The 46,954-nt window shown below is 61.4% G+C and carries 31 protein-coding genes; 16 read left to right on the plus strand and 15 right to left on the minus strand.

Annotated elements, in window-relative coordinates:
• Positions 1–253: 253 nt before the first annotated feature.
• On the minus strand, positions 254–907 hold the full coding sequence (locus WBB95_RS00860) for a DsbA family oxidoreductase (RefSeq protein ID WP_424485868.1): 654 nt from the start codon (positions 905–907) through the stop codon (positions 254–256).
• Between the two features lie 54 nt (positions 908–961).
• Positions 962–1,981, minus strand: a complete 1,020-nt coding sequence (locus WBB95_RS00865) for an alpha/beta fold hydrolase (protein WP_424485869.1) — start codon at positions 1,979–1,981, stop codon at positions 962–964.
• Positions 1,982–2,163: 182 nt separating this feature from the next.
• Between WBB95_RS00865 and metR the strand changes: the two genes are divergently transcribed.
• On the plus strand, positions 2,164–3,081 hold the full coding sequence (metR, locus tag WBB95_RS00870; protein ID WP_424485870.1) for a transcriptional regulator MetR: 918 nt from the start codon (positions 2,164–2,166) through the stop codon (positions 3,079–3,081).
• 56 nt (positions 3,082–3,137) lie between these two features.
• On the opposite strand, the gene WBB95_RS00875 is transcribed toward metR, so the two are convergent.
• The 6 genes from WBB95_RS00875 to WBB95_RS00900 form a co-directional block, all read right to left on the minus strand.
• Positions 3,138–3,644 (minus strand): N-acetyltransferase family protein, encoded by a 507-nt coding sequence (locus WBB95_RS00875; protein ID WP_424485871.1) that lies wholly within the window; start codon positions 3,642–3,644, stop codon positions 3,138–3,140.
• Entirely contained in the window at positions 3,641–4,048 is a 408-nt protein-coding gene (locus WBB95_RS00880; RefSeq protein ID WP_424485872.1) for an NUDIX hydrolase, read from the minus strand. The genes WBB95_RS00875 and WBB95_RS00880 overlap by 4 nt, the downstream gene beginning before the upstream one ends.
• A 177-nt stretch (positions 4,049–4,225) precedes the next feature.
• Positions 4,226–5,566 (minus strand): HD domain-containing phosphohydrolase, encoded by a 1,341-nt coding sequence (locus WBB95_RS00885; protein ID WP_424485873.1) that lies wholly within the window; start codon positions 5,564–5,566, stop codon positions 4,226–4,228.
• Between the two features lie 167 nt (positions 5,567–5,733).
• Complete coding sequence (locus WBB95_RS00890) at positions 5,734–6,006, minus strand: type B 50S ribosomal protein L31 (RefSeq protein ID WP_424485874.1); 273 nt, start codon at positions 6,004–6,006, stop codon at positions 5,734–5,736.
• Positions 6,007–6,106: 100 nt separating this feature from the next.
• The gene (locus WBB95_RS00895; protein ID WP_424485875.1) at positions 6,107–7,432 is read right to left on the minus strand and encodes an APC family permease; all 1,326 of its coding nucleotides are present in this window, start codon (positions 7,430–7,432) and stop codon (positions 6,107–6,109) included.
• A 138-nt stretch (positions 7,433–7,570) separates the two neighbouring features.
• Positions 7,571–8,392, minus strand: coding sequence for a carbon-nitrogen hydrolase family protein (locus tag WBB95_RS00900; protein WP_424485876.1), 822 nt, complete (start codon positions 8,390–8,392; stop codon positions 7,571–7,573).
• Positions 8,393–8,485: 93 nt separating this feature from the next.
• On the opposite strand from WBB95_RS00900, the gene WBB95_RS00905 reads away from it, so the two are divergent.
• The 5 genes from WBB95_RS00905 to WBB95_RS00925 all read left to right on the plus strand — a co-directional run bounded on the left by WBB95_RS00905 (position 8,486) and on the right by WBB95_RS00925 (position 19,086).
• Positions 8,486–9,250: a response regulator transcription factor gene (locus WBB95_RS00905; RefSeq protein ID WP_424485877.1), complete on the plus strand. Its 765-nt coding sequence runs from the start codon at positions 8,486–8,488 to the stop codon at positions 9,248–9,250.
• A gap of 29 nt (positions 9,251–9,279) precedes the next feature.
• Entirely contained in the window at positions 9,280–10,899 is a 1,620-nt protein-coding gene (locus WBB95_RS00910; protein ID WP_424485878.1) for an FMN-binding glutamate synthase family protein, read from the plus strand.
• Between the two features lie 66 nt (positions 10,900–10,965).
• On the plus strand, positions 10,966–11,262 hold the full coding sequence (locus tag WBB95_RS00915; RefSeq protein ID WP_424485879.1) for a cupin domain-containing protein: 297 nt from the start codon (positions 10,966–10,968) through the stop codon (positions 11,260–11,262).
• 132 nt (positions 11,263–11,394) lie between these two features.
• Positions 11,395–12,510 carry an OpgC domain-containing protein gene (locus WBB95_RS00920; protein WP_424485880.1) on the plus strand — a complete coding sequence of 372 codons (1,116 nt, stop codon included), beginning with the start codon at positions 11,395–11,397 and terminating at the stop codon, positions 12,508–12,510.
• 69 nt (positions 12,511–12,579) lie between these two features.
• On the plus strand, positions 12,580–19,086 hold the full coding sequence (locus WBB95_RS00925) for an NEL-type E3 ubiquitin ligase domain-containing protein (RefSeq protein ID WP_424485881.1): 6,507 nt from the start codon (positions 12,580–12,582) through the stop codon (positions 19,084–19,086).
• 4 nt (positions 19,087–19,090) lie between these two features.
• On the opposite strand, the gene WBB95_RS00930 is transcribed toward WBB95_RS00925, so the two are convergent.
• Entirely contained in the window at positions 19,091–20,503 is a 1,413-nt protein-coding gene (locus WBB95_RS00930) for an amino acid permease (protein WP_424485882.1), read from the minus strand.
• Between the two features lie 366 nt (positions 20,504–20,869).
• Between WBB95_RS00930 and WBB95_RS00935 the strand changes: the two genes are divergently transcribed.
• Positions 20,870–23,986 carry a transglycosylase domain-containing protein gene (locus WBB95_RS00935; protein WP_424485883.1) on the plus strand — a complete coding sequence of 1,039 codons (3,117 nt, stop codon included), beginning with the start codon at positions 20,870–20,872 and terminating at the stop codon, positions 23,984–23,986.
• A gap of 69 nt (positions 23,987–24,055) precedes the next feature.
• Positions 24,056–28,972, plus strand: a complete 4,917-nt coding sequence (locus WBB95_RS00940) for a dermonecrotic toxin domain-containing protein (protein WP_424485884.1) — start codon at positions 24,056–24,058, stop codon at positions 28,970–28,972.
• 3 nt (positions 28,973–28,975) lie between these two features.
• Here the strand turns inward: WBB95_RS00940 and WBB95_RS00945 are convergent, their stop codons facing one another.
• The 6 genes from WBB95_RS00945 to WBB95_RS00970 all read right to left on the minus strand — a co-directional run bounded on the left by WBB95_RS00945 (position 28,976) and on the right by WBB95_RS00970 (position 35,876).
• On the minus strand, positions 28,976–30,211 hold the full coding sequence (locus tag WBB95_RS00945) for a hypothetical protein (RefSeq protein WP_424485885.1): 1,236 nt from the start codon (positions 30,209–30,211) through the stop codon (positions 28,976–28,978).
• A 14-nt stretch (positions 30,212–30,225) separates the two neighbouring features.
• Positions 30,226–30,714 (minus strand): CS1 type fimbrial major subunit, encoded by a 489-nt coding sequence (locus WBB95_RS00950; RefSeq protein ID WP_424485886.1) that lies wholly within the window; start codon positions 30,712–30,714, stop codon positions 30,226–30,228.
• A 29-nt stretch (positions 30,715–30,743) separates the two neighbouring features.
• Positions 30,744–31,484 (minus strand): molecular chaperone, encoded by a 741-nt coding sequence (locus WBB95_RS00955; protein ID WP_424485887.1) that lies wholly within the window; start codon positions 31,482–31,484, stop codon positions 30,744–30,746.
• Between the two features lie 17 nt (positions 31,485–31,501).
• The gene (locus tag WBB95_RS00960) at positions 31,502–32,728 is read right to left on the minus strand and encodes a hypothetical protein (RefSeq protein WP_424485888.1); all 1,227 of its coding nucleotides are present in this window, start codon (positions 32,726–32,728) and stop codon (positions 31,502–31,504) included.
• A gap of 22 nt (positions 32,729–32,750) precedes the next feature.
• Entirely contained in the window at positions 32,751–35,273 is a 2,523-nt protein-coding gene (locus WBB95_RS00965; RefSeq protein ID WP_424485889.1) for a CS1-pili formation C-terminal domain-containing protein, read from the minus strand.
• A gap of 114 nt (positions 35,274–35,387) precedes the next feature.
• A complete protein-coding gene (locus WBB95_RS00970; protein ID WP_424485890.1) occupies positions 35,388–35,876 on the minus strand; it encodes a CS1 type fimbrial major subunit in 489 nt (162 codons plus the stop codon).
• A gap of 485 nt (positions 35,877–36,361) precedes the next feature.
• Between WBB95_RS00970 and WBB95_RS00975 the strand changes: the two genes are divergently transcribed.
• From WBB95_RS00975 to moaE, 8 genes are all read left to right on the plus strand, one after another.
• On the plus strand, positions 36,362–36,883 hold the full coding sequence (locus WBB95_RS00975; RefSeq protein ID WP_424485891.1) for a PadR family transcriptional regulator: 522 nt from the start codon (positions 36,362–36,364) through the stop codon (positions 36,881–36,883).
• Positions 36,880–37,647, plus strand: a complete 768-nt coding sequence (locus WBB95_RS00980; RefSeq protein WP_424485892.1) for a siderophore-interacting protein — start codon at positions 36,880–36,882, stop codon at positions 37,645–37,647. The genes WBB95_RS00975 and WBB95_RS00980 overlap by 4 nt, the downstream gene beginning before the upstream one ends.
• 919 nt (positions 37,648–38,566) lie before the next feature.
• The gene (locus WBB95_RS00985) at positions 38,567–39,691 is read left to right on the plus strand and encodes a polysaccharide deacetylase family protein (RefSeq protein ID WP_424485893.1); all 1,125 of its coding nucleotides are present in this window, start codon (positions 38,567–38,569) and stop codon (positions 39,689–39,691) included.
• A gap of 346 nt (positions 39,692–40,037) precedes the next feature.
• Positions 40,038–41,432, plus strand: coding sequence for a PhoH family protein (locus WBB95_RS00990; protein WP_048723779.1), 1,395 nt, complete (start codon positions 40,038–40,040; stop codon positions 41,430–41,432).
• 309 nt (positions 41,433–41,741) lie between these two features.
• Entirely contained in the window at positions 41,742–45,476 is a 3,735-nt protein-coding gene (locus WBB95_RS00995; RefSeq protein WP_424485894.1) for an autotransporter domain-containing protein, read from the plus strand.
• 115 nt (positions 45,477–45,591) lie between these two features.
• Entirely contained in the window at positions 45,592–46,065 is a 474-nt protein-coding gene (gene moaC / locus WBB95_RS01000) for a cyclic pyranopterin monophosphate synthase MoaC (RefSeq protein WP_122543652.1), read from the plus strand.
• Positions 46,062–46,304 carry a molybdopterin converting factor subunit 1 gene (moaD, locus tag WBB95_RS01005; RefSeq protein WP_424485895.1) on the plus strand — a complete coding sequence of 81 codons (243 nt, stop codon included), beginning with the start codon at positions 46,062–46,064 and terminating at the stop codon, positions 46,302–46,304. Before moaC ends, moaD begins: the two co-directional genes overlap by 4 nt.
• A gap of 2 nt (positions 46,305–46,306) precedes the next feature.
• Positions 46,307–46,756, plus strand: coding sequence for a molybdopterin synthase catalytic subunit MoaE (gene moaE, locus WBB95_RS01010; protein WP_424485896.1), 450 nt, complete (start codon positions 46,307–46,309; stop codon positions 46,754–46,756).
• Positions 46,757–46,954 lie beyond the last annotated feature (198 nt).

Below are 46,954 nucleotides of genomic sequence, written 5' to 3' on the forward strand. Positions count from 1 at the left end.
GCAGGCTTGAATCCGTGGGTAACCCGGCAAGGATGCCGGGTTAGCCGCCCCGCGCCATGGATGGCGCGTGGCGGCGGCCCACGGATTCAAGCCGGAGTGCGGGCATGCCGAGCCTAGGCGAGGCACCAAGTGGAGGGGCGAGGACCTTTTGGTTACTTTTGGGTCCTTCCAAAAGTGACCCGCCGTAAGGGCGGAACCCTAAGCCGCCATCACCGCAGCAACGGATATACCCCCAAAACCCCGCCCCAAAAACTCATCCCTTCGCCTCACGAATAATCTGACGAATCGCCCCCACAAACGCCTCCACCGGCTGCCCCCCACTGACCGCATACTGACCGTTAAACACAATGGTCGGCACCGAAGTCACCCCACGAGAAACCCACAACTGCTCCTCTTCGCGAACCTGCGCTGCGTATTCATCCGAAGCAAGAATCTGCGCCGCCCGCGTAACATCCAACCCCACGCTCTCAGCAATTATCGCCAGCGTCGCAGGATCAGACGGATCCTGCCCATCACTGAAATACGCCGTGAACAGCGCCTCTTTGAGGTTGTACTGCAACCCCTCAAGCCCCGCCCAATACAGCAGGCGATGAGCGTCAAACGTGTTGTAGATACGACTCTGCCCGTCAGTGCGAAAGGCAAAACCCAACTCCGCGCCCATGTCACGAATACGCGCACGGTTCGCCTGTGACTCTTCGGCCGTGGAGCCGTACTTTTCGGTGATGTGCTCGACAATGTTCTGCCCTTCAGCGGGCATGTTCGGGTTCAGCTCAAAGGGCTGGAAATGAATCTCGGCCTGCACTTCGGCACCGAGCTGGTCCAGCGCTTCAGTCAGGCCGCGCAGGCCAATGACGCACCAGGGGCAGGACACGTCGCTGATGAAATCGATTTTCAGGGAAGTACTCATGGTGGCAACCTCGTTGGCAGTAGCGCGCCGCAAAAGCGTCACGATACACCAACTTCACAGCACCTTCGAAGGCTCGCCCAAGTCAATCTGTGCCCAGTGCGCAGCATCTTCGCGATGGGCTTTCAGATACGGCAACACCGCCGTCAGCAGCGGCGCCTTGAACGCTTCCTGGAAGCGGTGGGCCATGCCGGGAATCAGCTTGAGCTGGCTGCCCTGAATATGCGCGGCCAGGTGCACGCCGTGCATCACTGGCAACAGCGGGTCCGCCGTGCCGTGCACCACCAGGGTCGGCACGCGCAGTTGGTTGAGCAACGGCACGCGGCTCGGCTCGGCGAGGATCGCCATGATCTGGCGCTTCACGCCGTCCGGGTTGAAGGCGCGGTCGTAGGACAGCGCCGCCTGGTGCAACAATACTTGGCGATCATCTTTCACATAAGGGCTGCCCAGCGCAGCCAGCAGGTCGGCCTGCTGCTCAAGCGCCACTTCGCGATTCGGCGCGCTGCGCCGCGACAACAATTGCACCAGCGCCGCACTTGGCGCCGGCAGGCCTTCGGCGCCGGAACTGGTCATCACCAAGGTCAGGCTTTCTACCCGTTGCGGCGCCATGGCCGCCAGGTGCTGGGCGATCATGCCGCCCATGCTCACGCCCAGCACGTGAAATTGCTGGACCTGCAAGGCGTCCATCAAGCCCAGGGCGTCATCGGCCATGTCGGTCAGGGTATAAGGCGCCGCCACGGGCAGACCGAGCTTGTAGCGCAGTACCTCAAAGGTCAGGTTGGCGCTGGCCGGGGCCTGGCGCCAGCTGGACAGGCCGACGTCGCGGTTGTCGTAACGGATCACGCGAAAGCCTTGCTCACACAGGGCGACCACCACCTCATCCGGCCAGTGAATCAACTGCCCGCCCAGGCCCATCACCAGCAGCAAGGCGGGGTCGGACGCACGGCCGATGCTCTGGTAGGCGATGCTCACCTGTGCCAGATCGACCGTTTGAGTAGGGACATTCACATCACATCGAGACGCCGCAAAAGACGGCAGGCCGAACAGTAGAGCGGCTAGTAGAAAAAACACGCGCATGAAAAACACCGAAACGCAGAACCCCAGTAGAGCGCGAGTCTGATGAAGTTTGTTCAAGCGCGCTGCCACAGTTCTGTGACAGTTTGATGAAGAGTGCCCGGCGGTCATGGTCGACACGCCTTGCAACATGAGACAAACTCACGCGATCCAACTTCGCCACAAATTGTCTTCATGGAGAGCCCGTGCTCGAAATCCGTCACCTCAAGACCCTGCACGCCCTGCGCGAAGCCGACAGCCTGGTGGAAGCCGCCGAGCGCCTGCACCTGACGCAATCGGCGCTGTCCCACCAGTTCAAGGAGCTGGAGGAGCGCCTGGGCATGCAACTGTTCGTGCGCAAGACCAAGCCGTTGCGCTTTACCAGCGCCGGCCTGCGCCTGCTGCAACTGGCCGACGCGACCCTGCCGCTGCTGCGCGGCGCCGAGCGTGATATCGCGCGTCTGGCCGGCGGCACCGCCGGGCGTCTGCACATGGCGATCGAGTGCCACAGCTGCTTCCAGTGGCTGATGCCGACCATCGACCAGTTCCGCGATGCCTGGCCCGAAGTCGAGCTGGACCTGGCGTCCGGCTTTGCCTTCGCGCCACTGCCGGCCCTGGCCCGTGGCGATCTGGACCTGGTGGTGACGTCCGACCCGCTGGAACTGCCGGGCATCACGTATGTGCCGTTGTTTACCTACGAAGCCATGCTGGCCGTGGCCAACCAGCACCCGCTGGCAAACAAGTCGTACATCGTGCCCGAAGACTTGCTGACTGAAACCCTGATCACCTACCCGGTGGAACGCGACCGCCTCGACATCTTCACCCGCTTCCTGGAGCCTGCCGACGTGGAACCGGCCCAGGTGCGCACCTCGGAGCTGACGGTGATGATGATGCAACTGGTCGCCAGTGGCCGTGGCGTCTGCGGTATGCCTCATTGGGCCTTGCACGAATACAGCTCGCGCGGCTACGTCAAGGCCAAGCGGCTCGGCGAGAAAGGGCTGTTTGCGACGCTGTACGCAGGGATTCGCGCGGACATGCTGGATGCGCCGTACATGCGCGACTTTTTGCTGACGGCCAAGGACACGTCGTTCTCGACATTGGACGGGGTCAGCGCGGTTCGCTAACCCACATTGGGCATGGGTTCCCACATTTGACTGTGAGTCTGTGCTGCATTTGAATTTCAGCCGGTTGTGAGTTCACGCCACATGTGGATTTTGTCGAAGTAATCCTCGCCCACCCGCACCGCCAGCGGCTCCAACCCGTACTGGATAAACCCGCAACGCTGGTACAGCGCAAAGGCCGCGTCATTGCCGGCGGTGACGGTCAACTGGATCAGTTTGAGGCGCGCGTGCCCGCGCGCCTCAGCGAGCGCTACCTCGACCAATTGCTGACCCAGCCCGTTGCGTTGATGGGCGGCGGTCACGTACATGCCGAACAAGGTCACCTTGTGCCGCGCCTTTTCACGCGGCTCGAAGGCCAGGCCGACAATCCCTGCCAGCGCTTCCCCTTCAAAGCCGCCAAGCAGCCGATCCAGCGGGCTGTCGAGGCGCTTTTCCCACCAGCTCAACGGCATCAACGCGCGTTCAGCCACGCTGGAAGTAAACGCCTGGGGATAAGCCCCATACGCTTCGAGCATCAACGCGCGATACGCCTCGGCATCGCCGACCCCCAACGTGCGAATGATCATGCTGTCAGCGATGCGCGATAAAACGGCAGGATCAGGTCGCGCGTCAACGGTGCCAATGGCAGGCCGCCGTCACCGGCCGGGTCGATCCAGCGCACTTCTTCGATTTCGGCGGCCGGAGTGACCGGCACATCGATGTGCACCTGGAACAGCTCGGCGTGCACGGTGAACCCCGGCTCGTTGGCGGCAGGCGCAGAGAAGTGGCCGAGGTAGAGGGCGTCGCTGGGCTCGATCTGCAGGTTCAGCTCTTCGTACAGCTCACGGGCGAGCGCTTCTACAGGTTGCTCGCCGGCGTCGATCTTGCCGCCGGGCTGCATGAACGCCTGGGTGCCGCGCTTGCGCACCAGCAATGTCTGGCCGTCGCTGCCAATCAACAGGGCGGCGGCGATGCGGAGGATGGAAGTCATGAAAACTCGCCTTGGACACAAAGATGCAAGGATCACATGCCTTCTGGCACGCCGCAATAAAGTGCGGGAGCAAAAATGTGGGAGTTGGCTTGCCGGCGATAGCCATGTTTCAGCACACATCTTCATCACTGACCCAGCGCTATCGCAGGCAAGCCAGCTCCCACATTTCTTCAGGTTTCAGCTTGCAATAGCGGCGTCTTCCTTGATGAAAACGCTATAGCGCGCACCTTCCATGGTTTCAAACGCGATCAGCTTGTCCACCAACGGCAGGTTCAAGACTTTGCCGGCATTGAGCAGCAACATGCCGTTATCGGCGTTCAAGTTGCGCGCCAGTACCATGCCCTCCTCCAGTTCACGCGTGCCGAGGACTTTGACGTTCGGGTCGCCCAGGGTCACGTCATTGAGGTAGGTGGCGCAGACCGAGACAAAGTCTTCGACCATGTCCGGGTCATACAGCCGCCCGGCATATTTACGGATGTACAGCAGCGCTTCGTCGCTGTTCATCTGCCGTTCGAGGATCAAGCCCTTTTGCAGCTCGATAAAGTCCACCGCCAGTTTCAGCAAGCGTGAGCCGGCGGGGATCGCCTCGCCTTTAAGGTGGTCGGGAAAACCGCTGCCATCCCAGCGTTCCTGGTGATGGCGGATCAGCCGCGCGGCATCTTTCATCGGCTCAAGGGTCATCAGCAACGATTCACTCTGGGTGGCATAGGCACGGTAGCGTTCACGGTCGGCGCTGTGGAGCAAGTCCGAGGGCGAGGCCATCATGCTGTCGCTCCAGCTCAGCTTGCCGATGTTGTAAAGCGCGGCGGCCATGGTCAGGTCGCGGTTGCTCGCCTCGTCCACGCCATGGGACACGCACCAGGTGCGCACCAGTTCAATGATCTGCCGGTTGGTCTGCTTGGCACGCGGCAGGCGCAGATTCGCCAGCAGCGAAAACACTTCAGTCCCGGTCGCATAGCTGTGCTTGAGCTCTTCGTACGCCAGGTCGAGCATGTCCGCCGTTTGCTGCAGTTCACTGGTACGCGAGGCCACGCGTTTTTCCAGGGTGGCGTTGAGCTGCTTGAGGGCTTCATTCTGCTGTTGGATCAACTGCTCCAGCCGCCCGCGCTCGCGCTCCGAATGTTGATGGGCCAGGGACTGGCGCAACGCCAACAGCAACTCCTCATCGTTCCAGGGTTTGCTCAGGTAGCGATAGATTTCGCCCTCGTTGATGGCTTTGACGATCAGCGTCAGGTCGGTCTCGCTGGTCAGCAGGATGCGCACAGTCTGGGCATAGTGTTGATGGATATGCGCCAGCAGCGAAGCGCCGTCCATGTCCGGCAGGCGCGCGGCACTCATCACCAAATCGACGGGTTGTGTGGCGAGAATCGCCAGGGCGTCAGCGGCACAGGTGGCGCTGTAGAGTTCGAAAGGCTCCAGGCGCAGCAATTGCGTCAGGCTGTGCAATACATCCGGGTGGGCGTCGATCAAGAGCACCACAGGACGGTCGGTATCGGTGAAAGCAACTGACTCTCCCATGGAACACCTCGGATCGTCGGTGTGCGGTCCTTACGGTCGGGTCTGCCTTCCTGGCGGTTACTAGGTAGTTTAGTCGGCTTTTTGGAAAGTGATGGCCTAACGATATCAATGCATAAAAAAGGCCGCTCCAGAAACCGGAACGGCCTTCGAGGTGAAACCTGTACGCCTCACGCGTCAGCGGGTTTCGGGCTTGAACCAAACGACGCAAAACGCTTGTTGAACCCGGCAATCCGGCCTTCGGCCTGGGTCTTGCGCTGTTGGCCGGTGTAGATCGGGTGCGAAGCGCTGGACACGTCGAGCGGGATGTACGGGTAAGTGTGGCCGTCGCTGTAGGTATGGGTGCGATCACTGTCGGCAGTGGAGCCGATCAGAAAGAACACGTCGGCGGCGGTGTCGTGGAACAACACGGTACGGTAGTCGGGATGGATACCAGCTTTCATAGGGCCTCCGGGGCGTTTGGGTGCAATTGATGTGTTATACAGTAACACAAATCATGCACCCAAACGAGAACCGATTGCAATAAGAATAGACCCGTCGCTTCTATGCGGCTTCCTGGAAGTCCATTTCCGGCGGCTGTTGCGAGAAGCCGCGGGTGAGGAAACCCAGGTAAACCAGACCGATCGCCAACCACACCACACCCAAGTAGATCGCCAGGTGATCAAGGCTGACCATCAGCCACAAATCCGCCAGCAACCCGATGGTCGGGAACACCAGGAACAGGATCAGCTCACGCGCACCGCGCTGTTTGGCGCCGATCCAGTAGTGGAAGATCACCGACAGGTTCACCAGGCTGAAGGCCAGGAACGCGCCGAAATTGATGAACGAGGTGGAGGTGGTCACGTCCAGCTTCAACGCCAGCAGTGCCACCACCGCACACAGCAGGATGCTGTTGACCGGCGTGCCGAAGCGCGCATGCAAGGTGCCGAAGAACGACTTGGGCAACACACCGTCGCGGCCCATTGCAAACAGCAACCGCGAACCACTGGCCTGAGCCGACAGCCCCGAGGCGAATTGGCCAACGATCAGGCCGACAAGGAAGATCGACACAAACAGGTCGCCACCGATATTGCGCGCGATTTCATACGCCGCCGAATCCACATTGGCAAACTCGAATGACGGGTGGGCGATCTGCACAAAGTAGGACACGCCGACGAAGATCAGCCCGCCGATCAAGGTGATCAACATGATCGCCCGTGGGATGGTGCGGCGTGGGTCACGGGTTTCTTCGGTGAGGGTGCTCACCGCGTCAAAGCCCAGGAACGAATAACAGGCGATCGCCGCGCCGCTCATGATCAGCGGCATTTGCATCTGGCCGTTGAAGAACGGGGTGATCGTCCACAGTGGCTTGCTCGCGTCACCGCCGATGTAGTGGATGCACAGCGCGACAAAGGCGATCAGCACCAGAAACTGCACCAGCATCAGCAGAGCGTTGATGCCATTGGCGAGTTTGAGGCCGACGATATTGATGGCGCTGGTGATGCCGATGAACGCCAGCACCCAGATCCACTGCGGCACCGAAGGAAACGCCGAATTGAGGTACGCCGCGCCGATCAGCCAGATGGCCATGGGCAAGAACAGGTAGTCGAGCAACACCGCCCAGCCGGCAATGAAGCCCAGCTTGGGGCTGATGGCTTTGCGCACATAGCTGTAGGCGGAACCCGCGACCGGGAACGCCGAGGCCATGCGCCCGTAACTCATGGCGGTAAAAAACATCGCCACCAAGGCGGCCAGATACGCGGCGGGGACCATGCCGGCGGTGGATTGCGCCAGGATGCCGAAGGTGCCGAGCACAATGATCGGCGTCATATAGGCGATGCCAAACAGCACCACCGACCCTAACGACAGGGTGCGTTGCAAACGAGCCATGAGCGATTCTCCGCTGATTTATTGGTTTTATGGCAGAACTGAAGTCGGTAAAGCTGAGGTCTTTATTATGGGTGTGAGGCACAGCCTTTGTGGTGAGCGGACATGGCCGCTCACCACAGGAATTCCATCTCAAGGGAATCAGTGTTGAGGGATCAGCAACTCGCGGGTCCCGTCAGTGCGCTCGATCACCTCACCCGGCAATTTCAAGCGCTGGTCGTCCAGGTAGCGGTAATCCTTGCGAGCCGCCACCAGTTGATCGAGGTCCAGCTCGACCGTGAATTGCCCTTCCTCGCGCCCGGCTTCGAACAGCAGGGTGCCAAACGGGTCCACCAGGGCGCTGCCACCGGCAAACAATAGCCCGCCATCGCCCTCTTCCACCCGGTTGACCATCAGCGCGAACGCCTGGTTTTCCTGGGCACGGGCCATGATTGCGGTGCGGTGAGTCGGCCCGTACGGGTCCATGTTGCCGTTGGTGACGATCAGCAGTTCAGTGCCCAGCTGCGCCAGGGCGCGGGCGGTTTCCGGGAACTCGATGTCGTAGCAGATCAACAGGCCGACGCGCACGCCGTTCCACACACACGTGGTGTAGCGATCACCCGGGGTGAACACGCCGCGATCCGAGGCCCACAGGTGGGTCTTGCGATAGCGCAGGGCAATGCCCTCGGGGGTGATCAGCACGGTGGTGTTATAAAATTGGCCGCCGTCGTTCTCGGCCATGCCGATGACCACGGCGATGTTGCGCGCACGGGCAGCCTGGATAACGGCTTGAACGGTGGGGCCGTCCAGCGGCTCGGCGATGTCGGCGACGGTCTCGGCCGAGGGGAAGCCCATCAAGTGGGTTTCCGGGAAGACGATCAGTTGCGTATCCGCGGCGCACGCAGCAATTGCCGCCAAGGCGCGCTCAAGGTTGTAAGCTGTGCCGTTATCACGGCCTGCCAACTGGGCAAATTCGACCTTCATGGGTATTCCTTGTTCTTTATCTGTGCCGCAGTATGCGCAGCCATCACAGGCCAGGGAATTACGCGACGGGGGTAACCCGATAGGGGTAGATCAATGACCATGTCGCTGGAAGACATCGCCTGGCACCGTTCGGTGGGGCAGATGATAGACGCTCTGGACCAGGCCAACTTCTGGACCCAACTCGTGCGCTTGCTCGACCAATACGTGCCGTCCGACAGCTGGGTGGTGTTGCTGTTCAGCAGCGAACACCGCCCGCTGGTGTTCGCCGAATGCCCGGGTGCCGACGGTACGCCGGACCACCTGTTCCAGGACTACCTCAACGGCCTGTACCTGCTCGACCCCTTCTACATCGCCAGCCGCGAACACGCGCGCGCCGGGCTGTTTCGCCTGGCGGAAGTGGCGCCGGAACACTTCGAACTCACCGAGTATTACCAGCGCTACTTTCGCCTGAACGTGGTGGCCGATGAAATCCAGTTTAATTGCCAGTTGCCGGATGGGCGTACCCTCTGCCTGTCGCTGGGTTCGAAACAGCGCTTTGACCCTGCGCAAATTGCCTTGCTGTCGCTGATCCAGCCTTGGGTGCTGAGCCTGCTGCGCCAGCGCCTGCCTTTTGAGCTCAACCAGGTCAGCGCGCCGGCGCCGCCGATGCAACGCGATGAATGGGGCGCGCAACTTACCGCCCGCGAGCTGGATGTAGGCCGCTTGATGCTCAGTGGTTGCTCCAGCAAGGAAATCGCTCGTAAGCTGGAAATCTCCGTTGAAACCGTGAAAGTCCATAAGAAACACATGTACAGCAAGCTAGGGATCAAATCCCAGTCGGAGCTGTTCTCGATCTTTCTTCAGGCGCAAAACGCCTAGCCGATGAGTCCGAACCCAAGGAAAACCGTATGAGCCTGTCGTTACTAAGCCGTTACGCCTTCTTTGCCGTGTGCGTCATTTTCACCCTCGCCAGCCTCCCCTTTATCGAACATGAATGGCTGTGGCCTATCACCATCGTCACTGGCGTCCTTAGCCTGATCGGCATTTTCGACCTGCTGCAAAGCCCCCACGCGGTGCGCCGCAACTACCCTATCCTGGGCAATATCCGCTACCTGGTGGAAGCCATCCGCCCGGAAATCCGCCAATACCTCTTGGAGTCCGACAGCGACGCCCTGCCCTTCTCCCGGGCGCAGCGCTCGCTGGTTTACTCGCGCGCCAAGAACGAATCCGCCGACAAACCCTTCGGCACGCTGATCGATGTGTACCAGTCAGGCTTCGAGTTCATCGGCCACTCCATGCGCCCTGCGCCGTTGAGCGACCCCAGCGCGTTTCGCGTGATGGTTGGCGGCCCGCAGTGCACGCAGCCGTATTCGGCGTCGGTGTTCAACATTTCCGCGATGAGCTTCGGCTCGTTGAGCGCCAACGCCATCCGCGCGTTGAACCAGGGCGCCAAGCTCGGCAACTTCGCGCATGACACCGGCGAAGGCAGCATCAGCCCCTACCACCGTGAAAACGGCGGCGACCTGACGTGGGAACTCGGCAGTGGCTATTTCGGCTGCCGCACCAGCGACGGCCGTTTCGACCCGGAACGCTTCGCCGTGCAGGCGCAAAACCCGCAAGTGCGAATGATCGAAATCAAGATGAGCCAGGGCGCCAAGCCCGGCCATGGCGGGATTCTGCCCAAGCACAAAGTCACCAAAGAGATCGCCGAAACCCGCGGCATCATGATGGGCGAAGACTGCGTCTCGCCGTCGCGCCACAGTGCGTTTTCCACACCGATCGAAATGATGCAATTCATCGCGCAACTGCGTGAGCTGTCCGGCGGTAAACCGGTGGGATTCAAGTTCTGCCTGGGCCATCCGTGGGAGTTCATGGGCATTGCCAAAGCCATGCTGGAAACTGGCATCCTCCCGGACTTTATCGTGGTGGATGGCAAGGAAGGCGGCACCGGCGCGGCGCCGGTGGAGTTCACCGACCATATCGGTGTGCCGCTGCGTGAAGGCCTTTTGTTTGTGCACAACACGCTGGTGGGCCTGAACCTGCGCGACAAGATCAAGCTCGGTGCCAGCGGCAAAATCGTCAGCGCGTTTGATATCGCCAGCGTCCTGGCCATCGGCGCCGACTGGGCCAACTCGGCGCGCGGCTTCATGTTCGCCATCGGCTGCATCCAGTCGCAAAGCTGCCACACCAACAAATGCCCGACCGGCGTGGCGACTCAAGACCCGCTGCGCCAGCGCGCCCTGGTGGTGCCGGACAAAGCCCAGCGGGTGTTCAACTTCCACCGCAACACCCTCAAGGCACTCGCGGAAATGCTCGCCGCTGCCGGCCTGGATCATCCGTCGCAGCTGTCGGCCAAACACTTGGTGCGGCGCATGTCGGCGACCGAGATCAAGCTGTTCTCGCAACTGCATGTGTTCCTGAAACCTGGGGAACTGCTGACTGGCGAAGTGAACGGCGAATTCTACTCGCGCATGTGGCAAATGGCGCGGGCGGACAGTTTTGAGCCGCATGAAGTGGCGGCTGCGTAAGCCCATCAAACTCATTTAACGCTGAACCGGACCACCGACGGCATTTGTTGAAACAAGGAGATTCACATGCCGTTACTCGACTTCGCCGCCATTGCCGAACACCTGCCCGCCAGTTGGCGATCAACGCGCGTGGGCCAGGTGGGCCCGGCACGCATCAAGGTTTTGCGCATGGATGAGCAGGCGTACGAAGAAGAAACCCACGCGTACAACGAAGGGCTGCTGGTGATCAGCGGCCACTTGCGTCTGTCTATCGGGGAGGAGGAAATCCAGGTGCGTGCGGGCCAGATGTACCTCGTGCAAGCAGGCGTTGCCCATGGCGTGCTCGCTGGCAGCCATGGCACGCTGGTCATCATTGATGTCTAGAGACATTCAGTAATACCCAACCTTTGCAATTGCTTACAAATACCGCCAACCTGCGCCCGCCCGACGCAAGGCGTGCGTCAACGCCCACGCCTGCCTGTCTCAAATAAACCAACCGTTCAAGAGCCCGCTGCCATGTTCAACGGACGCGACCCTCGCATCGATTTTTTTCGGGGCCTGGCGCTGATCTTCATTTTCTGGGATCACGTCCCCCACAACCCTCTCGGGCAGATCACCTTGCGCAACGTCGGTTTCAGCGACGCCGCGGAAATCTTTGTGTTCCTGGCCGGCTTCGCATCTGTGATGGCCTACGGCAAAGTGCTGCAACGCGAAGGCTACTGGATGGCCTGCCTGAAGATCCTGCGGCGCACCTGGGTGCTGTACGTGGTGCACATCTTTTTGCTGGCGCTGCTGATGGGCATCGTGTTTTTCGCCAACAGCCACGTCGAGACCCGCGACCTGGTGCAAGAGATGGGCATGACCCACTTCATCAGCGACCCGCAACAAGCTTTGCTCGATGAGCTGTTGCTGCGTTTTAAACCCAACCTGATGGACCCGTTGCCGCTGTATATCGTATTGCTTGCCAGCCTGGCGCTGGTGCTGCCACTGATGCTGCGCGCGCCCTGGGTGGTGGTGTCGGTGTCGCTGACTGTGTACCTGCTGGCGCCGTGGATGGGTTGGAACCTGCGCGCCATCGACGATGGCGTGTGGTATTTCAACCCGGTCACCTGGCAGCTGCTGTTTGTATTGGGCGGCGCGGCGGCGATTCGCAGCCGGCAGCACGTGCCTGCTCAAACCCGTCCTTTGCGACGCCAGCCGCTGTTTATCGCGGCGGCGGTGTACGTAATCATTGCCGGCGTTCTCACCGTGTCGTGGCGCTGGCCGCACCTGCATGACGCGGTGATGCCGGCCCTGATCAGCGAGCTGATTTACCCGATCAGCAAGACTGACCTGTCGCCCCTGCGCCTCCTGCATTTCCTCGCGCTGGCCTACGTGACCGCGAAGTTGTTGCCCACGGCGGGCTGGACGCACAACCCGGTGGCCGCCCAGGTGGGCCGTATGGGCCGTTTCTCCCTGGAAGTGTTTTGCCTTGGCGTAGTGCTTGCGCCACTGGCGGACATGCTCAATGCAATGGCGGGTGACGCGTTGGCGATGCAACTGCTGACCGCATTCGTGGGCGTATTGCTGATGGCGGCGCTGGGCGCCTGGCTGGACTTGAACAAACGCCTCAATCAACCGCACGCTATATAGGTAGCGCCTGCCGGGGGCGGCCAGGTGGTTCCATTTCTTTCCACGTCTTACAGTGAAAGGAAATGGCAAATGCCCACCCACCAACGCCTCAACGGCTTATCCGGCCACTTGCAATCCAGCGATGCCTGGGGCAAACAGCAAGCCCTGGAACTGCTGCGCCGGGTCATGGCGCAGTCCATGAGCAGCCTCACGCTCGATCAACAACGTGATCACGTCAGGCTGCAGCGTGAAGCGCTCGCCGCGCTCAACGCGGTGGAAGCTGAAAATGCCGCGCTGGTGGAACAGTTCAAAACCCAGGGGCTGGCCCGACTGCGCAGCAGGCTGGGCGGCCTTGACCCCAACAGCATCGTGCTGCATACCCGCTACCTGGAAAAGGTCGAACCACCGCTGCCGTGGGAACCGCGCAGCAGCATCGCAGGCGGGATGGCAGCAGCGCAGCGCTTTCGCCGGACGGTGGACGAGTGGAAGTACCGCGCGCATCTGTCGAGCTTGTCGTTATGGGACGCGGCCTGCCTGAACTTCGACTTCAGCACCGGCACGCCTCAAGCCTCCGGTCACAGTTATGTCGACGCCTCCTACTTGACTGGTGTGGATGAAAAACGGCTGACCGTCAGTCAGTTCATCGCCATCACCCGCGATCTGAACCTTGGCGACCAATTGCACGCAGGCTTGGCCAACACCCTGAAACCGGGTGGAAAACTCCAGGGCCTGATCCAGGCCAGCGCCCTTGCCAACCTGCGGTTTGAGGCGCTGGAAGCCTACCGTAACCGCGCCACCACGGGCCTGACACTGGACCTGTACAACGCGCTGGTCGAAACGATTGACGGCAGCAATGCCGCGTTGCCGTTCGACACCCTGAGCCTGGACCTCGACAAAACTCTTTTGCCCGCCGTGCCCTTTGTTGACACCTCCAGCCTGCGTATCCCGGTGCCCTTGCTGCTGATTCACGTGGGCAGCCTCGGAGTGATTTCTTACTTCCCCTTCCGCCCCAGTGGCGCCCTGCGTTATCACGTCGATGCCAAGACCGCCGGCGCGCATTTTCTCGCCGACCTCAAGGCCAGCCACCGCGACGGCACCCTGGACTGGTTCTCGCGGCAACTGCCGGTGACCCACATCAACCGCTTCAAGGCACTGTTGCACGATGAGCCACGCCCAGCGGGCCTGAGCCTGGTGGCGGGCTTTTTGTACGAGTCGTTTCACGCGTTATTCCCTGAACGAACCCTGGACAACGTGCGCTTTGTCACCGACCCCAAGCCGGCGCGTGCGGTGAGCCTGGTGCAGGCCCTCACCTATCGCCACATTCAGCATTACCAGGCCAACCTCGGCCTGCTCGCGACCCAACGCTCGGAGCGCGACCTGCAAGCCGTCGTGGACGGCGCGGCAGCCATTGCCAGCCAGACCATGGAGCTGCTGATGACCCCCGTGCCCGGTGGCGTCAGCGGCTTGAACCGCGTGATGCAGGCGGTGGTCTTCGGCAACCTGGCCTACAGCCTGATCATCGGCGTCAACGAAGCCGCCAAGGGTGAGGCCAGCGAGTTTGCGGCGGCCATGGCGGATGTCGCGGACCTGGCGATCAACGGCCTGCTGATCGCGACCGCCGGGCGTGTGCATCGCTTGCGCGTCGAAGGTTTACTGAGGCGGCTGGGCGACCCGCGTAAAGTCACGCACAGCGACGGTAACGACGCCTTGTGGAAGCCGGACATTGCCCCCTACGCCATTTCGGACCAGCACCTGCTCGATGGCCAGGTGCCGAATGCCCAAGGCGTCTATCTGCTCAATGGCCACTCCTACGTACAGATGCAACAGGGCGAGCAGCGGAGGGTGGCGCAGGTCACCGCCGACCCCAAGACCCAGGGCTTTGTGCTCAAGCAGCGCAATGGCAATGGTTTCGCGGCGCCGATCATGTTCGAGCCGAAGCTGCAGGCTTGGGTCCTCGACTTGCACGGCGCCGGCCAGCTCTCCGACAGCCAGTTGTTCAACCAGATGTTGCCCGATGCCGAGGCAGCCGTGTCGCCGGCGGATATCCATACGCTGCTGCGCAGTACCGCAGTGCCACGCGCTACCCTCGACAAGATCTGGGCAGGTGAAGAGGCGCCGATCAACCTGATCGAAGCCGTCCGGCGCCTGCAGGTGGACCAGGTGATCAAGCACATCAGCAGTGGTTTTCATCGGCGTGGCGCCATGCCGCCCCATGCCGACAGTGCGGTGCTGTGCCTGCTGACCCAACTGCCGACGTGGCCAGGGAATGCCGTGATCCACGTGCACGACGCGCAGGGCCGACTGCTCGAAAGCCACGCAGCCGACGAAAGCGCCAGCCTGGCCATTAACCTCAAGCGCCGTGATGACGGCACCTATGTCGCCCTCGACGCCGCGGATACCCACGTGCCCTCGCAAGAGGCGCTGTTGGAGCTGATCATTCGCCAGCAACCGGCAACGTCCACCCTGGGCAAGGAAGGCAGCCCGCAGCTCACCGAGGCCCAGCGCATTGCGCGCCTGCGCGTGCAAATCGGCGCGCTGGCCAGTGCCGAACACGCGGGCCTGTTCACGGCCATGACCCGCTACGCCGATCACGCCCGGCACCAGGTGCCGGCTGCCGACAACGCGCGGCGTTTTGTACCGATCAAGGCCGCGCCCTTACGAGTGGAGATCACGCCACTGCTGCAAAAACTGCGAGAGACGTTCCCGCCCCTGACCGCAGACAACCTGACGCAGGTGCTGCAACAGCGCCCCTTGAGCATGGCGCAGCAAGACGCCTTCCTGAACGACGCCACGTTGCCCAACGACGTGCGCGAGCACCTCGAACAACAGCGCACCGCCTTGCGCATCGATGCGGTCATCGACGGTTTGTACCACCCAAGGCCGTTCGACGTTGACACCGATCTATGGGCCAGGGAGTTCTCTGCCAGCCTGTTGCTTACGCGCCTGAATCGCCACTTGGTGATCACCGAAATGGCCACCGGGCAAGCACGCAACCGCTACCAGAGCAGCGGCCCGGACGACACCACCGTCGAACTGCTGCATTACGGCGGCGGCCACTACGAAGCCTACGACATGCGCAACGCCGGCACGATTGCGGTATCGCCGGCCGTCGACAGTTTCTACCTGGCCATTGGCGCGGTGTTGCAACCGCACGAACGCACACTGCTCGGCATGAGCCAGGCCAGTGATGCACAGGGCCTGCGCAACTGCCTCGCCGACCTGATGAGTGATCGCCGCGGCCCTAACGGGCTGGTCAGCCTGCTCGATGAGTCGCTCGGGCAATACCAGAAGAACCTGATGCTGCCGACCCACCTGCAACCCAACCCCGAAGGCTTATATGACTGGGAAGGCGACCGACTGCTGGCGCTGTACGGCGCGTTTTACCCGATGACGTTTGACCAGAACCTGCGCAAATGGCGACTCAAGCATCCACAAAAAATCGGCGTCGACACCCCGCGCCTGGAACACAACGATCACGGTGCCTGGCGTTTGCAGAACGAAAACCCGCTGGCCTGGGACGAGCATCATTTGTTTGCCCGCCTGGGTACCGATTTCAACGTGGACCAAACCACCAGCCAGCGCATTCTCCAGCTCACCGCGACGCCAGCCCGGGCCCTGCGTGAAGTGCATTGCGCCGGCCTGCCGCCACCGCCGCTGTTGAAGGACAGCTGCAAACGCTTCGGCATCGAAGCGCAGATCCTGCACTTCATCAAAGCCATGAGCACCTACTCGGCCACACGCACCGCACGACCGTCGCTGCAATTGCTGCTGGTAAGCAGCCTGGCGCAGTGGCCGCACAGCCATGTTTTGGAACTGCACGACGATGCTGGCCGCACCGTTGCCCATTACCCGCCCACCAATGCTGGCGCGGCGGAAAAAGTCCGCCTCTCACAGGCGCAAAGCCGCAGCCTTGAACCGCTGACAGCCCTGATGCGCAACGATGCGCTGACCACCGCACTGCTGGGTGAGCGGCCCGCCAGCCTGCAGGAGCGCCTGTTCAAACTGGCGAAGGCGATCGCCGAACACGCCTACCGCGAGCGCAGCCAGTTGTTCGAGATGCTCTACGCCCAGAGCGAGCGCGCCGGCAACGGCCTGCATGGACGGTTACGCACGCACTATCCGCACCTGCCCATGAGCGCCATACAGTGCCTGATCAACCAGGCCAGCCGGCAGGAACTCAAGCAACTCAATGAGCTGGACCAGGTGGGGCTGCGCTTGCAGGAACAGGCGCGCCTGACCGCCAACGATGCACGCCTCAACCGCGCCTATGAAGGCGTGTACCTGACGACCCTGGGCAACCCCGACAGCGAAAAAATCATTCTGCATGTACTCAAACTGATTCCCGGCTGGCCCGCCAACGTGCGCCTCGACATCCATCAAGGCAGCGCCACCGGACCATTGCTCGACAGCGCCGGGCACCTGGCCGGGCCTGAGCGCAAAGTGCTTGCGCGGGTCGACGGTCGCTATCACGCCTATGACGCCGAAGGCCGGCTGATCGATAAAAAGGACACTGCCGCCACCGACCTGCTCACCGCCATCTGGCAGGTACTGAGCGACCGCCAGCGTGCAGCCCTGGGGTTGGACGACAGTGGCGACCTGACGCCGCTGCGCAACCCGATCGCGCAGGTGGCACTCAACCAGCGCATCGCGATCAAAAGCCTGCTTGGCCTGCCGCATATTCCTTACTGGCTGCAACCGCCGATGCGGGTCGACAGCGCGTTTATCGCCTACCCGTTTTCCTTGAGGAACCTGTGGCCGTTCGGGGGCAATCAACCCGTGAGCCTGGCGAGCAAGGTCCGCGAGCTTTACCCCAGTTTCAGCCGGGCCGACGCCGACAACCTGATCGACTCCCTGGGCATGAGCGAACCGGCGGCGCTGCTGGAACTGGAACGGCGCAAGGCCGAATACCAGGCCCTGGATTTCGAGCTTGAGCGCTGGGCCCACGCCGAATATCCCATCGACCTCGACGACCCCCTGGGCATGAACCTCGGTCGAAGACGCTTGGTGGCACAGCAGATCCGCAGCGCCTGGCGGCGAGAAACACGACGCACCTACATCGACGGGCTGTTCGACACCTTCAGCCTGGAATTGCAGCTGGACGGCAACAGCCTGCCCGACGCCGACTTCATCCTCGGCACCCGAGGTTTCGAGCACATAGAATGGTTAAAGATTTCCGGCGACGCCTTTCCAGCGACCGGCAATGGGTTCCTCAGCAAATTCGCCAACCTCAAGGTGCTGAAGCTCGACTGCATGCTCACCGAGTTGCCCGTGAGCATCACGCAGATGACGCAATTGCAGAAGCTGGACTTGAGCGACAACTCCATCGTACTGACCGCCCAATCGCGCCAGGGCCTGGCGGGCCTGGTGCACCTGGAGACGCTGAACCTGGACGGCAACCCGCTGGTATTGACGCCGGACGTGTCAGGCATGAGTCACTTACGTGACCTGAGCCTGCGGCAGACGGGTATCCGCGATTGGCCCCTCGGCGCCGAGCGCCTTACGCGACTGCGCAGCCTGTTGCTACAGGAAAACCAGCTCACCACAGTGCCCGAGGCCCTCTTTACCGATGACAGGATGGCAGCGGCCAACCGCAATACGCTCCTGCACGACAACCCCCTGAGCACTGCCACCCTGGAACAGCTGACGCACTACCGTGAACAAACCGGCGTGATCCTTGGCGGCGCATTACCGGGCATCCTGCACGTGGGGGCAGCCCACAGCGATATCAGCAACTGGTTGGACGGTGTGCCTCTGGCTGAGCAAGGCGAGCGCAGAATGCTGTGGGATCAACTTAAGCGGCATGAAGGCGCACGCCCTGACGACACGTTCCAGGCATTGCGCGACCTGACCCAAACCCTCGCCTACAAAACCAACGAACCCTCAAGGCGAGCCCTGATTGCACGGGTCTGGCGCGTACTCGCGGCGATGGGCGAATCCACCGACTTGCGCGAGCGGGTCTTCCTCAACACCTACGTGGCGGGCACCTGCGGTGATGGCGCGCTGCTGGTGTTCATGGACATGGAGATCCAGTGCAAGCTCCATGATGCACGCGCCCAGCCCGGCAGCCTGCAGGCCACGGAACGCCTGCTGCGGCTGGCGCGAGGCATGTTCTACCTGCGCGCGCTGGACCAGCTGGCCGAAGATTACCTGCACGCGGCCCATACTGCGGGAAGGCCTGTGGACGATGCGGAAGTCAAACTCTACCTGCGAACCCTGCTGACCAATGACTGGGATCTGCCGCTGGAGCCGGCCGGCATGCTGTACTCCGTCGAAGGCATGATCGGACGGCAAGACATCGACGAGATCATCGACAAACTGAAGGTCATGAAGGCAACCGGCGCCTTCCAGGCGTCACTGCTGATGGAGGAATTCTGGGTCGACTACCTGATTCACAACAACCCGGAGCCTTTCTCCACCATCAAGGCAGTGACACGCTACAAGGAAGATGTGCTGAACCGCGAGGTGCCGGACAAACGCTCCGACACTTACTTGGAAAGGCGTCAGTCACTGATCGACGTGGAAGTCGCCGAGCGCAACCGCCTGGTGAACCAGTTGACCCAGGCGGCGCAACTATCCACCGCCCGGATCAACCCGTAACGGCTCAAGCCGAACGAGGAGAGCCTTCAGCGGTCGGTTGCAACTTGAACACGTAGTACAGCACCGTCAGCAAGATCAGGAACGCTGGCCCCACGTACAACGCTACGCGGGTGTCGGGGAAGTACGCCATCAGGCCGACCACCAGCACCAGGAATGCCAGTGCGAGGTAGGAACTGACAGGGTACAACCACATGCGGTACTGGAGCCCCGCTTGCTCGGCCGGGCTCAGGCCGCGGCGGAACTTGAGCTGGGCCAGCAGGATCATCAGCCAGGTCCAGATCGCGCCGAAGGTAGCGATGGAAGTCACCCAGACAAACACCTGGTCCGGCACCAGGTAGTTGAGCAGCACACCCAGCAACAAGGCAAAGATCGACAGCAACAGCGCCTTGCGCGGTACGCCATTGCTCGACGTGGTGCCGAAGGCGGCCGGCGCCTGGCCGTTCTGCGCCAGGCTGTAGAGCATGCGCCCGGTACTGAAGATGCCACCGTTGCACGACGACAGCGCAGCGGTGATCACCACGAAGTTGATGATGCCGGCGGCGGTCTTGATGCCCAGGCGCTCGAACGTCATCACGAACGGGCTGCCCTGGGTGCCGATTTCATTCCACGGGTAGATCGACAGAATCACAAACAACGCGCCCACATAGAACAGCAGGATGCGCCAGAAAACCGAGCCGATGGCGCTGGGGATGGTCTTTTGCGGGTTCTTCGCTTCACCGGCAGTCAGGCCGATCATTTCCACGCCCAGGTAGGCGAACATCACCATTTGCAGGGACATCAACACGCCTTGCACGCCATTGGGCATGAAGCCGCCATGGGCCCACAGGTTGGAAATGCCCAGCGCCACGCCGTCGTTGCCAAAGCCGAACGCGATGATGCCGACGCCGCCGATGACCATCGCAATGATCGTGACGATCTTGATCAGGGCGAACCAGAATTCGAACTCACCAAAGGCTTTTACCGCGATGAGGTTGATGGTGCCCATGCTGATCAGCGCCGCCAGGGCCCAGATCCAGCGCGGGGTGTCGGGGAACCACACGCCCATGTACACCGCCACGGCGGTGATCTCGGCCACGCAGGTCACCAGCCACAGGAACCAGTAGTTCCAGCCGGTGAGAAAGCCTGCCAACGGGCCGAGGTAATCCTGGGCATAACGGCTGAACGAGCCGGCGACCGGGTTGTGCACGGCCATTTCGCCGAGGGCGCGCATGATCACCAGAATCGCCAGGCCGCCAATGATGTACGAGAGCATGATCGCCGGGCCGGCCATTTCGATGGCCTTGGCCGACCCCAGGAACAGGCCGACACCGATACAGGCGCCGAGCGCCATCAAGCGAATATGACGCTCACCGAGTTCGCGTTTGAGCGGGCCGCCTTGAGCGGTCTCGCCATGGGGCAGTGGGTTGCCGACTGGCATAAGGGTACAACCTCATTTTGTTATTGGATTGTCCGTCGAGTCTTCAGGGCGCGGGCCGGTAAGCCTGTGCCCTTGCCAAAACCGGGGCCGCCTCATGGACGGGCCCTTCTTGCCGGGCAAGATCAGCGGGGCATGCAGTATAAAAAGCTCAGCTCAGAGCCTTTCACTATAAAAACGGGGCAATTTAGGGGAAGACCCCACCGAAACGGCATTTTACAGGAGCATATAACCTGCCCAGGGCGACAAAACGCCGCAGACCACTCACCCGGCATAGTTGACGACTCGATCACAATTTCCTCGCAGCCGGCCTGCAGCGGCTACGCTTGCAGCATGTCCGATCAATCTGCGTGAAGGGATCAATCGACTATGGGCGCACTGTGGCAAACCGAATCGAAAGAGGCTGCGAAACTACAAGGCAGTTCGGACCCAGCGCCTTTACCCAAAAATAAACCCCGGCCTCGCTACGCGCTCCGGCTGTTCTGGCTGATTGTTCTGCTGGCGCTGATTGCCCTGGGTTTTGCCGCCAGCAAAGAGATGCGCACCTCGCGCCTGCAGGCCCAGGAACTCAGCCGCCTGGCCCGCGACCTCACCTACCAGATCAAGCCCGGCGCCACTGATGCCATGGTCTACCCCGGCGCCGGCCCGTTCGACCGCCGACTGGGCTACAGCGACCTCGACACCTTCCTGCCACGCCTGCTCAAGCGTGGCTACGTGATCGACGCACAGGCGCGGTTCTCACCCGCATTGATGGATTACGCCAACAAGGGCCTGTTCGTGCCCTATGCGGAAAAAATCCAGGCTGGGCTTTCGATCACCGACTGCCGCGCCGTGCCGCTCTACCAGTACAACTACCCGCAGCAGCTGTACTCAAGTTTCGCCGCCATTCCGCCGCTGGTGGTCAACAGCCTGCTGTTTATCGAGAACCGCGACTTGCTCGACCCCGCTCAACCCCAGGCCAACCCCGCAGTCGACTGGCCACGTTTTGCCAAGGCGGCGTGGTCGCAACTCGCCAAGCTGCTGCACCTGCCGGGCCAGAGCGCCGGCGGCAGCACCTTGGCCACGCAGCTGGAAAAATACCGCCACTCGCCGGATGGCCTGACCCTGTCGGGCAGTGAAAAACTGCGGCAAATGTTTTCTGCCGCCGTGCGCGCTTATCACGATGGCCCCGACACCCTGCCCGCGCGCAAAAATATCCTGCGTGACTACCTCAACAGCGTGCCGCTGTCGGCCGTGCCCGGTCACGGTGAAGTGCACGGCATGGCCGAGGGTTTGCGCGTGTGGTACGGCGCCGACTTCAACCAGGTCAACACGGCGCTGACCGGTCCGGTGAGTGCACAACAAGGCTTGGCGCTGCGTGAGGTGTTGTCGTTGATCATCGCCCAGCGTCGCCCGTCGCACTACCTGGCCAAGGGCCGTGAAGAACTGGCCGCGCTCACCGACAGCCACCTGCGCCTGCTGGCCCAGAACGGCGTGATCGAACCGGCCTTATTGCAGGCGGCACTGGCGAGCAAAGTGACGTACCGGGACTGGGTGCAACAACCCACGGTGCAGCCGATTGAAACCAACAAGGGCATCAGCCTGGCCCGCAGTCGCCTGGCGATGCTGCTCGACCGCCCGCTGTACGACCTGGACCGCCTGGACCTTTCGGCCACCAGCACCTTGCAAGGCCACTTGCAAAGCCAGGTCAGCGACTACCTCAAGCACCTGGCCGACCCTGACTACGCGCGTCAACTCGGCCTGCTCGGCGAGCGCCTGCTCACCCCCGCCAGCACCGCACAGGTGCGCTACAGCTTCACCCTGTTCGAGTTGACACCGGACGGCTCACGGGTGCGCGTGCAAACCGACAACACCGACCAACCCTTCGACATCAATGAAGGCAGCAAGCTGGAACTGGGCTCCACCGCCAAGCTGCGGGTGCTCACCACCTACCTGCAGATCATCAGCGAGCTGCACGACAAATACGCCGCGCAAGCCCCCGCCGCGCTGAAAAAAATCACCGTGGATGACCAAGACCGCCTGAGCCGCTGGGCCCTCGATTACCTGATCCAGGCACCGGACAAATCCTTGGCCAAGATGCTCGACGCGGCACTCGACCGCACGTATTCCGCCAGCCCCGCCGAAAGCTTTTTCACCGGCGGCGGGCTGCATCACTTCCACAACTTTCGCAGCCAGGACAACGGCCGCAGCCCCAGCTTGCGCGATGCCTTGCGTGAATCAATCAACCTGCCGTTCATTCGCCTGATGCGCGACGTGGTGCGTTACGTCACTTACTCGGGCGAAAACAACAGCGCCGAGTTGCTCAAGGACGACAACGACCCGCGCCGCCAGGAATACCTCGCCGGTTTCGCCGACCGCGAAGGCACCACCTTCCTGCGCAAGTTCTGGAAGAAGTACCAGAAAAAAGACACCCAGGCGCGCCTCGAGACCTTTCTCGACGGCTTGCACCCCACGCCGATACGCCTTGCCGCCGTGCATCGCTACTTGCTGCCCAACGCCAGCCAGGAGAGTTTCAACCTGTTCGTGCGCGCGCACATGAACGGCGTCAAGAGCACGCAAACACTCACCGATGAACGCCTGGGAAAACTCTATAAGGATTACGGCCCCGGCACCTATGACCTGCCCGACCAAGGCTACATCGCCAAGGTCCACCCGCTGGATTTGTGGTTGCTGGGCTACCTGCTCAACCACCCGGATGCGACCTTCACCGACGCGGTAAAAGCCAGCCAGTTCGAGCGCCAGGAGGTGTACAGCTGGCTGTTCAAAAGCCGCCATCAGAGCGCGCGCGACAGCCGCATCCGCACCATGCTGGAGATCGAGGCGTTCCTGGACATTCATCAGCGCTGGCAGGCCGTGGGCTACCCCTTCGACCACCTGGTGCCGTCACTCGCCACCGCCATTGGCAGTTCGGGCGATCGCCCGGCCGCGCTGGCGGAACTGATGGGCATCATCCTCAATGACGGCGTGCGCTCCAGGGTGCTGCGCATCGACACACTGCACTTTGCCGCCGACACCCCCTACGAGACCCGCGTGGTCAACGACCCGGCGCCGGGCAAGCAGGTGATTCCCGTGGAGGTTGCCAGGGCCCTGCGCGGCGCGCTGTCCCAGGTCGTCGACGCTGGTACGGCAAAACGTGTGGCCGGCAGTTTCAAACTGGCCGACGGCACGCCGCTGGCCATGGGCGGCAAGACCGGTACCGGGGATAACCGCATCGAAGCAATCGGCGCCGGTGGGCGGATTCTCAGTTCCAAATCCATCAACCGCACGGCGACCTTTGTGTTCTACCTGGGCGAGCATCACTTCGGCACGCTGACGGCGTTCGTGCCCGGCCAATCCGCCGAGCACTTCACCTTCACCTCGGCACTGCCGGTGCAGGTGCTCAAGGGCATGGCGCCGATTCTGATGCCCTACCTGCAGGAAGGCTCACTGTGCGTGGCCGCCGAACCTGCCGCTGCCGCCCCTCAAGGCCCGATGAGCCGCCGCTAACTATCTAACTCCCGCGCGCTTTTGCAGGCCCTAGGCTGATGACCCGTTCCTTAATCGAGGTCATCTACCATGCCCCTTACCGTGCCCGAACCGGGCCCGCATGACTCACTGATCAAACACGCTATTCCCTGGCTGCTGGAGGCATCGCCGCCACGAGCACAGGCACTGGGCGACGCGTCCCTGACGATAGCGCCTTGGTTTTCCGAGGGTTCCCTCGACGATCAACGTGCGCTCAAACACGCCAATGGCCTGGCCTGGGCTGCGCAAAACAAGGTCGACAAGCATCTGCAGGACGTACAAGACCTGCACGGTTTCGCCAGGCCCCTGCTGCGCAAAGCACTGATGCTCAGGCATGGCGTCGAGGTTGATGTCGATCAGGCCCAGCTGTTTTTAGTCACGCAGGCAGGCAGCCTCATCAGCGGTTCCACCAGCCGCACCGTGTCATTGCTGGACGCGGCGCTGCACAACTTTGCCGCCGATGAACGTTTTACCGACGCGTCCTGCTATATCAGCAAGCCTGATGCCAGTGGTCATTTCGAAGTGGTCGCGCTGGCCAGGCACATGAGCATCGACGCGTTCATCGCGCTGTGCCGCGAACTGGACCTGGGGGCCAAATACCAGCGCCACCTGCAGCGCCACCTGCTGCCTCCCACCCTGCAAGCCCCGGTGATCGCCAGCCAGCAAGCCACCCTGCACGCCGCTGCGCAAATGGCATTGCTCAAACAGGACATCACCCACGCGCAGGTCCAGTTGCTGGCGCGCGTGCTCAAGGGCGAACGCGGGGTCATGCGGTTTTACAACCTGCAGGTCATGGACACCCTGCTGACCGGCATCCTGCTGATCGCCGCCGACCTCGACAGCGCGCGCGAAGCCGTGCCGCTGCTGGCCTATATCCCGCATGACCCGGCCGCCCCACTCAAACAATACGCCAGCACCCTGGCCCTGATGGAGGACCTGAACAAACGCCTGCAAGAGGCCGACTACGCGCAATTCTTCAGCCGTTTTGTCGACCAGCAGCAACGCGGTCACTTTTTCAGCGCCGTGCAAAAGCGCCCGGTGCAACTGCGCTTCGCCGCTGTGCGCATTGATGGTGACCTGTGGCCCAGCCTGTACCGTCAGGCCCTGAACAAAATCTTCAATGACGCGCGACAACTGGCGGTCTCCACTGCCGACTGCGACAGCCGCGCGCGCTGGGCCTGGTGGGATAATTTCAGCAAACTGCTGGAAAACGTCTTCAATGCCGCACTGCTGGTGATCACACCGTTCGTGCCGTTTCTGGGCGAGTTAATGCTGGCCTATACCGCCTACCAACTGCTGGATGAAGTGGTGGAAGGCGTGGTCGACCTGGCCGAGGGCCAGAAGCTTGAAGCGGCCGAGCACTTGGTGGGGGTGGTCACCAGCGCGGTACAACTGGCGACCTTCGGTGCCGCGGGTAAGATCGTTCAGCGGCTGTCATCGCCCTTCGTCAACCAACTGCGCCCGGTGCAGGTCAACGGCAAGACGCGCCTCTGGAACCCCGACCTGCAACCCTACGCGCGTGAGCGTTCCCCCACCTCTGCCGCCGACGCACTGGGCCTGCATTCACATCAAGGCGACACCCTCTTGCCGCTGGACGGCACGCACTACGCCGTGACCTATGACCCGGCCAGCGGCGAACACCGCGTGCTGCACCCGCGCCGCGCCGACGCGTATCAACCTTTGCTGCGCCACAACGGCCAAGGCGCCTGGACCCATGAAGCGGAAGACCCGCGTGCCTGGGACGGCGCACACCTGCTGCGACGGTTGGGCCCTCCGGCGGCAGGCCTGCAAGACTCGGTGCTGGAGCAGGCTCGCGCCGCCAGCGCTACCGACCTGGGTGCCTTGCGCGCCCTGCACGCCGACAACAGCCCCGCGCCAGCGTTGCTGCTGGATGCGCTCAAGCGCGCGCGGCTCAATCAGGAAGCGCGACGTTTGCCTGAGCGCATTCGCGCCGGCGAACCGGCTGATGAGGACACCCATTGGAGCCCGGCCATGGCGGTTGAACTGCCCGGTTGGCCGGCGCATCAGGGCATTGACGTGTATGCCGGGGACAGCCTCACCGGCCCGCCGATCCGCTACGGCTCCGCCGATGCCACCCAGGTGCTGGTGATCAACGAACAGGCCTTGAACCTCGGCAAGTTGCCGGAACGGCTGGTGGATGCCGCCGACGAAGCGCAACTGCAGGCGCTGTTGGGCGATGTACCCGTCGACCGCGCCGCCCGCGTCCAGGCCCTGCGCAATAAACTCGCCGAGCGCCTCGCCGATCACCACGGCGAGGTATTCGAGTACCTGTACACCACGCACGAAGACGTCAGCAGCCAACGGGCGTTGGCGGTACGGCGCACCCTTCCCGACTTGCCCCGTCACGTGGTCAGCGCCCTGCTGGATCAGGCGCGGCCGGATGAACTGAACATCATCAATGCCGAACGACGGCTGCCATTGCGCCTGCTGAACCTGGGCCGTGGCATGGCCCTCGACGCACGAGGCAGCCATGCCTTCGAAGGGTTATCCAGCGGCGGCGCGCTCAGTGCCGACAGCGAGCGCCTGGCGCTCAACACCCTCAAGCTGCACAGCGACGCCTTTGGCGAGACGCGCCTGGAGATCCGCCAACATCAACCGGGCGGTACGCTGCGCTGCGCAGCCGGGCCCGGCGATGCAACCCAGGTACGCCTGCTGGTGCGTGATGAACATGGGCACTATGCGGTGTACGACGGCGCGCACCGACGCCTGCATGCCGCCACGGATATTTACCACGCCCTGCTGTTGGCGCTGCCCGATGCCGCGCGTACCCGCCTTGGCTACAGCGTTAGCGAGGGCCCGCGCCTGCGCGCCTGGCTGATGCAACAACTGGCGCCGCTGGAAACCCGTCGCACGCTGCTCGCCAGCCCTGGGCTGCCCCCACCCGTTGAGCCCGAGCGCCTGGCGCCGCTGCAAATGCCCAGGTTCCGCTGGGCCAGCCAATTGCTGCCGGGTTCGCCGCCTTCGGTCGAGCGACGGCTCAAGGTGCTGTACCCCCAACTGCCGCCTGAACGCATCAGTGAACTGGCCGTGGCCTACAATTCGCCCGAGGGCCTGCCGGCATTGGACGACCTCGAAGTGCAAAAAAAGCAGCTGGTCGAAGACCTGGAAAACTGGGTCCGTGCCCCCGCGCAATCGGCCAACCATGACCAGCGCCACACCGAACGCATGGTGCGCTCACTGCTGGGCAAAGCACTGCGCAAAAGTTGGGAACGCTCCAGCAGCGGCTATATCGATGCGTTAGGCGAGCGCCGGCCAGGCAGTCACCTCGACCTGCAAGGCTGGCCGCTGGGCGCCAACTTGCGGGTGATGCCCACCTTGCGTGCGCCGTTTGGCCATGTGACCAGCCTGGCGTTGGCAGATACCGCGCTGAACGACGCCAGCGCCGACTTCCTGACGTTCTTCCCCAACCTCCAGTGCCTGGACCTGACCGCCAACCAGTTGACAACCCTGCCGCCGGCGGTGGCAACAATGCCGCGCCTGACCCAGCTGGACCTGGGCGCCAACCTGCTGCACTGGGATGAACACAGCCTGGGCCAACTCAGTCAGCTACGCGCCCTCAAGACCCTGGACTTGTCGCATAACCGCCGTCTGACGGTGTCGCCTGATATCAGCGCGATGCCGGATTTACGCGAACTGTACCTGGGCAACACGCGCCTGGCCGACTGGCCCACCGGCCTATTCGACCAACCACGGCCCGCGCACTTTGTGCTCGACCTGCAAAACACCCCGATCAACAGCGTGCCGCAGTTCCTGCCCTGGCTGCCGGAAGCCGAGTTGGTGGCGCGCACACGGCTGGACCGCAATCGGCTGGGCCTGGACGCCGAGGAACGCATGGTCAGCTACCGCCTGGCCGCCGGGCTGGACCCGCATCGCACCTACCTGCCCCGCGGCCTGCAAGACAGCGAGTTCTGGTTGCAGGATCTCAGCCCCCGCCAACGGATGTGGCGCGAGGCGCAGTGGAATGAACTGGAACAGGAGCACGGCTCACAAGGTTTTTTCGAGGTCATCAGAAGCCTTAAATTTCCGGAGTTTTTTGAAACCCCTGAAGACCGCCAACTGTACGCGTACAACCGCCAGGCGCTGACGCGCAACGTGTGGCGCATGTTCGACGCCCTGCAAGGTGACGAGGCGTTGCGCAAGCGGTTTTTCATGATGGCTGGCACGCCCGGCAACTGCGCCGACGCCAGTGCACAGATCTTCAACAACCTGGGCGTACACACCCTCGTGCATGAGATCTACCGCCAGCGCCCATTGCTCTCGGCGCCGGCATTTGCCGGCAAGTTGGCGCAAGTGGCCAAGCAAAAGGCGCGGCTGGATCAGGTCAATCGCATTGCGGCGGCGGATGTCGCCCAACGCGTCGCACCGCCCGAACGCGGCGGCCTGGGGTTGCGGTTTTCCACTGAGGTGATCAACGGTGTGCCCGGCACGGTGGACGAAGTGCAGGTGCACGGCGCCTACCAGACCGGCCTCAAGCAACGGCTGGACCTGCCCTGGCTGGCGGACCACATGGTGTATCGCACCACCGGCGGGGTCGAGCCGCAGGCACTCGAAACGGCGTACCACCGCGTGCTGGATGGCGAGCAGGGCGATGGGCTGGTGAACCGTATGCTGGAGGTGGATTTCTGGGACGACTACCTGGAAGCGACCCACGGCGAGGCGTTGCAACGCCACACCGAAGCGCTTCAGGAGAAGGCCGCACTGGTCGACGATTTGCAACAGGCCCAACAGGCCTGGGCCGAGCGCCTGCAAACGCCGGAAAGCGAAAAAGCCACGCTCCGGCAAGCCCTGGAACAGGTGGCCGATAGCCTGGGCATTGCCCGTGAACAAGCGTTCAGCGGCCAGCCGCTGCCCGACGCCGACTACATAGCGCTGCTGGAAAACCTCGCGCAAGAACACAAGGCGCTGCGCCGCCAGCTCACTCGCCAGGCGCTGGCGCAGCAACCTTGAGGGCTAGATCTGCGAATCCCACGTCACTGTGACGATGCCCGAATACGTGCTGCCGGCGCCCTGCTCCAGCATCTGTGCCACCGCGTCGGCCTTGACTTCAAAGTGCAGCGTGGTCGGTTTTCGGTTGATGTACGCCAGCGGCTGGAACCGCTCGGTACCGCTGCCATCGAGGCGTAATGGCAGGCGGTTCACCGGTTGCCCGGCATCGTCGGTGAGGTGAGTCGGCAGGCTCACGGCCACGTCCAGCGGCACCTGGTGGCCTGCCGAGTTGCGCAGGCTGCAGGTGTTGCCCAACGGCTCCCCGCACTCCAGGGTCATTTTGAAATAAGAGCTGGTCCACAGGTTGACGGTCTGATCGCGAAACAGTCGCGCCGGTTTACGGCCTGCCTGAAGCCAGGCTTGCCAACCACCTTGTGGTTCGAGCTGGATACGATTACCTCCGGGCGGGACTTCCGCCCTGAGATGGTGATCCACGTCCAGGGTAAAGTTGAACGTTAGGGCATTATCGGTGGGCTGCATGATGTCACCGAAATCAAAATCCGCTCCCGGTCCGATGGTGTAGGTGATAGAGCCGACGTACTGGCCTACATCCATCAGCAACGGATTGGGGGTGGTCAGTTCGTAGGAATACTCGAAAGTTTCGTAAAACAGGGTCGGGATATCCTTGACTGCCTGTACATCACACGCCCCGATGTTAAGTGGCGCAATCCACGACCACAGCAGGGAGCGGGTATCACCAATTGCGTAGGAAGTTCTTTGGCAAGGTGGTTGGGGATACAACCATGAATAGGCGCTGTTGGCCCAAACCGAATGATCGAGCGGAGCCGGTAACACGTACTTGCCACCTATGCCGGCGATGCGGATCAACACGGTCTCGGTCTTGCCTGTCACCACATTCATCACCTGAATGGGCCGGCGCTGGGTGGGTAACTGAAACATCGCGCCTTTGCGGGGGTCAGTGTGATTGGCCTGAATAGGTGTGATGGCATTGAACTGGATATCCGTGGTTCGGATGCTGAAGATTCCTAGCTGTTTACAAATATCCGGAATATGCCAAGGGCAGATCCCGCTTTCCGGCGTAGTGTTCTTGAACTTGTTGATCATCGGATTGCTAGGGTCGGGGCGAAACTCTGCGCTGATATTTTGCACCGCAGCTATCGCTGCCCGGTCCGATACCGACAGTGCAGCGGCGAACAAGAAACAAAATAATAAGCTACCGGAATTCAGGAAGGCTGCCATGGCTCGTGGTCCCTTTAAAAGGTTGGCGCAATCGCATCGAACACCATGTGCACGGTGCCGTAGTAGTTGCCGGGACGATAGTCGTCATCCGGCTTGATGGGCGTGATCTCCAGCCCGACGCGCGTGCCGGCCCGAGCCTCGGCGCTGGACACCACCTGAGCCTGGGTCAGGCCAAGCTCGACGGCATTGAACGCCACCCGCAAATCAATGCGGTCTGCACCATTGGACAAATAGGCATCCTGGTCCAGGCGCGCACCAATGCCCCCCGCGACGTTTTTCACATCAAACGGCGCGCGCAATGTGGCCAACTGCGAACTCACCGGGTTGTAGGCCAGGGACTGTTCCTGTTGCACCAGCAACGGGTCCACCGGCAGCACATAAAAGTCCGCCGTGGGAATGATGACGGACACCTCGAAAGTTTCGCGCTCAACGGCAGCCTCCACGTGACGGCCGGTCAACAGCGTGGTCATTGCCAACAACGCGAGCATCGCTATTTTCATCATGTTGAACCCCTGCAAAGGGTGCCAAGGGTTCATCCCTTGACCTCAATGGTTTTGGTCGCGTCGCCTTCCAACAGACGAAAGCGGTATTCGCGCCCCGGCTCTTTGTCAAAACCATACGAACGCCCAGCCATCACGTGGTGCTTGATCGTCGGGCGGCAGTCCTGCGGCGAGCCGGCGGCACAGTCCTTGAACTCATCGATCACCACCACGCTGTTGCCGTTGTTGCGCAGGGTGTAGCGCTTGGCGCTGTCGTCGAGCGCAGTGTCGAAGCGGGTATTTTTGGGCCGCACGAAGAACACCGTGCCATAGCCCGCCAGCACCTTGACCCCGGCAGCGAGGCTTTGCTTGTAGGCGTCGCGTTCTTGCTCAGTGACGGCAAAGTCATCTTCGGTTTGCGGCACCACCGGCACAAAACGCACACGGAAGTAACGCTCCTTGTCGCGGTTGCCCATGAACAACAGGCGTGTGCCCTGGGTGCCGTTCGCTGGCACGATCAGCCGCGCGGGGCTGGCCATCAAGCCATCACGTGACTTCAAATCGGCCTGGTCCTTGAGCGGGACTTCACGGTAGCTGCCGTCGTCGGCGTAGATCATCTCCAGGATATTGACCTTGACGAATGCGGTGGAGGTGCCGCCATTGAACACCCGTTTCATGTAGGTACTTTTATCGCCACTGAGGTAGTCGTAGACCACCCCGACATTGATTTGTGGCCCGGCCACAGTTCCCAGCGACATCAGTGACAAACCGCACAGCATCAACAAACGTTTCATTGGTAAAAACCTCATGGTCAAACTTCAGAGTCCCAGACCACCGTGACGGCGCCCGAATAGGTACTGCCGGGCTGTTCCAGCATCTGTGCGACAGCGTCGGCCTTGATCTCGAAATGCAACGTGCCGGGTTTACGATCGATGTATCGGCTCGGCTGGAACAACTCGGTGCCGCTGCCGTCCAGCCGCAAGGGCAGACGGATGACCGGGCGCCCGGCGCTGTCGCTGATGCCCGAGGGCAAACTCACGGCCACGTCCAAGGGCACCTGATCGCCGGCAGCATTCGCCACGCTGCAGGTATTGCCCAGCGGCGCCGGGCATTCGAGGGTCATCTTGAAAGCAGAGCTGGCCCAGAGGTTGACGCTCTGGTCGCGGAACAAGCGGCTTGGTTTTCTGCCGTTCTGCAGCCAGGCTTGCCAGCCATTTTGGGGCTCGAGTTGTATACGGTCGCCGCCGGGCGGCACCTCCACCGCCAGGATGTGATCGACGGCCAACACAAAATCCAGGGTGGCAATGTTGTCATTGGGGATAACGTTGTCCCCAAAGTCGAAGTCCATCCCAGGCCCGACGGTGTAGGTTTGGCTGCCGCGATAGATGCCCGCACGCATGGCGAGTGGATTGGGGGTGCGTAATTCATAGCCGAAATGCACGTAGCGATATTCGAACCTGGGCAGATCGAACAACGCCTGAGTCGCGCAGGCCCCCGCGTTTTCCGGCACCATCCAGAACCACAGGACGTAGTAGCTGGAGCCATTAAGACCGCCAGTGGGCGTGCACGGCGCCGGCGCGTTGTGCCACCGACGAGTACTCCATAACTGGTCGTACCCGCCACCGCCGGTCATGGCGACCACATCCCCATAGTGATCCGCCCGACCACCGATCCCCGAGATGCGCACTTCCAACTGTGCGCTATCGCCCACGTCATTGCTCACGGTGACCATGCGCCACTCTGACGGCACTTTCAGGTACGCGCCCTGGCGAGGGTCTGCGTGGTTGGCCGGCACCGGCCCGCCGACGGTCTGCGGCAGCAGCCCCAAAGGCAAGTTGAGACTGAATAAGCCCCGGGGTTCGCAGTAGCCAATGAAGTGCTCGCAATAGCCGGTGTTCGGCGTCGTATTTTTGAAACGGTTGACCGTCGGGTTGCCTGGGTCCGGACGAAACTCAGCCGTAATCTCGGCGTTGCCTGCATAGGACTCGGTACTCGACAACAAAATCGCCACGCAAAACCCGCGGGTTAAAACGCTCATCAATAAATCCTTCTTCATGCCATCAACCTGCCGTGGGTGAGGTGGTGGCCAGGTCAGCTAACGTATCCGGCGTGCAGCGCAAATCGCCGATCAGCAATACATCGCTTTCCTGGCGCGCCTGGCTTGGGTCAAGCCGGAACTGGCAGAGCAATTGGTTGGCAAAGCGCACTTCAAGGGTGGGCGATCCGGCGTTCATTTCCATCGAGAAGAACCCGTCCACTTCGCTGACCCCACGGCTGGCGTGGTTGATCACGTGATGGCCCTTGAGCGGGTTGCCCTGCGCATCCAGCAGGCGACCGAGCACGGTGACGGTTTTCATCACGCTGACCTTGCGGTACTCCACCCCGCCCTTGTTCAAGTGGTAGGGGCTGCGCGCCGGCTGGATGTTCGCGGCCGGCGGGTGATTGCCCTCGAAGTCAAACGCCAGGGTGCTGTTTTTGTAAGCTGTGATCGGCACGAAATTGCGCCCGAGTCGCAGGCGCGTGCTGCCTCCGGTCAGGTCATCGGCGCGCAGGCTAATGTCGTCCAGGTCCGACTCCACGTCGACGATCATCCCGGCCCCGGTGCCCTGTGACTGGCTGCTCAATACCGCCTTGCCACCGCCCACCGCCACCGTGCTGCTCAGGTTGAGGCCACCGGTCAACTGGTTGTTGAATGAGGACCGCTGCACGAAGGTGTCGCCATACACCGCATCGCTGCTGAAACTCGCGCGCCCGGAAAGGCCCACGCCATAGGTGTCGGCGAGCACGGTGCCGGAGACGCTCTGCAGCAGGTGGTCGTCGAGGGTTTTCTGGTAGGTCAGCGAGCCATTGTTGTCGCGGCTGCCATCACGCGCAGTCCGCGTGCCGACGCTGGCAGACCACTGCTCGCCCGGTGCGCCGAGGGCCACGCTGACGGTCAGGTCGACCCCTCGGTTGCGCCGGTCACCGGTGCTGGAGGTGGCCGGACGGTCAAACACCGACACGCGCCAGTTGGCATCGCTGCCCAGCAACACGGTGCGCTGGGTCCATCCCAGGTCCAGGCCGAGCCCTTCGATGTTGCCTTGGCTGTAAGAGAGCCGTGAGTTGATCGAGCTCTTGTTGCTCAGGCGATGGTTGACCGACAGCGACGAGTTGCTGGTACGGCCCACAAACACATTGCGCGTTTCAGTGCGGGTGCCGTCAGGCAACAATTGAAAGGTGCGTGTGGTGTCGAGCCAACTGCGGTTGTGGCTGAACACCAGGCTGCCATGGCCATAGCTGTACATCGCTTGCAGGTCCATGCCGGTGCCGTGGTCCTGGGTCTGGTAGACGTTGGCGTACAGGCTGGCGCTGCTGGCCAAAGTCCAGTCGATGGAGGTGCCGTACTGCATTTGCTCGCGCACCTTGCGCGTCGCCAGCCCAAGGATCACCCGCGGGTGCGCCAGGTAATTGAGGCCCGCGCCGTAAGTCAGGTAACCGCTGGACTGTTCGTCCCAGTTGCTCAGCAGCTTGGTTTCCTTGCCAAAAAAGCTGTTGTAGCGCCAGCGCTCGTCGGCGTTGCGCCAGTTATTGGGTTTGTAGACCAACTCTTGGGTGGTGGAGGTGGTGAAGCCGTCTTCGATCAGGCGCACTTCCACTTCGTAGATGCCGCCGGGCAAGGGCCGGGTGTCGAGGGTTTGCAGCCCGGCCGCCACTGGTTGGCTATTGATCAGCAGGCCGTTGCGATAAATCTCGACCACGGCCTGGCGGCTGGCGGTAACGTACATCGGGTAGACGCTGGGCTTGGGGTTGTTGATCAACAGGCTGTCGGAGCTGCCATACATGACGCCAATGGCGGTGTCGGGGCTGGCGCCAAAAGAGCGGATCTGGCGGGTCAGGCCATCGGAGCCGGGAGTGAAATACCCCAGCCGGACAAAATTGCCTTCCATTTCGCGCTGGGTATAGAGCTCGTGGATGGCGTGGTAGAGGGTGGTGTCGGTACCGCCGAATCGCGACAATTGCAGGTTCAACGCCTGGGACCAGTTACCCAGGCTGGCACTGGCTTCCACGCCATAGCGCCCGCCCAGATCCGCGTCCTGCCCGCCGGTGAGGTTGAGTTGGTTGTTGATGATCAAGCCGAGGCTGCCAGCGTCGGGCTGATCATAAAACCGTTTGATGTCGGTGGTGCGCTCGACGTTTTCCGTGAGGATCGATACCAGGGAATTGTCGAGGCCATAATGCACGGCCAATAACTGTTCGGGGCACTGGGCTGCGCAACCGCCCAAGGGCATGCCTTGTTGCAGAAGTTGCTGCCAGGTGTCGCGTCTGGCAGCGGAAAACGGGCTGCCGTCGGTGTCGGTAAACTCCAACAGGGTGATACGTTCGTCGCGGCCCAATACAATCATGGCTTCGCCGAGAAACTGTTGGTCCAGTTCAACGCGCACCGCCAACGGCACATCAAAAAAGTGCGCTTCAAACTCTTTGGGCAATTCCTTTGCCTGCAATAACAAACTTCCCGGCGTAGTGGCGGAAGCCGTCGGTGCAGCCAAAGCACTGGCGCACAACAACAGCGCAAGCGCACTCGCAATCGGCGTCATCGAAAACATGAAAGGAATACTCGCTCGTACAGGCTAAAACGGGTCGCTCGCCACGGCGCGAACGACACTTCTTCAAGTCCCCGCGCTCATCGCGGGCGCGGGGTGCTGCAGGCCACCCTCAGATCAACGCGGCACGGCGTCGAAAATCACGGTGTAGCTGGCGGTGTACAGGCCGACCTGATCAACCGTAGGTTTGGTCGGCGTGATCACCAGATCAGCCTGGGTGCCCGGGGTGGATTGAGGATCATCAACCACTTCCTGTGGGGTGGCAGTGAGCACGATGCCGTTGAAGGTGTTGGTCAGCGGGATGCTGTTGCTGCCGTTGTAGAGTGCGGCCGCCGTCGGGCCACCTTCGATATAGGCGTGTACCGAACCGTCGGTGTTTTTCACGTCGAACGTCGCGCGCAGGGAACTCAGCTCACCGCTGACGACGTTGTAGTTCATGGTTTCGTCTTTACCGAAATTGGGGTCCCGAGGCTGGGCGTGGAACTGCTTGGTCGGAATGTCTGCCTTGATGTTGATGGCCGTGCGCGCATCATCGGCAGCAAAGGCCATGGAGGAACTCAGGGCGACCGCAACCAGTGGAGCGGTAACAGCGAACATTTTCAACATAACGGGATACCTGTCTTGAAACATCGGTTTTTAGGCGCTTCTGGAAAGCTGAATTTCCAAAAACTTGTATTGACGGGCAAGCACCCGATCAATGCCGGCAAGTATCCAAAGTTTGTTTTGACAAGTAAGCAGGGTCTTTCTTTAACGCGCGTAGCTTGAATAAACTTTAATAGCACGAAAAAAGTGGCCTTTAGCCAAAACTTATTTATTGACTGTAAGTAATGGACTACATCGCGGGATTACTGTGAGTTTCTTTGATAAAAATTCTGTAAGAACACTATGACAAACGCGCACGGGGTTAAACTTTCTTATGCGAATGATTTGTAAATACATGCGTTGGCTATTGGGTGTTGAGTGACGTTATCGGGCGCCGGTTTGCCGGTTTCGCCAGGGGTTAGGAGCCACCTGCACCGTTGGTCAGGCGGGTTTGCCACTCATTAAGATATATCTTACGTTATATCTAGACACACACAGAGGCGCTTACCATGCGAGACCATCCTCACCAGCGCGACGGCTTTGACCCACGCGCCAGCCGCGGTCGCGGCCCCCGGGTATTTGCTCCCGGTGATTTGAAACTGTTGCTGCCGGCGTTGATCGCCGAACAGCCCTGCCACGGTTATGACCTGATCCGGCGCATCGAAAGCCTGTTTGACGGCGCCTACACCCCAAGCCCCGGCGTGATCTACCCGACGCTGACCTTTCTGGAAGAAAGCGATTTGATCCAGGGCGACGCCGATGGCGGAAAAAAACGCTACACAATCACCGACGCCGGTCGTCTCTTCTTAAGCGAGCAACAGGTTGCACTGGACGGCGTGCGCATGCGCATTGACGTCAGCAAACGCTCGCTGCGTGGCCAGGACCGCCCGCCCGAAATCCACGAGGCGGTGCACAACCTGCGCCATGCCTTGCATTCGCATCACGGGCGCTGGAGCCCGGAAGAAATCGTTCGTGTCGCGGCGCTGCTCAACCGCACCGCCCAATCCATCGCCGACGGGAAAGACCAATGAATACGCACGCTATCCACCGCGTTACCCACGAAATCAAACGTCGCCGCCTGGAAGTGCTTCGGGTGGTCGATATCACGCCGCGCATGCGCCGCATTACCCTGGGCGGGCCAGAATTGGCGGGGTTTATCAGCTTGGGCAGCGATGACCATATCAAGCTGCTGTTTCCGCAGAACGCCGCCGAACAGGCCGCGCTGGAAAGCCCGACGTTCAACATCAAGGGTGACGGCCCGCAGCCGGCCATGCGCGATTACACGCCGCGGCGTTACGACCTAAGCCTCGGTGAATTGGATATCGACTTTGTGTTGCACGGCGATGGCCCAGCCTCGACTTGGGCTGATCAGGTGAAAGTTGGCCAGCACCTGTATATCGGCGGGCCACGGGGTTCGATGATCGTGCCGGACATTTTCGACAGCTACTTGCTGATCGGCGATGAAACGGCGTTGCCTGCCATTGCCCGGCGCCTGGACGAATTGCCGGCGGGGCGCACGGTGCTGGCGGTGATTGAGATTGCGGATGCCGGCGAGAAACAGGTGCTCAGCAGTGCGGCGGATGTTGAGGTGATTTGGGTGTTACGAGGGATCGATGATTTGCTGCAGACCGTGCGGGACCTGACGTTGCCTGGGGGGGCGCTGTACAGCTTTGTTGCGACTGAAACCAGGTTGTCACGCCAGGTGCGGCGGGTGTTGCTGGATACGCACGGGGTTGATGAAGCGTTTCTCAAGGCTGTAGGTTATTGGCGTGCGGAGGGTAGTGAAGAGGAGTGATGGCTTTGTTGGGTGGGAGCATATCCGTTGCTGCGGTGAGGGCTGCTTAGGGTTCCGCCCTTACGGCGGCTCACTTTGGAAAAGCCCCAAAGTAAGCAAAGGGCTCTTGCCCCTCCACTCGGCACCTCGCCTCCGGCTCGGTGTGCCCGCACTCCGGCTTGAATCCGTGGGCCGCCGCCACGCGCCATCCATGGCGCGGGGCGGCTAACCCGGCGTCCTGCCGGGTTGCCCACGGATTCAAGCCTGCGTGCGGCCATCGTGGTTAACGGGGCGCCCTGGATCAAGATCAAGATCTACAGCACGGCGGCCTGAAAGCCGACCTGAGTGGTTGAAGCAGAAGCAGGGCAACAACAGAGCAGCACAACCTTTACCTGATGTAATGAGTTCCAACTGTGGGAGCGGGCTTGCTCGCGAAGGCGGTGTGTCAGTCAACAGATTCATTGGCTGACACACTGCATTCGCGAGCAAGCCCGCTCCCACATTTGGATCTCATTACATCAGATAGAGAATGTGCCGCTCTGCTGTTGCCCTGCTTCTGCTTCAACCACTCAGGTCGGCTTTCAGGCCGCCGTGCTTTAGATCTTGATCTTGATCTCAGGCGCCCCGTTAACCACGACGGCCGCACGCAGGCTTGAATCCGTGGGTAACCCGGCAGGAGCCGGGTTAGCCGTGTTGGGCCATGGATGGCCCGTCACGGCGGCCCACGGATTCAAGCCGGAGTGAGGGCATGCCGAGCCTAGGCGAGGCGCCGAGTGGAGGGGCAAGAGCCCTTTGCTTACTTTGGGGCTTTTCCAAAGTGAGCCGCTGTAAGAGCGGAACCATACGCAGCCATTACCCAAATAACGGATAGACACACCAACCCATTACCGCCCCGGCGATCAGCTATAGTGCCCGACGACTCTGGAAAGGGAGACCCTCGGTGCGAATTGCACTCCTATTATCCGCCTGCCTGCTATGCCTGAACGCCCATGCCGCTCCCGTGGATGTGGCGAGCCTGGACCGTGGCACCTGGCCCGAAAAACTCAGCAGCCCGGCGCTCTTCGACGTGGCCTCACGCGCCGAAATCCTGATGTTCGCCCACAGCCTCCTGGCCAGCGAAAACCAGGATGAAACCGCCCTCAAACAACGCCTGGGCCTGAAAATCATCAACCTGGCCGCCATCGACGACCTGCGCCGCCAGCTGTGGCAACGTTTGCTGGAAAACTACACCTTCGCCCAGCAAAGTTGTGACGAAGACGCGTCCTTCTGCTACCTGGTCGAAAGCATGGACGACCTGCGCGAGCAGGCCGGCAAATTCCAGGTCAGCGACAACTCGTTCTATATAGGCTGGGCCGGCCCCAGCCATAACTTCCACGAACGCTACCTCGACGAATTGCTGCGCAAAGCCGCGCTGTTCCCGCAGATCAGCAGCGAAGTCGCACGCTTTGGCGACCACGAACGCAATGGCGACGAATTCAACGACCGCCTGTTCCTGCTGACCTTCGACGGCGGCCCCGCGCCCGTCAGCGGCAACACCGACTGGCTGACCAATTACCTGCGCAAACAGAAGCTCAACGCTACGTTCTTCGCCCTCGGCAGCAGCCTGCAAACCCGGGTAGAGCGCAGTTCCGCCGCCGATGTACAAGCGCTGTACCAGGGCCAGTGCGTCGGCATTCAGGGGTGGCAATACCGTTCTCACAGCCATTGGGTTGACTGGCAAAGCTCAATCACCCGCAGCGCATCGCTGGTGCAGAACCTGATGCCGGAAAACTACGTGCCGCTGTTTCGCCCGCCATATGGCCAGCGCCGCGCAGACAGCCAGGGCTTTTTCCAATCCCAGGGTTTGCAGGTGGCGTTGTGGGACATCGACTCCCAGGACGAGCCGGGCAAGCTCAAGGCCGAGGAGTCGGCGCAGCGCGTGTTGACGCTGATGCTGTTGTGGCGCAAAGGGGTGATTGTGTTTCACGACACCCAGGACAAGGCGCGGGTGGCATTGCCGCTGTTGATGCAGGCAACGGCGCAAAGTGGGCTGGGTTGGCAGGACTGCCGGGAAGCGTTTCGTTAAAACGGCGAAGTGCCCGGCCCTGTTGGGGATGAGGCGTTTTTGGGGTGATTTCCTGCGACAATTCGATGCAGGCGGACTTCCGACTTTAACGGGGTACCTGGCACTCGGCTAGTGCTATTCGTCATCCTGAAAAATAAACTTCAAAAAAGCGTCAAAGTGCTTTTTCCTGTCATGGCTTTTGCGGTATTACGAAGTCAGATCGCCGAAACCTGCAACACAGGTGGCGTCTTCCAAGACTCCTCATGTGGGCATGCACTTGACGTCCCTCAGGTGCATTCGGTGGTCGAATCGAGGCGCAGCACCGCCCAGGTATTGCGTCGACTGGCTCCCACAAAGGTGACCGAGTATGGATGATCATGGACGTAACCCTTCTTCCGACCAGCCAATCCTTTATGTGCTTGATACCAACGTACTGATCCACGATCCAAACGCACTGCTTAACTTCGAAGAACACCACGTCGCCATCCCGATGATCGTGCTTGAGGAGCTCGATAAACTCAAAAGCGGGCACCACAGCGTTGCCGCCGAATGCCGCCAGGCGATCCGCCTGATCGACAAGACCCTGGGAGAAGCGTCGCCCGAAGACGTTGAAGTCGGCGTGCCGATCCAGCGTGGCAAAAGCGGGCCCAAGGGCTTGCTGTCGATTCTGATGAACAAGCGCAGCGAGCCCAACAGCCTGCTGCCGGAAAACCTGAACGACAACAAAATCATCAACCAATTGATCGACCTGCACGCGCGCGACAAGGACCTGCGCCTGGTGCTGGTGACCAAAGACATCAATATGCGCCTCAAGGCACGAGCGTGTGGGATCGCCGCCGAGGACTACAGTACCGACCAACTGGTCGACGACGTGTCGATGCTTTCGCGTGGGTATCACACAGTAACCGGCTCGTTCTGGGACCTTGTGAGCAAGGTCGAGACCCGTCAGGACCACGGTCGCACCTGGCACCAGGTACAGCTGATCGACAACCTGCCGGCAGTACACATCAATGAATTCATCATCGACGAACAGGGTTTTGTGGGCTGGATCAAAGAGATCCAGGTCGACAAGCTGCTGATTCTCGACCTGCATCAGGAACCCCTGTTGCACCAGGAAGCCTGGGGCCTGAAACCGCGTGACATCTACCAGAGCCTGGCGCTGTACGCGCTGCTCGACCCGGATATCCACCTGGTCAACCTGACCGGCGCTGCAGGCTCGGGGAAAACCATCCTCGCCCTGGCCGCTGCCATCGAGCAGACCATGGTGACCAAGCGCTATCGCCGCATTATCGCCACCCGCAGCGTGCAGGGCCTGGACCAGGAAATCGGTTTCCTGCCCGGCACCGAAGCGGAAAAAATGGAGCCGTGGCTGGGGGCGATCACCGACAACCTCGAAGCCTTGCACATGGATGACGAAAACACCCATGGCAGCGTCGACTACATCCTCAGCAAAGTGCCGTTGCAGTTCAAATCCCTCAACTACATTCGAGGCCGCAGCTTCCAGCAAAGCCTGATTTTGATCGATGAATGCCAGAACCTGACGCCGCACCAGATGAAAACCATCATCACGCGTGCCGGCGCCGGTTCCAAAGTGGTGTGCCTGGGCAACCTGGCGCAGATCGACACCCCTTACCTGTCCGCGACCAGCTCCGGGCTGACTTACCTGACGGAACGCTTCAAAGACTTCCCGAACGGCGTGCACATCGCGCTGCAAGGGGTTCCTCGTTCGATTCTGGCCGAGTACGCCGAGTCTCATCTATAAACACAGCCCTGTCGTAGTTGGTGGCTAAATGCCACGAACCACCCCGAATTTCTCGCGAAATTCGGGGTTTTTGCTTTTAGCGACATTTGCCTTCGTTAATGCGCCTTGGGTGCTTGTGGTCTTTGTATTTATTTTGTTACATTTTTTATCGCCAAACATAATAAGAACACTGCGTGACCCCCGTCGGAAACCACCTCCTGATTCGACGACGTTTTGAAGACCTCCTTGGGTTTTCAGCGTGACCCTGCCTATTACAAAAAGCCCGATACATCGCTCATTGACGACGCACCTATCCAAAGGGAATGGAACATGGAAGTAGCAGGTAATGGCATCACTTTGTCTCACGGCAAAGGCACCACAGGTTTCAGATCGATACCGCTCACGCCCATCGCGCTCGGGTTGGCCTTATGGCTGGGCCAGGGATCCGTGGCTTGGGCAGATGACAGCAACCCTTACACGGCGCCCGTGCTGGAGTCGGCCTTCCGCAAAGCCGTTGCTTCGTTTGGCCCCAACACCGACGTCTACAAGAACCTGCGTTTTGCCTTCGCGGACATCGTTGATCTGGCGGCCAAGGACTTTGCCACGCAGTCCGGCAAGTTCGATTCGGCGCTCAAGCAGAATTATGAGCTGCAGCCGGAAAACCTGACCATCGGCGCCATGCTTGGCGATACCCGGCGGCCTTTGGACTATGCCTCGCGCCTGGACTATTACCGCAGCCGGCTGTTCAGCAACAGCGGCCGCTACACCACCAATATTCTCGACTTTTCCAAGGCGATCATCGCCAACCTGCCGGCGGCCAAGCCCTACACCTACGTAGAGCCGGGCGTCAGCAGTAACCTCGGCGGGCAACTCAACGCCGGCCAGTCCTGGGCAGAAGCGACGAAGGGCTGGAGTGCCAACGCGCAAACCTGGAAAACCCCGGAGGCCCAGGTCAACTCCGGCCTGGACCGCACCAACGCGTATTACGCGTATGCCTTGGGCATGACCGGCAAAGGCGTGAATGTCGGCGTGCTCGACTCCGGCATCCTCACCGAACACTTCGAATTCCAGGGCAAGAATGCGCAGGGCGAAAACCGGGTGCAGGCGGTCACGTCCACCGGCGAGTACTACGCCACCCATCCGCGCTATCTCCACGACACCCCGGACGGTAAGTTTCAAAAAGGCGAACACTTCAGTATTTCCGGTGAGTACGACCCGGTCATCAACGACGGCCACGGCACGGAAATGTCCGGCGTACTGGGCGCCAGCCGCAACGGCACCGGCATGCACGGGATTGCCTTTGATGCGAACATTTTTGTCGCCAATACCGGCGGCACCGACGACAACCGCTTCCAGGGCTCCAACGACCTCGACTACAACGCGTTCATGGCCAGTTACAACGCCCTGGCGGCGAAAAAGGTGTCGATCGTCAACCAGAGCTGGGGCCAGAACTCGCGCAATGACGTGGAAAACCACTTCGGCAATGTCGGCGACAGTGCGGCCGACAACTTGCGCGACATGACCGCCGCCTATCGCCCGTTCTGGGACAAGGCCCACGCCGGGCAGAAAACCTGGATGGACGCCATGGCTGACGCGGCGCGTCAAAACACCTTCATCCAGATCATTTCGGCGGGCAATGACAGCCACGGGGCCAACCCGGACACCAACGCCAACCTGCCGTATTTCAAGCCGGACATTGAAGCCAAGTTCCTCTCGATCACCGGTTACGACGAGACCAGCGCGCAGGTGTACAACCGGTGCGGCACCTCGAAATGGTGGTGTGTGATGGGCGTTTCGGGCATCCCGTCCACCGGGCCTGAAGGGGAAATCATCCCCAACGCCAACGGCACCTCTGCTGCCGCGCCGAGCGTCTCCGGTGCGCTGGCGCTGGTGATTCAGCGCTTCCCCTACATGACCGCCAGCCAGGCTCGCGATGTATTGCTCACCACCTCCAGCCTGCAAGCGCCGGACGGACCGGACACGCCGGTGGGCGACCTGACCGGTGGCCGCACCTACGACAACCTGCAGCCGGTGCACGATGCCGCGCCGGGTACGCCGCAAGTGCCGGGCGTGGTCAGTGGCTGGGGCTTGCCCAACCTGCAAAAAGCCATGCAAGGGCCTGGGCAGTTCCTGGGGGCGGTGGCGGTGGCATTGCCCACCGGTACCCGCGACATCTGGGCCAACCCGATCTCTGATGAGGCGATTCGCGCCCGTCGTTTCGAAGATGCCACCGAGCAGGCAACCTGGGCCGTCACCAAGCAGCAGAAAGGCTGGCTCAATGGTTTGCCGGCCAACGCCTCGGCGGACGATCAGTTTGAATACGAAATCGGCTACGCCCGGGAACAGGCGACGCTCACACGCGGCAAGGATTTGCTCACCGGCAGCACCTACGTCGGCAGCCTGGCCAAGTCGGGCGACGGCGAACTGGTGCTGGAAGGCCAGAACACCTATTCGGGCAGCACCTGGGTGCGCGGCGGCAAGCTGTCGGTGGACGGCGCGTTGACCGCCGCGGTGACCGTGGACGGCAGCGCCGTGGGTACGCTGAACGCAGATAACGGCGTGGCAACCACACTGGGCGGCACATTGGCCGGTAACGGCAGCGTCGGCACGCTGACCGTCAACACCGGCGGCCGCGTGGCGCCGGGTCATTCGATCGGCACGCTGCACACCGGCGACGTCACCTTCAACCCGGGTTCGGTGTACGCGGTAGAGGTCGGTCCCAACGGGCAAAGCGATCAGATCCAGAGCAGCGGTGTCGCCACCCTCAATGGCGGCGTGGTGACCGTGTCCCTGGAAAACAGCCCCAACCTGTTGTCGGCCACCGAGGCCCGTAGCCTGTTGGGGCAACCGTTCAACATCCTCAGTGCCAGCCAAGGTATCAACGGCCGGTTTGCGGCGATCACGCCCAACTACCTGTTCATCGGCACCCAGCTCAATTATCAGGCGAACCAGTTGAGCCTGGCGGTTGCGCGCAACCAGACGACGTTTGCCAGTGTCGCGCAAACCCGCAACGAACGCGCCGTGGCGACGGCAGCCGAGGCATTGGGCAACGGCAGCCCGGTGTATGAAAGCCTGCTGGCCTCAGACTCGGCAGCCCAGGCGCGGGACGCGTTCAAGCAACTCTCGGGGCAACTGCATTCGGATGTGGCAGCGGCGCAAATGGCCGACAGCCGTTACATTCGTGAAGCGGTCAACGGCCGCCTGCAACAGGCTCAGGCGCTGGATTCCAGTGCGCAGATCCAGGCCAGTGATAACGGCGGCTGGGTGCAACTGCTGGGCGGTCGCAATAACGTCAGCGGTGACAACAATGCCAGTGGTTACTCCTCGTCCACCAGCGGTGTGTTGCTTGGCCTGGACACCGAGGTTGGCGACGGCTGGCGCCTGGGTGCGGCCACCGGCTACACCCAGAGTCACCTCAACGGTGACGCCTCGGCCTCGGCAGACAGCGACAACTATCACCTGTCGGTCTACGGTGGTAAGCGTTTTGACGCCATTGCCCTGCGTTTGGGTGGCGCCACCACCTGGCATCGTATCGACAGCTCGCGGCGTGTGGCTTACGCCAACCAGTCGGACTACGACAAGGCTGATTACAGTGCGCGCACCGATCAGGTATTTGCCGAAATCGGTTACACCCAATGGGCGTTCGTCGAGCCCTTTGCCAACCTGACTTACCTGAATTATCAGAGCGACTCGTTCAAGGAGAAGGGCGGCGCGGCAGCCTTGCATGCCAGCAAGCAAAGCCAGGATGCCACGCTCTCGACTTTGGGCCTGCGTGCGCATACCCAATTGCCGGTCAGCTCGACCTCGGCGGTGACGTTGCGCGGTGAATTGGGTTGGGAGCATCAGTTTGCCGATACCGATCGTGAAGCCTCGCTGAAGTTTGCCGGCAGCGACACGGCCTTCGCCGTCAACAGCGTGCCCGTGGCCCGTGATGGCGCGGTGATCAAGGCCAGTGCGGAAATGGCCCTGACCAAGGACACGCTGGTGTCCTTGAGCTACAGCGGCTTGCTGTCCAACCGTGGCAACAACAACGGGATCAATGCCGGGTTTACGTTCCGCTTCTGACGCACGATGCTGTTTATAAAGGGGCGCACTGCGCCCCTTTATTCATGGGATAAACAGCCCTGCGCAAAATTGACTCACGGGTTTACAATTGCCGCTCCTGATCAGGAGTATCCCTGTGCTGACTCATCTCGATTCCCAAGGTCGCGCCCACATGGTCGACGTCACCGACAAAGCCGTGACGTTCCGTGAGGCGGTGGCCGAAGCGCGGGTGCGCATGTTGCCCGAGACCCTGAAAATGATTGTCGACGGCGCCCACCCCAAGGGCGACGTGTTTGCCGTGGCCCGCATTGCCGGGATTCAGGCGGCAAAAAAAACCAGTGATTTGATCCCTTTGTGCCACCCACTGATGCTCACTGGCGTCAAGGTCGAGCTGAGCGCCGATGGCGTGGACGCGGTGCATATCCTCGCGCGTTGCAAACTCTCTGGCCAGACCGGCGTCGAGATGGAAGCGCTGACTGCCGCCAGCGTCGCGGCGCTGACGATCTACGACATGTGCAAGGCCGTGGACCGGGGCATGACCATCGAAAGTATTCGCCTGTTGGAAAAACTGGGCGGCAAAAGCGGGCATTTCAAGGCGGACCAGGCATGAGCGTTACCGTATTGTTTTTTGCGCGCTACGCAGAAGCCGTGGGTTTTGATTCGCTGGAGATGGAAGGCGAATTCGCGACCGTCGACGCGGTGCGCCTGGCGTTGGCCGGTGACCCGGAGTTTGCCGTGCTCAACGAGGCCAGCCTGATGTGCGCGCGTAACGAAGAATTGTGTTCGCTGGACGAGCCGCTTGTTGATGGCGACGAAGTGGCATTTTTCCCGCCAGTGACTGGAGGTTGACCGTGGCGATTCGGGTGCAGGCCGAGGCGTTTGATCCGGGTGTTGAAGTCAATGCGATGCACGCGGCGAATGTTGGCGTGGGTGCGGTGGTGAGTTTTGTCGGCTATGTGCGTGATTTCAACGATGGCCTGGAGGTGTCGGGGATGTTTCTGGAGCACTACCCTGGCATGACCGAAAAAGCCTTGGCCAAGATTGTCGTGGAGGCTGAGCAGCGCTGGCCGTTGCTGAAGCTGGACGTGCTGCACCGCATCGGTGCGCTGGAACCGGGGGAGCCGATTGTGTTTGTCGGGGTTGCCAGTGCGCATCGTCAGGCTGCGTTTGATGCGTGTGCGTTTGTGATGGACTACCTGAAGACCCGGGCGCCGTTTTGGAAGAAGGAAAATACCAGCGAGGGGCCGCGTTGGGTGGAGGGGCGTAGCAGTGATCATGCGGCGACGGATCGCTGGAAATGACTTGGGTTTTTGGTGGGCGGTTGAGTGCTTATCCGTTTTTTGGGTGATGGCGGCTGTTGGTTCCGCTCTTACAGCGGCTGACTTTTGAAAAGCGCAAAAGTAAGCAAAACGCTCTTGCCCCACCACTCGGCTCCTCGCCTAGGCTCGGAGTGCCCTCACTCCGGCTTTGGACCGTGGGCCGCCGTCATGGGCCATCCC

This window comes from Pseudomonas sp., assembly GCF_049645325.1.
In the GTDB taxonomy this organism is placed as follows: domain Bacteria; phylum Pseudomonadota; class Gammaproteobacteria; order Pseudomonadales; family Pseudomonadaceae; genus Aquipseudomonas.

Coding starts and splice junctions, on each gene's coding strand:
- WBB95_RS00860 (WP_424485868.1), bottom strand. CDS start 907: ATGAGTACTTCCCTGAAAATCGATTTCATCAGCGACGTGTCCTGCCCC.
- WBB95_RS00865 (WP_424485869.1), bottom strand. CDS start 1,981: ATGCGCGTGTTTTTTCTACTAGCCGCTCTACTGTTCGGCCTGCCGTCT.
- WBB95_RS00875 (WP_424485871.1), bottom strand. CDS start 3,644: ATGATCATTCGCACGTTGGGGGTCGGCGATGCCGAGGCGTATCGCGCG.
- WBB95_RS00880 (WP_424485872.1), bottom strand. CDS start 4,048: ATGACTTCCATCCTCCGCATCGCCGCCGCCCTGTTGATTGGCAGCGAC.
- WBB95_RS00885 (WP_424485873.1), bottom strand. CDS start 5,566: ATGGGAGAGTCAGTTGCTTTCACCGATACCGACCGTCCTGTGGTGCTC.
- WBB95_RS00890 (WP_424485874.1), bottom strand. CDS start 6,006: ATGAAAGCTGGTATCCATCCCGACTACCGTACCGTGTTGTTCCACGAC.
- WBB95_RS00895 (WP_424485875.1), bottom strand. CDS start 7,432: ATGGCTCGTTTGCAACGCACCCTGTCGTTAGGGTCGGTGGTGCTGTTT.
- WBB95_RS00900 (WP_424485876.1), bottom strand. CDS start 8,392: ATGAAGGTCGAATTTGCCCAGTTGGCAGGCCGTGATAACGGCACAGCT.
- WBB95_RS00905 (WP_424485877.1), top strand. CDS start 8,486: ATGACCATGTCGCTGGAAGACATCGCCTGGCACCGTTCGGTGGGGCAG.
- WBB95_RS00910 (WP_424485878.1), top strand. CDS start 9,280: ATGAGCCTGTCGTTACTAAGCCGTTACGCCTTCTTTGCCGTGTGCGTC.
- WBB95_RS00915 (WP_424485879.1), top strand. CDS start 10,966: ATGCCGTTACTCGACTTCGCCGCCATTGCCGAACACCTGCCCGCCAGT.
- WBB95_RS00920 (WP_424485880.1), top strand. CDS start 11,395: ATGTTCAACGGACGCGACCCTCGCATCGATTTTTTTCGGGGCCTGGCG.
- WBB95_RS00925 (WP_424485881.1), top strand. CDS start 12,580: ATGCCCACCCACCAACGCCTCAACGGCTTATCCGGCCACTTGCAATCC.
- WBB95_RS00930 (WP_424485882.1), bottom strand. CDS start 20,503: ATGCCAGTCGGCAACCCACTGCCCCATGGCGAGACCGCTCAAGGCGGC.
- WBB95_RS00935 (WP_424485883.1), top strand. CDS start 20,870: ATGGGCGCACTGTGGCAAACCGAATCGAAAGAGGCTGCGAAACTACAA.
- WBB95_RS00940 (WP_424485884.1), top strand. CDS start 24,056: ATGCCCCTTACCGTGCCCGAACCGGGCCCGCATGACTCACTGATCAAA.
- WBB95_RS00945 (WP_424485885.1), bottom strand. CDS start 30,211: ATGGCAGCCTTCCTGAATTCCGGTAGCTTATTATTTTGTTTCTTGTTC.
- WBB95_RS00950 (WP_424485886.1), bottom strand. CDS start 30,714: ATGATGAAAATAGCGATGCTCGCGTTGTTGGCAATGACCACGCTGTTG.
- WBB95_RS00955 (WP_424485887.1), bottom strand. CDS start 31,484: ATGAAACGTTTGTTGATGCTGTGCGGTTTGTCACTGATGTCGCTGGGA.
- WBB95_RS00960 (WP_424485888.1), bottom strand. CDS start 32,728: ATGAGCGTTTTAACCCGCGGGTTTTGCGTGGCGATTTTGTTGTCGAGT.
- WBB95_RS00965 (WP_424485889.1), bottom strand. CDS start 35,273: ATGTTTTCGATGACGCCGATTGCGAGTGCGCTTGCGCTGTTGTTGTGC.
- WBB95_RS00970 (WP_424485890.1), bottom strand. CDS start 35,876: ATGTTGAAAATGTTCGCTGTTACCGCTCCACTGGTTGCGGTCGCCCTG.
- WBB95_RS00975 (WP_424485891.1), top strand. CDS start 36,362: ATGCGAGACCATCCTCACCAGCGCGACGGCTTTGACCCACGCGCCAGC.
- WBB95_RS00980 (WP_424485892.1), top strand. CDS start 36,880: ATGAATACGCACGCTATCCACCGCGTTACCCACGAAATCAAACGTCGC.
- WBB95_RS00990 (WP_048723779.1), top strand. CDS start 40,038: ATGGATGATCATGGACGTAACCCTTCTTCCGACCAGCCAATCCTTTAT.
- WBB95_RS00995 (WP_424485894.1), top strand. CDS start 41,742: ATGGAAGTAGCAGGTAATGGCATCACTTTGTCTCACGGCAAAGGCACC.
- moaD (WP_424485895.1), top strand. CDS start 46,062: ATGAGCGTTACCGTATTGTTTTTTGCGCGCTACGCAGAAGCCGTGGGT.